The sequence below is a fragment of the Arthrobacter sp. MDT1-48-3 genome (assembly GCF_054511015.1).
In genome coordinates this window covers 56633-110785 of the sequence record NZ_JBTNDL010000008.1, presented here as the reverse complement: position 1 = coordinate 110785, position 54153 = coordinate 56633, and the positions used below count along the sequence as shown (strand labels likewise).

Sequence of the window (54153 nt, the reverse complement as noted above, 5' to 3'; positions counted from 1 at the left end):
GATATTTCTCCGCTCCCCCAAACGAAACCATGCGACTTCTCCTTCTCTCTCCCTCCCTCCCCCCCCCCCCCGCCGCCCGCGGGCCGCGCGCGAGCAGAGGCTCGACCCGGAACGGGATGAGCTCGCCCATGGCGAGGGACGTGTCGCAGCGCTCCACGCCGTCGCACGCGAGGATCTTGCCGTTGATGCGGAAGAGGTCCTCGGCGTCGACGGCGACCACCCGGATCAGGATGTCGGCCTGGCCCGTCAGGCCGAAGGCCTCGATGACCTCGGGTACGGCGGCGATGCTGTGCGTGATCGCCGCCAGCTTCTGCTGCTGCACGTGGACATGGATGAAGGCGGTCAGCGGGTAGCCGAGCGAGACCGTGTTGATACGCCGCTCGAAGGACAGGAAGACCGACTTCTTCTCGAGCTGCGCCATCCTCGCCTGCACTGTGTTCCTGGACAGTCCCAGCTTCTGCGCGAGGGCGACGACGGTGCGCCGCGGGTCCCTGGCGAGGGCCTGCAGCAGGCGCGTGTCGGTGAGGTCGAGGGGTTGCATAGTGCGCAACGCTAACACGGCGCTATGCCGCGGAATAGTGCACTCTGCTCAGTCGATGAGGAAACAGTTGTGCCACCTGTGCGGTGTGAGTAGGGTCACAATCATTCCGGGTAAAGGCGCCCGGAGCTCTTTCCCGGCGGCCCGATCGGCCGCAGGAGGGAGTGCCTGCGAGTGAAGGTTGCGTGCAATGACCCAGGACGGCGACCAGCGAGGACACGGAATTCCCGGCGGCGACGACGCCGGGTCGGCGAGCGGGACGGTCTTCCCGGGCCCCGCCCGCGCAGGCGGGGACAACCTCGTCCAGCTCATCGACGCCTCCGGGGTCCGCCACCCGCACGGGCACTACGACGACCTCGTCGCGGACGTCGACGGCGCCGCCTTGCAGAAGCTCTACGAGGACATGGTGGTGGTGCGTCGCATCGACGCCGAGGCCACCGCGCTGCAGCGTCAGGGCGAGCTCGCACTCTGGCCCCCGCTGCTCGGCCAGGAGGCGGCCCAGATCGGTTCCGGCCGTGCCCTGCGCGCCGACGACTTCGTCTTCTCCAGCTACCGCGAGAACGCCGTGGCCTACTGCCGCGGCGTGGACCTCGCCGACATCCTGCGGGTCTGGCGCGGCAACGCCTCCTCCGGCTGGGACCCGTACACCATCAACATGGCCACCCCGCAGGTCATCATCGGGGCGCAGACCCTCCACGCCACCGGCTACGCGATGGGCATCATCAACGACGGCGCCGACGCCGTCGCGGTGACCTACTTCGGCGACGGCGCAACGAGCCAGGGCGACGTCAACGAGGCCATGGTCTTCGCCGCGAGCTACCAGGCCCCCGTGGTGTTCTTCTGCCAGAACAACCACTGGGCCATCTCCGAGCCGGTGGGGTTGCAGGCGCACGTGCCGATCGCACGCCGTGCTCCCGGCTTCGGCATCCCCTCGGTGCGCGTCGACGGCAACGACGTGCTCGCCTGCCTCGCCGTGACCCGCGAGGCCCTCGCCCGCGCACGCTCGGGCGGCGGGCCCACGTTCATCGAGGCCGTGACCTACCGGATGGGCCCCCACACGACGGCCGACGACCCCACCCGCTACCGCGACGCCAACGAGCTCGAGGACTGGGCGGCCCGTGACCCACTGGCCCGACTCGCCACCCTGCTCGACTCGGTCGGGCTGCTCGAGGCCGACTACTCCGACTCCGTGAAGGCGAAGGCCGACGCCGTCGCCGCGAAACTGCGCGAGGGATGCCTGTCGATGGCCGAACCGGTGCCGTCGGACGTCTTCCGGCACGTGTACAGCGCGCCGAACGCGGAGCTCGACCGCCAGCAGGACCACTACGAGCGCTACCTCGCCTCCTTCGCCCAGGCACCCCAGGAAGGACCCCGCTGATGTCCACCATGACTTTCGGCCGCGCGATCAACGCCGGCCTGCGCCGCGCCATGGACGAGGATCCCAAGGTGGTCCTGATCGGTGAGGACATCGGGAAGCTCGGCGGGGTCTTCCGCATCACCGACGGCCTGCAGAAGGACTTCGGGCCGCACCGCGTCCTCGACAGCCCGCTCGCGGAGGCGGGGATCATGGGCACGGCCGTCGGCATGGCCTACCGCGGATACCGCCCGGTGGTGGAGATCCAGTTCGACGGCTTCATCTACCCGGCCTTCGACCAGATCGTCTGCCAGGTGGCCAAGCTGCATTACCGCACGCAGGGCGCCGTGAGGATGCCCATCACCATCCGGGTTCCCTTCGGCGGCGGCATCGGTTCCCCGGAGCACCACTCGGAGTCGCCCGAGGCCTACTTCACTCACACCTCGGGCCTGCGCGTCGTGAGCGTCTCGAACCCGCAGGACGCCTACACGATGATCCAGCAGGCGATCGCCAGCGACGACCCGGTGCTCTACTTCGAACCCAAGCGGCGCTACCACGTCAAGGGCGAGGTCGACGAGGGGATCGACCCGACGGCCTCGGACATGGGTGCCGCCCGCGTGGTGGCCGAGGGGACGGACGTGACGCTGGTGACCTACGGGCCACTCGTGCCCACCGCCCGCGATGCCGCCATCGCGGCGGCCGACGACGGCCTCTCCCTCGAGGTGATCGACCTGCGCTCCCTCGCCCCGATCGATTTCGCGACGGTCGAGTCCTCCGTCCGGAAGACCGGCCGGCTCGTCGTCACGCACGAGGCCGCCCGGTCCGGCGGGCTCGGCGCGGAGATCGCCGCGAGCATCACGGAGCGCTGCTTCGACTACCTCGAGCACGCCCCCGTCCGCGTCACCGGATTCGACATCCCGTACCCGTACTCCAAGCTCGAGTTCCACCACCTGCCCGACCTCGACCGGATCCTGGACGGCGTGGACCGCGTGATGCGGCGGCCGAACTCGCTGTGCGGACTGGATGTCGAAGGAGCGGCACAGTGACCGCGACATCCACCACCGCGTCGTCCAGCACCGCGTCGTCCAGCACCGCGTCGTCCAGCACCGCGTCGTCCACCACCGCGTCGTCCACTGCCGCCCCGGCCCTGGCCGTTCCGCCCACGACCCGGCCGGCCGGGACCACGACCGAAGGGACGACGTCCGCCCGGGTCCGGGAGTTCCGGCTGCCCGACCTCGGCGAGGGACTCACCGAGTCGGAGATCGTCCAGTGGCACGTCACCGTGGGTGACACGGTGGAGCTGAACCAGATCATCGCCGACGTCGAGACCGCCAAGGCGGTCGTCGAGCTGCCCTCACCGTACGCCGGCGTCGTCGTGCACCTGCACGCGGCCGCGGGCAGCGTCGTCGATGTCGGAGCGCCGATCGTCTCCTTCGAGGTGCCGGAGACCGACGGCGCGATGCCCGCGCAGGCGTCGGAGCCGACGGCTCCTTCAGCGTCACGGTCGACCCCGCCACCGTCGGACCCCGCCGACGTGGCCGCGGACGTGCCGGACGACGTGCCCGCCCGGCGCGAACCGAACCTCGTGGGCTACGGGGCAGCTGTCGAGAAGGGCGGGCGCCCGCAGCGGCGGAGCCGCATCCTCCTGACCGCAGGTCACGGGCCGACGCAGGTCCCCACCGCATCGGCTCCGTCGGGCGCGGAGATCCCGTCGCCGCTCCGGCATGCCCCGATGGCGCCCACCGCCGTGCCCGCGCCCGCAGCCGTGCCCGCGCTCGCAGCCGTGCCCGCAGCCGTGCCCGCCGCCGCCCCCGTGCCCGCACCCACCGCCGCGCCCGCACCCGCGGCCGGGGAAGCACGGCGGAGCGGGGACCGGCCCCGCTCCACGCCGCCGGTCCGCAAGCTCGCGCGCGACCTCGGCGTCGCCCTCGACGCCCTGAGAGGCACCGGGCCCGGCGGCCTCATCACGCGGGCCGACGTCCTGTCCGCGCTCGCAGGGACCACGGAGAGCCCTGCCGCAGCGGTGGGGACGCCGGCATCGCCGGCAGGCCCCCTGCCGGCGGCAGGCACGGCCGGCACGGCGAGGGCGGGGGAGACGCGGACACCGATCCGGGGCATGCGGAAGCACACCGCGGCAGCGATGGTGGCCAGCGCCTTCACGGCGCCCCACGTGACCGAGTTCCTCACGATCGACGTCACGCCCACGATGGAGCTGCTCGCGGACCTCAGGGCGAGCCGGTCCTTCGAGGCGACGAAGGTGACGCCGCTGATGATCGTGGCGAAGGCCGTGTGCATCGCGATCGCACGGAACCCCACCCTCAACTCGTCCTGGGACGAGGAGGCGCAGGAGATCGTCCAGTACGCGGACGTGAACCTCGGCATCGCGGCGGCGACCCCGCGTGGGCTGCTCGTGCCGAACATCAAGGCCGCGCAGGACCTGTCCCTGGCGGACCTCGCGAAGGCCCTCAATGCGCTGGCGGAGACCGCGCGCGCGGGGAAGACCCCGCCGGCCGATCTCGCGGGTGGGACCATCTCCATCACCAATATCGGTGTCTTCGGCATCGACGCCGGCACGCCGATCCTGAATCCCGGCGAGGCGGCGATCCTCGCCCTGGGCGCGGTCCGCAGCATGCCGTGGGAATACCAGGGCACGATCGCCCTGCGGTCCGTCCTGACCCTCAGCCTGTCCTTCGACCACCGGCTCGTCGACGGTGAACAGGGCTCACGGTTCCTGGCCGATGTCGGGACCATCCTCCGCAACCCGGCGATGGTCCTGACGATGGTCTAGCGGCACCCGAGGACGCGGTCCGCCTGCGGTAGGTCTGCGTCCTCGGAGAGACGCAGACCCTCCCCGGGAGGGTCTGCGTCTCCCGGGGAGTTACGCCAGTTCGAGGATGAGTTCGCGGACCACGGCGCCGCGGGATGGGGCGAAGCCCTGCGTCTCGCCGACCTGCTGGAAACCCCACCGTTCGAGGATGCGGATGGAGCTCACGTTGTCCGCCACGGCGCGGGCGCGGATGGGGCGCTGGGTCATCTCGTCGAGGAACTGCCCCACGGCGGCCGTGGTGATGCCCTGTCCCCAGCGGGAGCGGTCGATCCAGTAACTGATCTCGGGCACGTCGCCGTCCCGGTAGGCGAGGATGCTGCCCACGACCTCGCCGTCGGACAGGATGGTGCGCACCGTGATCCTGCTGTCGTTCAGGATGTCCTGCCAGTGATGGTCGAAGACGCCGCGGTCCGACGGGTTCTTGGCCCCGAAGGCCGCCATGTGGTTGGCGCTGGGGTCCAGCTGGTGCGAGAAGAACTCGTCGAGGTCGGTGGCTTCAACGGGACGTAGCGTGATCACAGCGGTACTTTCAGTCGGTGGAGTGGCCGGGCGGGCGGCGCGGCCGGTACTTCTCGTGGCTTCAGCGTACTAGGCGCCCCGGAGTGCCCGGAGGCGCGCACCCCCGCCGTCACACGGTCAGGGCGGCCCATGCCATGTCCTGGAGCAGGTCCCGCAGATCGCCGAGCTCCCGGGTCGAGCGGGTGCCGTGCGCGGTGTGCGGCGTCGAGTTGATGAGTCCGAACACCGCATGGACCTTGCGCCGCAGCAGCGAGCGGTCCGCCGTCGGCAGGAGACCGGCCAGTTCGTCCACCCAGACCTGCACGTAGTTGCGCTGCAGGGACCGCACGTTCCGTTCGTCGTCGTGCGGGAGGGAGCCGAGATCGCGATCCTGCACGCGGATCACGTTCGCATTGGCCAGCGCGAAGTCGACCTGGAACCGGATCAGGCCCCGCAGCGCCGCCTCGGGCGAGGACGCCCCCTCGGCGACGGTACGCCCACCCTCCAGGAGGTCCTCGCTGACCCCGGTGAGGAGCGCGGAGAGGACCGAGGGCTTGCCGGTGAAGTGCCGGTAGACGGCGGGCCCGCTCACGCCGGCGGCAGCGCCGAGGTCCTCGATGGACACCCCGTTGTACCCGCGGTCCGCGAACAGCTGTGCCGCGGCGACGAGCAGGGCCGCGCGACGGGACGCCTTCGCGACGCTTCGACCCGTCACGCGGTCTTCGGTGGGCAGTGCCTCCATGCAGGTCCTTCGGGTCCGCCGGTGAGTGATGGACCCATTCTGATGGACATCCAGGTTAATGACCACTAACCTGAATCCGGTTAGCGTCTGCTAACTGAAGCATGCTCGAGGAAGTAGTCGATGGAGACTCTGACATCGCAGGTGGATCCGCTCTCGCCGGCGTTCACGGCGAACGCCGCGGCGCAGGCCGAACTCGTCGGCGACCTGCGGCGGCGCCTCGCGGCCGCGGCCCTCGGCGGGCCCGAGCGCTCCCGCGCACGGCATGTCGCCCGCGGCAAGCTCCTCCCGCGGGAGCGCATCGACCAGCTTCTCGACGACGGCAGTCCGTTCCTCGAGATCGCGCCGCTGGCGGCGAACGGGATGTACGACGACGAGTGCCCGGGTGCGGGCGTGATCGCCGGCATCGGCCTCGTACACGGCCGCCACGTGCTGGTGATCTCGAACGACGCCACCGTCAAGGGCGGCACGTACTACCCGATGACCGTCAAGAAGCATCTCCGCGCGCAGGAGATCGCCCTCGAGAACAATCTGCCCTGCGTGTACCTCGTGGACTCTGGCGGCGCGTTCCTGCCCCGGCAGGACGACGTCTTCCCCGACCGCAACCACTTCGGCCGTATCTTCTACAACCAGGCCACCATGTCGGCCCGGAAGATCCCGCAGATCGCCGCCGTGCTGGGGAGCTGCACCGCCGGTGGCGCCTACGTCCCGGCCATGAGCGACGAGACCGTGATCGTGCGCAACCAGGGCACCATCTTCCTGGGCGGCCCGCCGCTGGTGAAGGCCGCCATCGGCGAGGTCGTCACAGCGGAGGAGCTCGGGGGCGGGGACGTCCACTCCCGCGTCTCCGGGGTCACCGACCATCTCGCGGAGAACGACCAGCACGCGCTGGAGATCGTGCGCGACATCATCGCGACGCTGCCCCCGGCCGCAAAGCCGCCCGCTCCCGCCGTCGTGCACGCCGCCGAGCCGCTGGAGCCGGTGGTGCCTCAGGACGAGCTGTACGGTGCCGTGCCGACGGACGTGAACGCGTCCTACGACGCCCGCGAGATCATCGCCCGGATCGTCGACAGTTCGCTCTTCCACGAGTTCAAGCGCGAGTACGGCACCACCCTCGTCACGGGCTTCGCGACCATCTCCGGCCACCGCGTCGGGATCGTCGCCAACAACGGGGTGCTCTTCAGCGAGTCCGCCCTCAAGGGCGCCCACTTCATCGAGCTCTGCGACCAGCGCGGAGTCCCCCTGGTGTTCCTGCAGAACCTTTCCGGCTTCATGGTGGGCAAGGACTACGAGGCCGGCGGCATCGCGAAGAACGGGGCCAAGATGGTCACCGCCGTCGCGACCTGCCGCGTCCCCAAGCTGACGGTCGTCGTCGGCGGGTCCTTCGGGGCCGGCAACTACTCGATGTGCGGTCGCGCCTTCTCCCCGCGCTTCCTGTGGATGTGGCCGGCGGCCCGCATCTCCGTGATGGGCGGCAACCAGGCGTCGTCGGTCCTGGCGACCGTCAAGCGCGACCAGCTCGAGGCGCGCGGCGAGGACTGGTCATCGGAGGACGAGGAGGCGTTCCGCGCACCCATCCGCGACCAGTACGAAGCCCAGGGCAACCCCTACTACTCGACGGCGCGGCTCTGGGACGACGGCGTGATCGACCCCGCGGACACCCGCACCGTCCTCGGCCTCGCACTCGACGTCTGCGCCAACGCGCCCCTGCCCGACACCTCCTTCGGCCTCTTCCGGATGTGACCCGATGACCTCCAGCCCCCTCTCCAGCCCCGCCGGTGCCCGTTCCAGGACCGCCCCGTGGCCCTTCGACACCGTCCTCGTCGCGAACCGCGGCGAGATCGCGAGCCGGGTCCTCCGCTCCGTCCGCGCGCTCGGCCTCCGGTCGGTCGCCGTCTACAGCGACGCCGATGCCGGCGCCCGGCACGTCCTCGAAGCGGACTCCGCCGTCCGGATCGGCCCGGCCGCACCGTCCGAGAGCTACCTGTCCATCCCCGCCGTCATCGAGGCCTGCCGCCGCACGGGGGCGGGCGCTGTGCACCCCGGGTACGGGTTCCTCAGCGAGAACGCTGCCTTCGCCGACGCGCTGCGGGACGCCGGGATCGTCTTCATCGGGCCGTCCGTCCACGCCCTGGACGTCATGGGCGACAAGATCCGTTCGAAGAACCACGTTGCCGCCTCCGGTGTCCCCGTGGTCCCCGGCATCGCCGAACCGGGACTCTCCGACGACGACCTGCTGCGCGCAGCGGACGACGTCGGCTTCCCGCTGCTCATCAAGCCGTCCGCAGGCGGCGGCGGCAAGGGCATGCATGCCGTCCACCGGCCGGAGGACCTCTCCGAGGTCCTCGTCACGGCGCGTCGCATCGCGGCCCGCGCGTTCGGCGACGACACGCTGTTCCTGGAACGCCTGATCGAGCGGCCCCGCCATATCGAGGTGCAGGTCCTGGCCGACAGCTCCGGCACCGTGATCCATCTCGGCGAGCGCGAGTGCTCGCTGCAGCGCCGGCACCAGAAGGTCATCGAGGAGGCGCCGTCGGCCCTGCTCGACGAGGTGACGCGGCGTCGGATCGGCGAGGCCGCGTGCGCCGCGGCCCGCAGCGTCGACTACGCGGGAGCCGGGACCGTCGAGTTCCTCGTCTCCGACGCCGCGCCCGACGAGTTCTTCTTCATGGAGATGAACACGCGCCTGCAGGTCGAGCATCCCGTCACGGAACTGGTGACCGGCATCGACCTCGTGGAGTGGCAGATCCGCATCGCCGCGGGTGAGGCGCTGTCGTTCACGCAGGACGACGTCGTGCTGACAGGTCATGCCGTCGAGGCCCGCGTGTACGCCGAGAACCCCGAGGCCGGGTTCCTCCCCTCCACCGGCCGCATCCTGGAGCTCACCGAGCCCGCAGGGGAGGGCATCCGGGTGGACAGCTCCCTCCTGCCCGGCGGGACCGTCTCCTCGTCCTACGACCCGATGCTCGCCAAGGTCATCGCCTGGGGTGCCGATCGCGGTGAGGCCCTCGACCGGCTGGACGCGGCGCTCGCCGCCACCGTGGTGCTGGGGGTCGACACCAATATCGAATACCTCCGGCTGCTCGTGGGCGACGACGACGTGCGGGCCGCGCGGCTCGACACCACGATGATCGAACGCAAGCTCCCGGAGCTGGCCTTCCGCCATGTCGCCCCCGAGGACCTCGCACTCGCCGCCGTCCTGCTCCTCGAGGCCGAACCGGCTCCGGCCGGCGGTTCACCCTGGCACCGGGGCGACGGCTTCCGGCTCGGGACACCCCGACCACGCGCCGTGACCCTCGAGATGGACGGCGCCACCGCGACGGTCCGGCTGCAGCGCACGGGCGGGGGATGGACCGGAACGGTCGACGGCACCGACGGCACCGACGGCACCGACGGCACCGACGGCACCGACGGCTCGGCTGCCGCGAGCCTCACGGTTCGCGTCGACGGCGGGGGAGTGACCATCGACGGCCTCCGCTCCCGCCGGCGGTACGCGGTCGACGGGGACACCGTCTGGCTGGGGGATGCCGGCTGGTCCGCCCGCCTGCGCCGTCCGAGCCGCCGCGAACTGCTCGACGCCGCCCTGTCCCGTATCACCCGGGAGGAGGGCGCGGCCGACCCGCTGGTCCGCAGCCCCATGCCGGGCACCGTGGTGTCGGTGTCCGTCGAGGACGGCGCGACCGTCCAGGCGGGCGACGTCCTCGTCGCCGTCGAGGCCATGAAGATGGAGCACCAGCTCACCGCCGCCCTGTCCGGCGTCGTCCGCCTCGCGCTGAAACCCGGCGACCTCGTGCGGGCACACCAGATCCTCGCCACCATCGAGTCCGCCCCCGAGGGCGGCCCGGCACCTATCCCCACGGAAGGGAACGCAGCATGAATTTCGAACTGAGCGAGGAGTACCAGGACCTCGTCGACACCGTCCGCGAGTTCGCCGACGAGGTCGTGGCCCCGGTCTCCGCCAAGCACGACGCCGAGCACAGCTTCCCCTACGAGGTGGTCAAGCAGATGGGGGACATGGGCCTGTTCGGCCTGCCGTTCCCCGAGGAGTACGGAGGCATGGGCGGCGACTACTTCGCGCTGTGCCTGGCACTGGAGCAGCTGGCCCGCGTGGACCAGTCGGTGGCCATCACCCTCGAGGCGGGGGTGTCACTCGGCGCCATGCCCGTCTACCGCTTCGGCACCGAGGAGCAGAAGCAGCAGTGGCTGCCCTCCCTCGCGTCGGGTACCGCCCTCGGCGGGTTCGGCCTCACCGAGTCGGAGGCCGGCTCCGACGCCTCCGGGACGAAGACGACGGCGAAGCTCGAGGACGGCGCGAGCGGACCGGAGTGGGTGATCAACGGCACCAAGGAGTTCATCACGAACTCGGGCACCGACATCACGTCGCTGGTGACCGTCACCGCCGTGACCGGTACCTCCGAGCGGCCGGACGGCACGGTGAAGAAGGAGATCTCCACCCTCCTCGTCCCCTCGGACACGCCGGGTTTCACGGCCGAGAAGGCCTACAACAAGGTGGGCTGGAACGCCTCCGACACCCATCCGCTCACCCTCCGTGACGTCCGGGTCCCGGAGGCGAACCTGTTGGGTACGCGCGGCCGCGGGTACGCCAACTTCCTGCAGATCCTCGACGAGGGGCGGATCGCCATCGCGGCGCTCGCGACCGGCGCGGCGCAGGGTTGCGTGGAACAGTCCATCAAGTACGCGGGCGAGCGCATGGCCTTCGGCAGCACCATCGGCGCCTACCAGTCCATCCAGTTCAAGATCGCCCGGATGCAGGTCCGGGCCCACACGGCGCGGCTGGCCTACTACGACGCGGCGTCGCGCATGCTCGCGGGCAAGCCGTTCAAGACGCAGGCCTCGATCGCGAAGCTGGTGGCCGGCGAAGCCGCCATGGACAACGCGCGCGACGCGACACAGATCTTCGGCGGCTACGGTTTCATCAACGAGTTCGTGGTGTCCAGGCACTACCGTGACTCGAAGATCCTCGAGATCGGCGAGGGGACCACGGAGGTCCAGCTCATGCTGATCGCGAGGGAACTCGGCCTGTAGACCCGCCGCAGGGACAGGACGGACAGGCGCCGGAACAGCGAAGGAGAAGCAGTGATCAACAAAGTGGTTGGCAGTGCGGCGGAGGCCGTGGCGGACATCCCCGACGGAGCATCCCTCGCCGTCGGCGGGTTCGGCCTGTGCGGGATCCCGGTGACCCTGATCGACGCCCTGCACCGGCAGGGGACCTCGGAGCTCGAGACGGTGAGCAACAACTGCGGCGTGGACGACTGGGGGCTCGGCATCCTGCTGTCCGATCACCGGATCCGCCGGACCGTCAGCTCCTACGTCGGCGAGAACAAGGAGTTCGCGCGCCAGTACCTCTCGGGCGAGCTCGAGGTCGAGCTCACCCCGCAGGGCACCCTCGCCGAGAAGCTCCGGGCCGGCGGCGCGGGCATCCCGGCCTTCTTCACCACGGCGGGCGTCGGCACCCAGGTCAGCGAGGGCGGCCTGCCCCAGCGGTACGACGGCGACGGCAGCGTCGCCGTGGCGTCGAAGGCCAAGGAGGTGCGGTCCTTCGACGGCGTCGACTACGTGCTCGAGGAGTCGCTGCGGCCCGACTTCGCGCTGGTCCACGCCTGGAAGGGCGACCGCCACGGCAACCTCGTCTTCCACGCCACCGCGATGAACTTCAATCCGCTCTGTGCGCAGGCCGGCCGGATCACGATCGCCGAGGTCGAGGAACTCGTGGAACCCGGGGAGCTCGACCCGGCGCAGGTCCACACGCCCGGCATCTTCGTCCAGCGCGTGGTGGTGGCGCGCGACGTCGAGAAGCGCGTCGAGAAGCGGACCGTCTCGATCGGCGGCGCGCCCCACCCCGGCGCCGGCCTGAACGCACCCGAAGGAGCATGAGCATGGCACTCACCCGCAACGAACTCGCCGCCAGGGTGGCGCAGGAGCTGGAGAACGGGCAGTACGTCAACCTCGGCATCGGGATGCCCACGCTGATCCCGAACTACATCCCCGCCGGCGTCGAGGTGGTGCTGCACTCCGAGAACGGCATCCTCGGCGTCGGTCCCTATCCCGCCGAGGACGCCGTCGATCCGGACCTCATCAATGCCGGCAAGGAGACCGTCACCGCCAATCCGGGCGCTGCGTTCTTCGACTCGGCCGCGTCCTTCGGCATGATCCGCGGCGGCCATGTGGACGTCGCGGTCCTCGGTGCCATGGAGGTCGCGCAGAACGGCGACCTCGCGAACTGGATGGTGCCCGGCAAGATGGTCAAGGGCATGGGCGGCGCCATGGACCTCGTGTTCGGGGCGAAGCGCGTGATCGTCATGATGGAGCACGTGGACCGGGCAGGGCGGCCGAAGATCGTCGAAGCCTGTTCCCTGCCCCTGACGGGGAAGGGCTGCGTGACCCGGATCGTCACCGACCTAGCCGTGATCGACGTCGAACCCGACGGACTCGTGCTGCGCGAGACCGCCCCCGGCGTGAGCACGGACGACGTCGTCGCCGCCACCGGCGCCCCGCTGCGGATCGAGCTCGGGGAAGCGGCCGCGTGAGCGGCGACACGCCCCCTGCCCGGTCCGTGATCGAGCAGCGCGGCCTCTACCTCGACGAGCTCGAGGTCGGGACGGTCTACGCCCACCGCCCCGGCCGGACGCTGACCGAGGCCGACAACGTCCTGTTCACGACGCTGACCATGAACACGCAGGCCCTGCACCTCGACGCGGCCTGGTCCGCGGGGCAGCCCTTCGGTGAGCGTCTCGTCAATTCGATGCTGACCCTCGCGACGCTCGTCGGACAGTCGGTGTCCCAGCTCACGCAGGGCACCATCGTGGCGCAGCTGGGGCTCACCGACGTCGCCTTCCCGAAGCCGCTGTTCCACGGCGACACCCTGTACACGGAGACCGAGATCACCGGTGTCCGCCCGTCGTCCTCGCGCCCCGGGCAGGGCATCGTGTCCATGGTCCACACCGGGCGCAACCAGCACGGCGATGTCGTCGCGACGGCAACGCGCTCCGTCCTCATGTGGTCCTCGACGGCGCAGCGGGCGGTGACGCGATGAGCGGGATCGTCCTGGGACCGGCACTGCTCTTCTGCCCGGCGGACCGCCCGGAGCGGTACGGCAAGGCGGCCGACCGCTCCGACACCGTCATCCTCGACCTGGAGGACGCCGTGGCGCCCGGAGCCAAGGACGCGGCACGGACGGCACTCGCCGAGACCCCGCTCGCCCCGGAGCGCACCGTGGTGCGGCTCAACGCGGTGGGGACAGCCGACTTCGCACTCGACTGCGCCGCCGTCCGAGGCACCCCCTACCGCACCGTCATGCTCGCCAAGACGGAGTCGCCCGAGCACGTCGCCGCGGCCCGCGCGGCCCTGGGGGACGTCGAGGTCATCGCCCTGGTCGAGACGGCGCGGGGCGTGGTCCACGCGGACGCCATCGCCGCGGCCGACGGCGTCACCGCCCTCATGTGGGGCGCCGAGGACCTCGTGGCATCCCTCGGCGGCACCTCGAGCCGCACCGCCGGCGGCACCTACCGGGCCGTGGCGCTCCAGGCGCGCTCGCAGGTGCTCCTCGCCGCAGGAGCCGCGGGAGTCGGCTGTATCGACGCCGTCTACGTGGATATCGCCGACCTCGAGGGCCTCGCCGCCGAGGCCGAGGATGCGGCCGCTTCCGGCTTTTCCGCGAAGGCCTGCATCCATCCCGGCCAGGTGGCCGCGGTCCGTACGGCCTTCGCTCCCGGCGACGCCGAGGTCGAGCGCGCCCGCGCGCTGCTCGCCGCCGCCGAGAGGGAGCGGGGCGTCTTCGCCTACGAGGGGCGCATGGTGGACGAGCCGATCCTCCGGCATGCCCGCAGCGTCGTGGGCAGGGCGTCGGGTCGGTAGGGGCGGGCCTCGCCGGACGCCGCCGCGGTGTCGACGACAGCGGAGTCGGACGCGCGTATGGCAGTGCCGGTGCCGGCGAACAGCGCTGGCAGATGTCGTCGTCCCGTGAGGATCGAGGCCCGCTTGACCCGCTCCAGGCGCCGCTCTTTGCGGCTTCGCTTCTCAGAAGGGCGGTAGGAGCCCGGGGTCCGGGACCCGCTCCGCGCGCATCGCCGTCCCTAGGTCGTGCACGGTGCGGGCGATCGCCGACGAATCCGTCGTGGCGGGCGGTGGTTCGGGCGGCGTCGTATAGGTGCGACCACCCGGCGACAACCAGCTCAGCCCGCCATCGGGATCGGGAGTCGGTGTCCATCCCGTCCGGTGCTTCAGCATGTGGTGTCGCCTGCAGACGGGATAGAGGTTGTCCGCACCGGTCGATCCTCCGTCTGCCCAGGACACCAGATGGTCCAGATCGCAGCGGCCGGCGGGACGGCCGCAGCCGTAGAAGCTGCAGGTCTTCTGGCGGAGCTGCACCCAGGTCCGCAGGTCCTCGCTTGGGCGGTACCGGGTCCGGTCCAGGCCGAGCACCGCACCCGTGTACGGGTGGGTGAGCAGGCGCATCCACGAGGTGGCGTCCCCGGCGAGCCGGCGGGCGGCGTCGGCAGGGATCGGACCATAACCTTCGAGTTCGGCAGGTTCGTCGGTGAGCCTCATCAGCGCGAACACCGGAACGGTCACGACGATCCTCGCTGCTGGGGAGCGCGTGCCCGAGGGCCCACCGGCGCCGAGCAGCATGTCGGCCAGGACGTCGGCGCGCAGTTGGGGCAGCGTCCGCGGCTCATCGCCGCTGCGCAGGGTCCGGGCCACCGCATCCACCGTGGTGTGCAGGGCCAGGGCCTGCTCCGCGGGGAGATAGGCGCTGAACCACGCCATCCCGTCACGGTCCGGTTCGAAGACGACGCACCGATCCGGTTCCGCCTTCACCCGGCGGGCAGTCAACGACCCGGGGTGGAGCTTCTCCCGCAGCCGACGGCACCGCGCCGTCAGCCTCGGCCCGTTCAGGTCTTCCGCCACCGTCAGGATCTCCGCCTCGAACGCCAGGACGGCCTCGTCGGGGAGTGTGCGGGACTGCTCGACGATGACCGACGCCCGCGAGGCACAGATCCCGCCCTTCTCCAGGGCCGCCAGGGTGGCCGTCAACGGTCCGGTCAGCGTGAGCGACTCCGAGACGAGCCGGGCGGCCGAGCCCTCGGACAGCTTGAGCAGGGCTGCGGTCTCCACAACCGTCTCCGTGAACGCGAGGGACGACGACCGGCCCGACCAGGTCCGGTGCCCGCGATCGCTGAACGTGTGGACCCTCGTGATCAACCGGGCCCGCTGGGCGGCCGCCCACGATGCGAGGCGTTCGGCCGCGCGCAGCAGCTCGAGCGTGTCATCGAGACGGGAGGGGGCCGCGATCATCGGCGCGTCCTGCAGGCGGGCCACCAGTCCGGACGGCGACGACTCCTCGATGAGAGTTCGCCGATGACCGTCGGTTCCTTCGTCCTCGGTGCCGAGGTCTTCCAGCGGACCGAGGATCTCGTCGACCGCATCCGCGGGCCATCCCCAGGTCGCCTCGTCGTAGGCGTCCCCGAGATCGAGCGTCGACGGTCCAATGGACATGGCTCATTCCATCACTCGGCACCGACATTCCGGTTGCTCGACACAGACCCGGAACAGGTGCCCCATGGTTGGTGCCGACCGGCCATCGAGGTACCGGCAGGGACCCGGCCGCCGGGTGGAAGCGGCGCGTCGTCGCGGTCCGGGATCCCTCTCCGCCGCCCGGTCGCATCCGGACGATGCCCGCCCACAGCGTCCGCGGACCCTGGCTGATGGACAGCTCCGGACTGCGGGATACTGGGGCCATGGATTTCAGCAACCCCACCCGGCAGTACCGGCGCGTCTCCATCCTCGGCTCCACGGGCTCCATCGGGACCCAGGCGCTCGAGGTGATCGCCGCGGCTTCCGACCGTTTCGGCGTCGCGGGCCTCAGCGCCGGCGGACGGAACCTGGAACTCCTCGCCCGCCAGGCCGTGGCCGTCCGGGCTCCCGCCGTCGGCGTCGCGTCCGCGTCGGAGTCCGACCTCGAGCGCGCGATCGCGCAGGCCGCCGACGCCGCCGGTGTCCGGGGCTACGCACCGGTGCTGTTCTCCGGCGACGACGCCGCGGCGAAGGTTGCTGCCTGGCCCGACGCCGACGTCGTCCTCAACGGCATCACCGGCTCGATCGGCCTCGAGCCCACCCTCGCCGCGCTCGCCGCCGGGCACCTGCTCGCCCTGGCCAACAAGGAGTCGCTGATCGCCGGGGGAGCGCTCGTGCGCGCGGCGGCCGCTCCCGGACAACTCGTCCCCGTGGACTCCGAGCACTCGGCCATCGCGCAGGCCCTGCGCGGCGGCACGGCCGACGAGGTGGACCGACTGGTCCTGACGGCGTCGGGCGGCCCGTTCCGCGGCAGGACCCGCGCCCAGCTGCAGCACGTCACGCCCGCGGAGGCTGTCGCCCACCCCACGTGGGACATGGGACGCGTCATCAGCACGAACTCCGCCTCGATGGTCAACAAGGCCCTCGAGGTGATCGAGGCCCACCTCCTCTTCGACATCCCGCTCGAGCGGATCGACGTCGTCGTGCACCCGCAGTCCGTGATCCACTCGATGGTCCAGTTCATCGACGGCTCCACGCTGGCGCAGGCGTCACCGCCGGACATGCGCCTCCCCATCGCCCTCGGCATCGGCTGGCCGTTCCGCGTGCCGGGATCAGCCCGCGCATGCGACTGGAGCCGGTCCGCCGAGTGGACCTTCGAACCGCTGGACGAGGAGGCCTTCCCGGCCATCGCCCTGGCGAAGCGTGCGGCCGCCGAGGGCGGCACGCGCATGGCCGTGTACAACGCCGCGAACGAGGAGGCCGTCGAGGCCTTTCACAGGGGAGCCATAGGTTTCCCTGAGATCGTGGACACCGTGTCCGCCGTCGTCGACGAGCAGCGTGCGCGGGAGGTCGCCGGCGGCGAGCTCACCCTCGACGCCGTCCTCGAGGCGGAGCGCTGGGCACGCACGAGTGCCCGGTCCCGTTGCGGCCTCGTGGAGTCGCCGGCGCCCGGAGGGGCGGCCGGTCCGGAAGGCCAGAAGGAAGAGCTGTGACCGTTCTCTTGTTCATCGTCGGAGTGCTCGTCGTCGTCGTCGGCATCGCGGCGTCGATCGCCCTGCACGAAGTGGGGCACCTGGTGCCCGCGAAGCTGTTCCGCGTCCGCGTCACCCAGTACATGGTGGGCTTCGGTCCCACCATCTGGTCCAGGCGACGCGGGGAGACCGAGTACGGGCTGAAGGCGATCCCGGCCGGCGGCTACGTCTCGATGGTGGGCATGTTCCCTCCTGCGACCACGGAGGCCGGTGCGGTGCGCCAGTCCAGCACCGGCGTCTTCCAGCAGCTCACCAACGACGCCCGGCAGGCCGCGGCCGAGCAGTTGCAGCCGGGGGACGAGGACCGGGTCTTCTACAAGCTGCCCATCTGGAAACGGATCATCGTCATGCTCGGCGGGCCGCTGATGAACCTCCTGATCGGGACCGTGCTCTTCGCCGTCCTCATCATGGGGTTCGGCAGTGCGCAGGCCACCACCACGCTGTCCGAGGTGTACCGGTGCGTGGTCCCCGCCAGTCAGCAGGCGGCCACGGGACAGACCGACTGTGCGCCCGAGGATCCCGCCGCCCCCGCCTTCGAGGCGGGACTCCAGCCGGGCGACCGCGTGGTCGCCTTCGACGGCCGGGAGGTCACCGACTGGGACGAGCTGTCGGGCTGGATCAGGGACGCGGCCGGCCGCGAGGTCGGCATCACCTACGTGCGCGACGGCGAGAGCGTCGAGTCCGTCATCACGCCCCTGCTGACGGAACGGCCGGTCGCCGCGGAGGACGGCACGGCGATGGTCGACGACGACGGCGACGCCGTGACCCAGGAGGTGGGCTTCATCGGCGTCGGTTCGACGCAGGAACTCGTCCCGCAGCCCGCGACCGAGGTGCTCCCGGCTGTCGGGGACTCGCTGGCCCGGGTCGCCGGAGTGGTGCTGAACCTGCCGCAGCGCGTGGTGGAGGTGGGTCAGGCAGCGTTCTCGGACGCGCCGCGTGATCCCGAGGGGCCCATCAGCGTCGTCGGCGTCGGGAGGATCGCGGGCGAGATCTCGGCGATGGAGGAAGTGCCGGTCGAATCCCGCGCGGCGACGCTGATCGGGCTCGTCGCGGGCGTGAACCTCGCCCTGTTCGTGTTCAACCTGATCCCGCTCCTGCCGCTCGACGGCGGGCACGTCGCCGGAGCGCTGTGGGAGGGGCTGCGCCGGGGTGTCGCGCGGGTGTTCGGGCGTCCCGATCCGGGGCCGTTCGACATGGCCAGGCTCCTGCCCCTCACCTACGCGGTGGCGATCCTGCTGATGGGGATGGGTGTCCTGTTGATCTATGCCGATATCGTCAAACCGGTCGACCTGTTCGGCTGATCGGTTGTAATTCGAATTTCAACCTCATACGGTTGATGAATGTTCGTCCTGACCATCGACCAGACCGGAAGCCGAGCCACCACGGACCGGGTGCCGGAACTGCTCCACCTCCTGCAGCCCGTCCACGCCGTGTTGGCCTGGGAGCGATCGGTCGGGGACGAGGCGCAGGGGGTCCTCGCGCGCGCGGACGACGTCGTCGAGGCCGTGATGCTCTGCCTGCGGGCCGGCGGCTGGTACGTGGGCGTCGGGATCGGGACCGTCGAGCGTCCCTTCCCCGCCTCCCCACGGGAGGGCCGCGGCTCGGCGTTCGTCGCAGCGCGGAAGGCCGTGGACCGCGCGAAGAAGACGGGGGACCGCGCACCCCTCGCCGTCGAGGGCCCGGACGGGGCCGGCGAGGCGGAGGGCGTGCTCGCGCTCCTCGGCCGGCACGTGATGGGACGCTCGGACGCCGAATGGCGGATCCTCGATCTCCTGCACCCGGGGGAGCGCGGCACGCAGACCGCCGTCGCGCGGACGCTCGGCATCAGTCCCCAGGCGGTGAGCAAGGCCGCCGCCCGTGCCGCGTGGCACGAGGAGCAGGCCGTCCGCCCCGCAGCCGCGCGGCTCCTGGCCTGGGCCGACGACCGCGTCGCCTGACGGCCCGGTCCGCGTCCCCGCATCCGTCGGGGGTGCCGTGGGGTAGACATGGATCAAGGAAGAAGGAGGTCCGGTGGACGCACTCTGGATCGCGGTGGCACTGCTCGCGGCGGGTGGCCTCGGCCTGCCCGTGACCATGCTCGTCCTGCGGCTGGCCCGTTCCGTGGACACCGCGGAACGGCGCCGCGAGGAACCGCCCGAGCCCGCGGACCAGCCCCAGCTGGACCTCCCCGAGCCACCCGCGGAACCGCCGAGGGCACCCGTGGACGCCCTGCCGCCGGGAGTCCTCCGCGGCGGACTCGTCATCGGCGTCCTCGAGCGGCTCGCGGTCACCGTCGCCATCCTCGGTGGCCAGCCGGTCGCCATCGCCTACGTCGTCGCGGTCAAGGCGCTCGGTCGCTATGCCGAGCTGAAGGAGACCCCCGCCGCGTCGGAGCGGTTCATCATCGGCACGCTGTCCTCCCTGCTCTGGGCGGCAGGGGTCGCGACGATCGTCAAGGTCTACCTCCTGGAAGTCCCGTAGGGTGAGGCCCATGAGTATCTTCGCCGTCGAGTACGTGTACAACCCCGACCACGACGACCTCCGGGCGGAGCACCGTCCGGAGCACCGGCAGTGGCTCGAGAGCCTCGTGCAGCAGGGCCGCGTCCTGGCCTCCGGACCGTTCGCCGATGGCAGCGGCGCCCTCCTCGTCTTCGCCGCCGAGACCGAGGCGGACCTCAACCAGCTCGTGAGCAAAGACCCCTTCGCCCGGGTCGGTGCCATCTCGGCTGTCAAGGCCACCGGGTGGAACCCGGTCATCGGAGCATTCCGCGACCTCGTGTGACCTGCATCGCCACACGCCGGGAGACCGCCGGGCCGGGTGGATAATGAAATCAAGAATCTCGAAGACGTGCGGTCACGGCCGCCAGCATGGAGGATGTTTTGACCTCGGTCAGCCTAGGAATGCCAGCAGCACCGCCCCCCGTCCTCGCACCCCGGCGCAAGACCCGCCAGATCAAGGTCGGATCGGTGGGCGTCGGATCCGATTCGCCGATCAGCATCCAGTCCATGACCACCACGCCGACCACGGACATCAACGCGACGCTGCAGCAGATCGCGGAGCTCACGGCGACCGGGTGCGACATCGTCCGTGTGGCCTGCCCGTCGGCCGATGACGCCGCAGCCCTGCCGATCATCGCGAAGAAGTCCCAGATCCCCGTCATCGCGGACATCCACTTCCAGCCGAAGTACGTCTTCGCCGCGATCGACGCCGGGTGCGCAGCAGTGCGCGTCAACCCCGGCAACATCCGGAAGTTCGACGACCAGGTGAAGCAGATCGCCGACGCGGCGAAGGCCGCCGGGACCTCGATCCGCATCGGCGTCAACGCCGGCTCACTGGATCCCCGCCTGATGCAGAAGTACGGCAAGGCCACACCCGAGGCGCTCGTCGAGTCCGCTGTCTGGGAAGCCTCCCTGTTCGAGGAACACGACTTCCACGACTTCAAGATCTCGGTCAAGCACAACGATCCCGTGATCATGGTGCGTGCCTACGAACTGCTCGCCGAGCGCGGCGACTGGCCCCTGCACCTCGGCGTGACCGAGGCGGGGCCCTCCTTCCAGGGCACCATCAAGTCGGCCACGGCCTTCGGGGCGCTCCTGTCCAAGGGCATCGGCGACACCATCCGCGTCTCCCTCTCGGCACCGCCGGTCGAGGAGATCAAGGTGGGCAACCAGATCCTGCAGTCGCTCAACCTGCGTCCCCGCAAGCTCGAGATCGTCTCCTGCCCGTCCTGTGGCAGGGCCCAGGTGGACGTCTACACGCTGGCCGAGGAGGTCACCGCCGGCCTCGAGGGCATGGAGGTCCCGCTGCGCGTGGCCGTCATGGGCTGCGTCGTCAACGGACCCGGCGAGGCCCGCGAGGCCGACCTGGGTGTGGCTTCCGGAAACGGCAAGGGCCAGATCTTCGTGAGGGGCGAAGTCATCAAGACTGTCCCCGAGGACCAGATCGTTGAGACACTCATCGAGGAAGCGATGCGGCTCGCAGAGGAGATGGGTGAGGCTGATGGCGAAACTGCTGGCTCGGGTGGCCCCATGGTTACCGTTAGCTAGGCCACAGCCCGACCCCGAGGGCCCCTGGTCGTTCCGCGTCCTCGGCGAGGCGGACACCCGGGATCTCTGGGCCCTCGTCGCCGCCGATCCGGTGGCCAACGTCTTCGTGGCCTCCCACCTCGAGTCCATGGGGACGGCCGCGCCGTCGTTCTCCGGCGGCGAGATCATCGGCATGTTCCGGCACGACGAGCTCCGCGCTGCGTGCTGGGCGGGCGTCAACCTCGTGCCCATCGGCGTGACGGACGAGACCGGCGCGATCTTCGGGGACCACCTCGGCCGGTCGGGCCGGACCTTCTCCTCGGTCTTCGGGCTCTCCGAGGGCGTGATGGACCTGTGGTCCACGCTCGAGGACTACAGCGCCGAGCCCTTCGACATCCGCCCCACGCAGCCGCTCATGGCCATCGACACGGACCCGCTCATCGCGCCCGCCCCCGATCTCCGCTTCACGCGTCCCGACGAACTCGACCGGCTCCTGCCCGCCTGCGCCGCGATGTTCGAGGAGGAGGTGGGGTACTCGCCGTTCATCGGCGGGTCCGAGCACTACCGGCGCCGCGTGGCGTCCCTGATCAGCCGCAAGCACTCGCTCGCAGCGTTCGACGACGACGGCACGGTGGTCTTCAAGGCCGAACTGGGTACGGTGTCCTCGCAGGCCGTCCAGGTGCAGGGCGTCTGGGTGAACCCGGACCACCGCGGCAGGGGGCTCAGCGCCGCCTACATGGCCGCCGTCGTCGTCGCCGCCCGCTCCCTCGCGCCGACCGTCAGCCTCTACGTGAACTCCTACAACGCCCGGGCCATCGCCGCGTACAAGCGCGTGGGCTTCGAGCAGGTGGACACCTTCGCGACGATCCTCTTCTGAGGAGGACCCTGCCGGCGGTGATCCCGACCCGCCCGCCCGACCCGCTAGATTGGTAGCTGTTGTCTCCCGCCGGACGGCGGGGACGTGACTGGCAGTGCACGACCGAATACGAACGGACACCCGCGTGGTCTTACGACTCTCGACCCTTTTCCTGCGCACCCTGCGTGAAGATCCAGCCGACGCCGAAGTCGCGAGCCACCGCCTCCTGGTGCGGGCGGGCTACATCCGGCGTGCCGCCCCCGGGATCTACAGCTGGCTGCCGCTGGGCCTGAAGGTCCTCGCACGGGTCGAGGCGATCGTCCGCGAGGAGATGGAGGCGATCGGCGCGCAGGAGGTCCACTTCCCGGCGCTGCTGCCCAAGGAACCCTACGAGGCCACGAACCGCTGGACCGAGTACGGGGACGGCATCTTCCGCCTCAAGGACCGCAAGGACGCGGACTACCTGCTGGCACCGACCCACGAGGAGATGTTCACGCTGCTCGTGAAGGACCTGTACACCTCGTACAAGGACCTCCCCGTCAGCCTGTTCCAGATCCAGACCAAGTACCGCGACGAGGCGCGGCCGAGGGCAGGCCTCCTCCGTGGCCGCGAGTTCATCATGAAGGACTCCTACTCGTTCGACATCGACGACGAGGGCCTGGAGGCGAGCTACCAGCTGCACCGCGCCGCGTACCTCCGCATCTTCGAGCGCCTCGGACTCGAGGTGGTCCCGGTGACGGCGACGGCCGGGGCCATGGGCGGCTCGAAGAGCGAGGAATTCCTGCACCCGACGCCCATCGGCGAGGACACCTTCGTCCGGTCCGCCGGGGGCTACACCGCCAACGTCGAGGCCGTCACCACGGTGGTCCCCGAGGCGATCGACTACACCGACGCCCCGGCCGCCGAGGTGCGCGACACCCCCGATACCCCCACCATCGGCACCCTCGTGGACCATGCCAATGCCGCGGTGCCCCGGGACGACCGCGCCTGGACCGCCGCCGACACCCTCAAGAACGTCGTGCTGGCCGCCGTCCTGCCCACCGGCGAGCGCGAGATCGTCGTCGTCGGCGTGCCCGGCGACCGCACCGTGGACCTCAAGCGCATCGAGGCGAACATCGCCGGCCACCTCGAGACCGGCGGCGAGGTCGCCGTCGAGGCTGCCAACGAGGAGGACCTGAAGAAGCACCCGGGCCTCGTCAAGGGGTACATCGGCCCCGGGCTCGCCCTGGACTCCGCCGTCATCGGCGCCGAGGCGTCCACCGGCGTGAAGTACCTCGTGGATCCGCGGGTCGTTCCCGGCACCTCGTGGATCACGGGGGCGAACGAGCACGGCCGGCACGTCTTCGGGCTCGTCGCGGGCCGCGACTTCAGCTGGGACCGCGTCATCGAGGCCGTCGAGGTGCGCGAGGGCGACGAGGCTCCCGACGGCTCCGGGCCGCTGATCGCGGCGCGCGGCATCGAGATGGGCCACATCTTCCAGCTCGGACGCAAGTACGCGGAGGCGCTCGGGCTGAAGGTCCTCGACCGGAACGGCAAGCTCGCCACGGTCACCATGGGCTCCTACGGCGTCGGGGTCACGCGTGCCATCGCGGCCCTGGCCGAGGCCAACCACGACGATCGCGGGATCATCTGGCCCCGCAACGTGGCTCCCGCCGACGTGCACATCGTCGCCACGGGCAAGGGCACCGAGGTGTTCGAGGCCGCCGAGAAGCTGGCCGCCGACCTCGAGTCCGCCGGCCTCACCGTGATCTACGACGACCGCCCCAAGGTCTCGCCGGGCGTGAAGTTCGGCGACGCCGAACTCATCGGCGTGCCCACGATCGTCGTCGTCGGCCGTGGCCTCGCCGACGGCGTGCTCGAGGTCAAGGACCGCCGCACGGGGGAGGCGCAGAACGTGGCCGTCGACGACGCCGCCGCGCTGCTGCTCGCGCTCACCGCCGCCTAGGCCGTGGCGGGCTCGGGACTCGAGGAACTGCACCTCGCCACCATCCTGCTGGTGCTCGTCGCCGGGTTCGCCGCGGGCTGGGTGGACGCCGTCGTCGGCGGTGGCGGGCTCCTGCAGCTGCCGGCGCTCCTGCTGGTTCCCGGGATCACGCCCGTGGAGGCCCTGGCCACCAACAAGTTGGGGTCGATCTTCGGGACGACGACGAGCGCGATCACCTACTACCGCCGGGCGCATCCCGACCTGCGGACGGCGCTCCCGATGGCCGCGATAGCCCTCGTCGGCAGCTTCGGCGGGGCGATCCTGGCGGCATCCCTGCCGTCGTCGGTCTTCAAGCCGATCATCGTGGTGGCACTCGTCGCGGTGGCGGTGTTCACGGCCCTGAAGCCGTCCGTCGGGACACTGACCGAGCTGCGGCACCAGGGTGCGCGGCACTACGGCACAGCCGGCGCGATCGGGCTGGTCATCGGCTTCTACGACGGGCTGATCGGCCCCGGGACCGGGTCCTTCCTGATCATCGCGATGGTCACGCTGCTGGGCTACAACTTCCTCGGCGCCAGCGCGAAGGCGAAGATCGTGAACATGGCCACCAACTTCGGCGCGCTCATGTTCTTCCTGCCCAACGGGTCCATCCTGTGGGGGTTGGGACTCCTGCTCGGCGCGGCGAACATGGCCGGCGGCTACACCGGGTCCCGCATGGCGATCAGCCAGGGCAGCAGGTTCATCCGGATTGTGTTCCTCGTCGTCGTCGGCGCCCTGATCATCAAGCTCGGCTCCGACGTGTGGGTGGAGAACATCCGTCCTCTGCTCGCCGGGGCATGACGCCGACGGGAGCGGTCACCGACCGGACGCCCTAGAGCGTCGGCAGCTCGCGGACCGGCGGCAGCCCGTCCAGGGTCCGGCCCAGGACGGAGCTCGCCACCCACAGCGATCGCTGCGCGTCGCCGGTCTGCCCGTGGCCGATGTAGGACAGCGCATTGCGGACCTCCCGGACCACGGTCCATCCGACGGCGAGTCCGGTGTCGAGTCCGGCGGCCGCGGACAGCGCGGCGCAGTGTGCACGGAGGTGCCCCGCGGGGTCTGCGGCATCGAGTTCCGGGAGCCGGTTCCACAGCATCGGCGCCACGGCGTACTCGGCATCGCCGATCACGGGCTTCGGGTCGATCGCCGTGACGTCCCGCAGCCGCGCCGGCGAGGACGGCAGGAGGTTGGCGTAGTGCAGATCCGAGTGCACCAGCACGTCGTTCTCCGACCGCCGTCCCACGATGCCCCGCGACTGGCACACCTCGAGCGCGGCCTCCATCAGCCAGCGCGGGAACGGCTCGTCCAGCTCGTGCCAGCTGGCGGGCAGGGTGTCCGTCCACTGCTCGGCATCGGATGCCAGATGCGGGAACGCGGCCCACGGTGCGCTGTCGCCGGCCCGTATCGACAGGCGGCGCAGGACGCGGCCCCACGGCTCGGCGGTCTCGTCGAGCGGGACGTCGTGGAGCGAGTGGTCGCCGTCGAGGCGTGCAAGGAGCAGCGCGTAGTCGGGCCGGGACGCCGCCAGCAGGCGCACGGCGCCGTCGCCGTCCCACAGGTCCAGCGCGTCCGGCTCCGAGCGTGCCTCGTCGTGGGGGATGGTGAGCTTCAGGACGGCGTCCACCGGCTCGTGGCCGCCCCGCTGCACCACGGGCACGACGACGGCGCACTGGCCGGACCAGGCGGGTCGTCCGGGCTGCAGGTCGAGGTCGAGGTCCCAGGCGTGGAGCCTGTCGGCCAGCAGCCCGTGCCATCCGCGCATCCACCGGGCGCCGCCATCGATGGTCCGGGCGCTCCGGACGAGTCGCGGCGGCAGGTCGGGCAGGACGTCCGAAGCGGGCCGACCGGAAGCACCGGTTCCCGTGCCCCCGGGGACACCGGTCGCATCGGGGCCAGGCCGTCCGGGTTGCCGGTCTCCTGCCGCCTCGTCGGGGTGCCTAGCCATCGGTCGGCCCTCCCGGAGCGGGAGTGCCGCCGGGTGCGGACGGCGCCCCGGGTGCCCCCGGCGCGTCCGGAGTCGGGTCGCCGGTGGTCCCGGCCGCTTCGGCCTGCAGGCCGGGCAGCGGTGCGAGGGGGGCGCCCGCCTCGGTGCTGCGTTGTACCGCGGCGTTCAGGGACGTGACGGCCCAGGCCCGTTCGGCGGTGCTGACCGTGGCGACGAGGCCCGCGTAGAACTCGGTGTGGTCCTGTTCGAGGTCGCGCAGGGCGGCGGCCGGATCGGCGCGGAAGGCCGGTCCGACGGCGTGGCCTGCCGGCGCCGGGGCCGCGGGTTCACACAGTGCGGCGAGCCGCTCGGCGGCGGTGTCGGCGGCCGCCCGGTGGGTCGCCGAGAGGGCGAGTGCAGGAGCAGGATCGGGCAGCAGTGCGGCCGCGACCTCGTAGCCGTACCGGGCCTGCTCCTCCGCCCGGGTCGCGCCGAGAAGTGCCTGGCGGTCGGCATCCGGGCCCAGGGGAGTGCCTGCGCACTCCTCCGGCGTCGCCGGGCCCGCCGTGGTCGGGCCGGAAGCCCCATCCCCGGAAGCCGCGCCTTCGGAGGTCGCCGGTACGGACACCGGCGTGCCGGACCGGGCGGGGTCGGCGGACGCGCCCTGCTCCGGGTCGAGGTCCTCGGCGGTCAGCGCCTCGGCCGCCGGCAGCTCTGTCCCGACGCCGAGCACCCCGCCGAGGAGCACCGCCTGGCGCCACTGGTTGGCGCCCGCCGACGCGAGCACCCGGGCGGGGCCCGGCTCGGCATCGACCGCGTCCGACAGGCTGCGCAGCGAGCTGTCGCGCAGCATCGCCAGGAGGCGGACCGGATCTGCGGGAGCCGCAGTGGGCGAGGGCGCCGGCGCAGCGGCTGCCGATGCAGGGGGAGGTGGATCCGTCGGCGCGTCCGCACCGGCCGGAGCACGTGCGGGGGACCGCGGCAGGGACACGGCGGCAGCCTGCTCCTCGAGGTCCGACGCGATCGCCGTCAGCTGCTCCGCAAGGGCGGGATCCGCCGCCGCTGCGGCACGCGCATCCGCTGCGAGACCGCGGTACCGCCCCTCGGCGTCGAGCTGGGCCTGTTCGGACGGCGAGTACACGCGCGCCGGCGGCTCGGCGGAGCCGAGGAGGAGCCAGGCGCCGACCGCCAGGAGCACCACGACGAACAGACCGACGAGCCACGCGGACCACCGGATGGCCGTGCCGGCGGCAGTGGCGAGGCGGGCTCCACGCTCCTGCTGCCCGCCCGCCTGCGCCCGGTTGATCACAGTGTCCGATGATGCCACGGCGGTCCCGGTTTCTCCCTGCCATACACCCGGCGTCGCCGAATGTCGGTACTCTTGGAGGACAACATCATCGAGTGGGAGGCAGCCATGGCGGTCCGGTCCGGGAACGAAAACCATGCCTCGACCCGCAAGTCGGCCCTCGAGGCCGCACTGCAGGCCGAAGCGCTACGCCTGCGGACCAGGCTGCAGCCCGTCGTCGAACAGCACGACCTCTACCTCGAGGACGTCGACATCAAGGTCGCCGGTTCCCACCGCACCGTCCACGTGGTCGTGGACCTGCCCGAGGACGCCTCCGGGAGTGTCGGGCTCGATGTGATCTCGGCCATCTCGACCGACCTCTCCGCCGCCATGGACAGTGACCCCGAGGACGACGACCGCCCGTACAGCCTCGAGATCTCCTCGCCCGGCGTGTCCCGGCCCCTCACGGAACCACGGCACTGGCGCCGCAACGTGGGCCGCATGGTCGAGGTCAAACCGCTGAGCGGCGATGTCGTCCTCGGCCGGCTGCTGGACGTCACCGCCACCGGGATACGGCTGATCCCGCAGCTGCCCGTCAAGAAGGGCATGAAGCCGAAGCAGGGCGATCCACTCGCCCTCGAGTTTTCCAAGATCCGCAAGGGGACCGTCCAGGTCGAATTCGCGCATCCTGAGGATGAACACCACGAGAACAGCGATGGGGGCGATCCGGGCATCCCCGGCGCCGTGCACCACGCGTAAGGAGACCCACATGGACATTGATATGAGCGCGCTGAGGCTCCTCGAGCGCGAACGCGAGATCCCGCTGGACAAGCTGATCCCCACCATCGAGCAGGCCCTGCTCATCGCGTACCACCGCACGCCGGGCGCGCACGAGACGGCGCGCGCCGAGCTGGACCGCCGCAACGGACACGTCACCATCTGGGCCACGGAGAAGGACGACGACGGCGAGACCGTCGGCGAGTTCGACGACACGCCCGGGGGCTTCGGCCGGATCGCCGCGAGCACCGCGCGCCAGATCATCCTGCAGCGCCTGCGCGACGCCGAGGACGACAACATCCTCGGTGAGTTCCGCGGCAAGGAAGGCGAACTGGTCGCCGGCATGATCCAGCAGGGCACCAATCCGCACATGATCCAGGTCAACCTGGGATCGGTGGAGGCCGTCCTGCCGCCGCCGGAGCAGGTGCCGGGGGAGAAGTACCTGCACGGCACCCGCCTGCGGGCCTTCGTCGTCGACGTCCACCGCGGGATGAAGGGCCCCTCCATCACCCTGTCACGCTCGCACCCGGGCCTCGTCCGGAAGCTCTTCGAGCTCGAGGTCCCCGAGATCGCGGACAAGACGGTCGAGATCGTGGCCCTCGCCCGCGAAGCCGGCCACCGCACCAAGATCGCCGTGAAGGCCAACGTGCCGGGCGTGAACGCGAAGGGTGCCTGCATCGGCGAGATGGGCACGCGCGTGCGGGCGGTGATGAACGAGCTGAACGACGAGAAGATCGACATCGTCGACTACAACGACGACGCCGCCTCGTTCATCGCGAGCTCCCTCTCGCCGTCGCGCGTCACCTCCGTGACCATCACAGACGAGGCCACGCGGTCCGCCCGCGTCGTGGTGCCGGACTACCAGCTCTCCCTCGCGATCGGCAAGGAGGGCCAGAACGCCCGGCTCGCCGCGAAGCTGACCGGCTGGCGGATCGACATCGTGTCCGACGCCGCACAGCCGGCCCCCGCCGCGAAGGCGTAGGCGGCCCGGTCCGCCGGCAGATCCGGAAGGGGTAGAATGGAAGGGACTGCTGTCGAGTCGCGCCCGGAAGACTCTGTTCGACGAGGAGAGTCCGGGCACCAGCCGGAGGACACCCATCCGACACGCACCTGCGTGGGATGCCGCCGACGGGACCGCCAGTCACACGTGATGCGGGTCGTCGCACGACCGATCGGCGGACAGGATGTCGCCGTTCTCGACGAGCGACGCCGGCTGTCCGGGCGGGGTGCTTGGCTGCACCCCGACACGGCATGCATGGAAACGGCCATCAAGCGGAAAGCCTTTCATCGGGCATTCCGCGGGCCGGTGGACACTGCCAGGCTGGCAGCGGACTTCCAGGCATACCTGGAGCGTCGAGACGAACGCTTCGATCCACCACCGTCCTCCCTGAAAGCGGGTCAGCACCCTCATGGAAACCCGATGAGTACCCAGCGATGAGTGCACAACGATGATCAATCCGTTGTGCTCTGCATTCGATCTGCCAGACGCCCTAGCGACTGGGATCAGCAGTAGGAAATAGACGGTTCGTGCCTGACTCGGTGCGGACCGAGACAGGAGAAATGTGGCCAAGGTCCGCGTACACGAGCTCGCGAAAGAGCTCGGTATAACCTCGAAAGACGCAGTTGCGAAACTGCAGGAACTGGGCGAATTCGTCCGTTCAGCCTCATCCACCATCGAGGCGCCCGTCGTGAAGAAGCTTCGCGGCGCATTCCCGGATGCGGGCAGCACCAAGACCGCTGCCCCCTCCGCCCCGTCACGCCCAGCGGCCCCCGCGCCGTCGGGCCCGAAGCCGGGCGCTGCCCAGGCCGTTCCCGAGGCTCCCGCCCCGGCCGCGCCCGCAGCCCCCTCGGCACCGTCGGTGCCGTCGACCCCTGCCGCTCCGGCCGCTCCGGCCGCACCGCAGCCGTCGCCGTTCTCGAACGGTTCGGCTCCCGCGGAGACCCCCGCCCCGGCAGCACAGGACACCCCCGCACCCGCCCAGCAGGGCAGCCAGGGTGACGGCGCGACGCCGGGCGCACGTCCGGCCCCGCGGCCGGCCACCCCTCCGGCGGCTCCCTCCGCCGGAACCCGCCCGTCGGGCGCCCGTCCCGGCGGAGCGCCCCGTCCGGGCAACAACCCCTTCGCACCGTCGCAGGGCATGGGCTCGCGTCGCGGAGAGGCCGACCGCGGTGCCGACCGCACCTCGGAGCGTCCGCCGCGTCCGGGCAACAACCCGTTCGCACCGTCGCAGGGCATGCCCCGGCCCGGTCGTCGTGACGATGCACAGCAGCGTCCCGCCGCAGGTCCGGGCGGACCCCGCCCGGCTGCCGGTGCGGGCGGACCCCGTCCCGCTGCCGGTGCGGGTGGACCCCGTCCGGGCGCACCGCGTCCGGGGGCACCCCGTCCCGCCGGAGCCCCGGGCTCACGTCCCACTCCCGGCATGATGCCGAACCGCACCGAACGTCCTGCTGCCCCCGGCCGCGGAGCGCCGGGTGCGGGCGCCGGTCCGCGCCGCGGACCCGGTGGAGCACCTGCCAGCCCCAGCGGAGCACCCGCCGGCGGCGGTTTCGGCAAGGGCGGCCGCGGACGCGGCGGCACCGCCGGAGCCTTCGGCAAGGGCGGAGCCGGTCGCGGCAAGCAGCGCAAGTCGAAGCGTGCGAAGCGGCAGGAACTCGAGCAGATGTCGGCTCCCTCGCTGGGTGGCGTGAGCGTACCCCGCGGAGACGGCAACACGATCGTCCGACTGCGCCGCGGTTCGTCCATCACGGACTTCGCCGACAAGATCGAGGCGAACCCCGCCGCACTGGTCACCGTGCTGTTCCACCTCGGTGAGATGGCCACGGCGACCCAGTCGCTGGACGAGGACACCTTCGAGGTGCTCGGCACGGAACTCGGTTACAAGATCCAGGTCGTCTCGCCCGAGGACGAGGAGCGCGAGCTCCTCAGCAGCTTCGACATCGACTTCGATGCGGAGCTGGAAGCCGAGGGTGACGAGCAGCTCGAGGCACGTCCGCCGGTCGTCACGGTCATGGGCCACGTCGACCACGGTAAGACGCGACTCCTCGACGCGGTGCGGAACACCAAGGTCGTCGAGGGCGAGCACGGCGGCATCACCCAGCACATCGGCGCCTACCAGATCCAGCACGTCCACGAGGACACCACGCGTGCCATCACCTTCATCGACACCCCCGGCCACGAGGCGTTCACCGCCATGCGTGCCCGTGGTGCGAAGGTCACGGACATCGCGGTGCTCGTCGTCGCAGCGGATGACGGCGTCATGCCGCAGACCGTGGAGGCGCTGAACCACGCCCAGGCGGCCAACGTGCCGATCGTGGTGGCCGTCAACAAGATGGACAAGGAAGGCGCGAACCCGGACAAGGTCAAGGGCCAGCTCACGGAGTACGGCCTGGTGCCCGAGGAGTACGGCGGCGACACGATGTTCGTGCACGTCTCGGCGCTCCAGGGCATGGGCATCGACGACCTCCTCGAGGCCGTCCTGCTCACCGCGGACGCCGCGCTGGACATGCGGGCCAACCCGAACAAGGACGCCCGCGGTATCGCGATCGAGGCCAACCTCGACCGCGGCCGCGGTGCCGTCGCCACGGTGCTCGTCCAGTCCGGAACGCTGCATGTCGGCGACACGATCGTCGCCGGTACGGCCCACGGCCGTGTGCGTGCGATGTTCGACGAGAACGGCGACGTCGTCACGACGGCCGGACCGTCGCGTCCGGTGCAGGTCCTGGGGCTGTCCAACGTGCCCCGTGCAGGCGACACGTTCTTCGTCACCGACGACGAGCGCACCGGACGCCAGATCGCCGAGAAGCGTGAAGCGGCGGACCGCAACGCGGCCCTCGCCAAGCGCCGCAAGCGCATCAGCCTCGAGGACTTCGACCAGGCCGTCGCCGAGGGCAAGGTCGACACCCTCAACCTCATCCTCAAGGGTGACGTCTCGGGTGCCGTCGAGGCCCTGGAGGACTCGCTGCTCAAGATCGACGTCGGAGAGGGCGTGCAGCTGCGCGTCATCCACCGCGGCGTCGGTGCGATCACGCAGAACGACGTCAACCTGGCCACGGTCGACAACGCGATCATCATCGGCTTCAACGTCAAGCCGGCCGAGCGCGTGGCGGACCTCGCCGAGCGTGAAGGCGTGGACATGCGCTTCTACTCGGTCATCTACGCCGCGATCGACGACATCGAGCTCGCCCTCAAGGGCATGCTCAAGCCGGAGTACGAGGAGGTGCAGCTCGGAACCGCAGAGGTCCGCGAGGTGTTCCGTTCCTCGAAGTTCGGCAACATCGCCGGTTCGATCGTCCGGTCGGGCATCATCCGACGCAATTCGAGGGCACGCGTCCTGCGCGACGGCAAGATCATCGGGGACAACCTCTCCGTGGACTCGCTCAAGCGCTTCAAGGACGACGCCACCGAGGTCCGCACCGACTTCGAGTGCGGTATCGGCCTCGGGTCGTTCAACGACGTCAAGGAAGGCGACACCATCGAGACCTTCGAGATGCGGGAGAAGCCCCGCGTCTAGCACGTCGGTCGGCACAGGCGCCCCGGTTCTCCGGGGCGCCTGTGCTCGTCGCACACCCGGGACCCGCCCGCACGATCGGCACCCCCGATACCACCCGCTTTCGTAGGAGTAATAGCAATGGCAGATCCGGCCCGCGCCGCGCGGCTCGCGCAGCGCATCAAAGTCATCGTCGCCGAGGCGCTCCGGCGCCGCGTGAAGGACCCCCGGCTGGAAGCCGTGACCATCACGGACGCCCGTGTGACCAACGACCTCCAGCACGCCACCCTGTACTACACCGTGCTCGGCGACGCGGACGAGCAGCAGGCCACCCGGACGGCGCTCGAATCGGCCCGCGGCGTCCTGCGCTCAGAGGTCGGGAAGAACATCACCGCCCGGCTGACACCCACCCTCGAGTTCGTCCCCGACGAGGTGCCGGTCAATGCCAGCCACCTCGAGGAGCTGCTGCAGAAGGCCCGCGAGCGCGACGCCGAAGTGGCGGCGATAGCCCAGGGCGCCGACTTCGCGGGGGATGCGGATCCGTACCGCACCTCCGAGGACGACGGGGAGACGGGGCGCTAGTCCGTCCCACCGCAGCGCGAGAGGCAGCCGACCACCGGGTCGGCTGCCTCTCGTGTCCTCCGGGCCTGTCGGGTCCGGAGCGCCCTGGCACGGCAGCGCCCAGGCGGGGCGGCGCTCCGCGCCGTGTCAGGTCCGCTGCGGTGCCGGGAGGCGGGAGAGCCCTTCGACGAGTTCGTCCGTCCTGCCGCACAGGGCGATCCGCACCCAGCCCTCGCCCATGGCCCCGAACGCGGTGCCCGGTGCCAGCGCGACGCCCCGGTCCGCGAGGAACGCCCTGGTCCACGCCCGGACGTCGCCTCCCGTCGCGTGGGAGAGATCGGCCCACAGGTAGAAGGCGCCGCGGGCGTCGAGGTAGCCGATGCCGAGTGCGTCGAGGACCGCCGTCGCCGCGTCCCGATTGGCGCGGTAGTGCTCCAGGGCCGTGTGCACGTAGTCCTGCGGGCCGGTGAGGGCCGCGAGTCCGGCGTACTGGGACGGCGCGGACACGCAGGACACGGTGGCTTCCATGACGTTGTTCAGGAGCGGTTCCATCCCGGGCGGCGTGACGAGGGCGCCGATGCGCAGCCCGGTCAGGCCGTAGGTCTTGGACAGCGTGAGGGAGGTGATGACGCGTGCCTCGGTCGCCTCCGGCACGGCCTCGGGCCCGCCCGCGTCGAAACGCGCGGGGCTGATGTGCGGCACGTCGTAGGTGAACGCCTCGTAGCACTCGTCGGAGATGATCCAGAGATCGTTCTCGTGGGCGAAGCGCACGAGGTCGCGTGTCAGGTCGGAGCCGAAGACCGAGCCGAGGGGGTTCGACGGCGAGTTGAGCATGAGCACCCTGGTGCGCGCCGACACGAGCCGCCGCAGGTCCTCGATCCGCGGCTGGAAGCCGTGGTGCGGTACCAGCGGATAGGGCACGGGGACCCCGCCCAGCAGGCCGACGGTCATGGTGAACGTCGGATACCCGGGATCGGGGAGGAGGACCTCGTCGCCGGCGCCGATGAGCGTGCTGAGTGCCAGATGCAGACCCTGCTGCGCGCCGGCGACGACGAAGACACGGGAGGGGTCGTCCTCGACACCGGACCGTCGGGAGAAGTGCTCGGCGAACGCGGCCCGCACCGGAGCGATGCCGGCGTTGGGCGTGTAGTCGGTGTCGTCCCGGTCCAGTGCCGCCATCGCCGCCTCGAGCACGTGGCGGGCCACGGGGAAGGCCGGTTCGCCGATGCTGAGGACGATCGAATCGGGCGTCGCCCACGCCGCCTGCGTGATCTCGCGGATCTGGTTGACCGGGACATTCACCACGTGGGCTGGAGCTGAGGGCATAGGCAGGATCGTATCGCGGGGTAGGGCCGGAGCGCGGCGGCGCCGGGAGGCCGCGCGGTGCCCCATATACTGGGAGGCGTGAATTCCGGGCAGGTCCACTCAGGGCTGATCATCGTGGACAAGCCTCAGGGCTGGACCAGTCACGACGTCGTGGGCCGGCTGCGGCGCCTCGCCGGGACCCGCAAGGTGGGCCACGCCGGGACGCTCGACCCGATGGCCACCGGAGTCCTCGTGATCGGCGTCAATCGCGCCACGCGCCTGCTGACCTTCATCGTGGGCACCTCCAAGACCTACACCGCGACCATCCGGCTGGGGCAGTCCACCGTCACCGACGACGCCGAGGGCGAGGTCACGGGCGGAAGCATCGCGGCGGCCGTCACCGAAGCGGAGATCAGGACCGCCGTGGCCGCCCTGACGGGCGAGATCCAGCAGGTCCCGAGCAGCGTCAGCGCCATCAAGGTCAAGGGCGAGAGGTCCTACGCCCGCGTGCGCTCCGGCGAGGACGTCGACCTCCCCGCACGTCCCGTGACCATCCACCGCTTCGACATCTCCGCGATCCGCAGGGTCAGCAGTGGACGCCTGCAGGACGTCGACGTCACGGTCGAATGCAGCTCCGGTACCTACATCCGTGCCCTCGCCCGCGACCTGGGCGGGGCCCTCGGCGTCGGCGGCCACCTCACGGCGCTCCGCCGGACCCGGGTCGGGCCCTACTCCATCGCCTCCGCCCGCACGCTCGACCAGCTCGCCGAGGATCTGGACATCCTGTCGCTCGACGACGCCGGCCGGGCGCTGTTCCCGGTGCGGGAGCTCTCGGACGCCGAGGCCGCGGACGTCTCGCACGGCCGGAAGATCGCGCCGAACGCGGAGCAGGGCGCGCCCGTCGCCGCCTTCGCCCCGGACGGCACGCTCGTGGCCCTGCTGGAGAACCGCGGTGGCGCCGCGCGGACCGTCCTCGTGTTCGCTCCCGGCGGGAAGGAGTAGCCGTGGATCCCTTCTTCCTCGTGGGTGTCCTCGTCTGCTCGGTCTCCGCGGTCCTCTGTGTCGGAGCCTCCCTGCTGCGCCAGCCGCCGAACGACATCACCATCCTCTCGGTGGCGGCCGTCGAGCTGTTCCTCCTGGCCTACTCGGTGGGCGCCGGGATCCGCCAGGTCACGGGCGACCCCGTCCTGGGGGAGGCCTGGGAGTTCTGGGGCTACCTCCTCACGGCGCTCGTGGTGCCCGTGGGTGCGTTCTGGTGGTCCATCCTCGACCGGACGCGCTGGAGCAATCTCGTCCTGGCCGCCGCCGGGCTGACGGTCTTCGTCATGCTGTTCCGCATGGAGCAGATCTGGGACGGGGTGGCGGGCCTGTGACGGCTGGACACGACGACAACCTGCCCGCGAAGGGTGCCGGTGCGACGGACGCAGCCGACGACGCGAGGAGGACCAGCCGCGCCACCGGACCGGGTCGCCTGCTCATCGCCGTGTACGGGGTCTTCGCGCTGGCGGCGACGGCCCGCGCCGCCTTCCAGATCGCCACCAAGTTCGGCGAGGCGCCGCTCGCCTATCTCCTCTCGGCCCTCGCGGCCGTAGTCTACATCGTCGCGACGGTGTCCCTCGCACGCCCCGGCGCGAGGGCCTTCCGCGTCTCCGTCGTCGCCGTCACCACCGAGCTCGTCGGCGTGGTCGCCGTCGGCCTCCTCAGCATCGTCGATGCCGAGGCCTTCCCGAGCGAGACCGTGTGGTCGGCGTTCGGCCGTGGCTACGGCTTCGTCCCGCTGATCCTCCCGATCCTCGGGCTGCTGTGGCTGCGCCGGAACGGGGCGGGTCGCACGGCCGACTGACTCCGCCGGGGCGCTCCTGCCCCTCCGGGCCCGCGGCGCGGTCCCATCGTGAGAGTATGGCGCTACAGCACCGATCCAGCCTGCCCCCAGGGAGCGTCATGACCAGCAACAAGCCCGAGCACGACAACTCCTCGTCAGCCGGGGCCGGTCGGCCATCGGTTCCCGACGCGCGCCGCCTCGACGGTACTGCCCCGACCGGCGGACGGTCCCCGGCTGCGGCGGCTCCGGCGCCGCGGACCAGGGCGGCGGCCCCCGGGAATGACACCGCCGGCACGGGAGCCCCGACGTCCACGCCCTCCAGCGCCCCCAAGGCCAAGGGCAGGAAGTCCGGCACCCCCGGCACCTCGGGCGGGGACTGGAACGTCTTCCGGACCGTCGTGGTCCTGGTGGGCCTCGTCATCGCCGGATTCGGCGCCTACTACCTGATCCTCGGGACGGCCGGGCTGCCGGACACCGAAGCCGACCCGGTCAACCCGACGCTCGAGAACCAGTTCCGGTTCTTCTCGGCCATGATGGTCGGTGTCGGTGCCGCATTCATCACCATCGCCATCAAGTTCCAGTGGGCCAACATGCTCTGGCTGGTATGCCTCATGGTCTTCGTCGGCGGGATCGGACGGGTCCTGTCCTGGGCGTTCTCCGGCACCCCGAACTACGTCCTGATCATCCTGATGGTCGTCGAGCTGGCCTTCCCGCCGGCCCTGCTCGTCTGGCACAAGTACATCGCCAAGACGAGCGACCTCCGGAAGGAGTTCGCCCAGCGCGGCTGACCCGGCCGGCCCAGGGCGTGCCGGGCCGCTTCCCACGAGCGCCGGAAGCCGCCCGCCACCTGCAGGCCGATGCCGTACGCCCCGGTCCTTTCGGCCATAATGGGAGCGGCGACCGACCCGGACCCGGGTGGCGGGAATCGGCCGAACCACGAAGGAGATGCGTGTTCTACTGGAGAGACCTGGACAGCGTGCCACCGGATTTCGGGCCCGCCGTCCTGACGCTCGGGAACTTCGACGGCGTGCACCGGGGCCACCAGCGCGTCCTGCAGCAGGTCGTCGAGGCGGCGCGGGAGCGCAACGCATCCGCCGTCGTCGTCTCCTTCGATCCGCACCCCGCACAGGTGCACCGGCCCGATGCGGCACCCGAGCTGATCATGGGTCTCGCCGACCGGGTCGAGACCCTCGCCGAGACCGGCATCGACGCGCTGCTCATGATGCACTACACCCTCGACCTCGCCGCGAACTCACCGGAGGAGTTCGTCGAACGCGTGTTCGTCCGGGCACTGAAGGCCAAGGCCGTGGTGATCGGCCACGACGTGCGCTTCGGCAGGGGCAACAGCGGGGATCTCGGCACCATGCGCGAGCTCGGCCGGAAGCTGGGCTTCGAAGTCCTCGTCATCGACGACTTCGGCGCGAGCCTCCCGCTGGACGCGACGGACGCCGACGGCGACCGGCGGTGCTCGTCCACCTGGGTGCGCGAAGCGCTCGAGGCCGGGGACGTCGGCACCGCTACCCGCGTGCTCGGCCGCAACCACCGCATGCGCGGCGAGGTGGTGCACGGAGCGGCGCGCGGACGGGAACTCGGCTATCCGACGGCGAACCTCGCCGCCTCCTCCCAGGGCTTCATCCCGGCCGACGGCATCTACGCGGGCTGGCTCGTCGACGAGGCGGGCACGCGGTGGCCGGCGGCGATCTCCGTCGGGTCCAACCCCACCTTCGACGGCGTCGACCGGCAGGTCGAGGCACACGTCATCAACCGACCGCCCGAGCGCGTCCAGGACTTCGACCTCTACGGGCAGTCGATCGTCGTCGAGTTCGTGGAGCGGCTGCGGGGGCAGGTCGCCTACACGGGGCCGGAGGCGCTCATCGAGCAGATGAAGCTCGACGTCGACCGCGCGCGCGGGCTGCTTTCGACAGAACAACAGGCCAGACGCTAAACTCGATACAGATCCGGCTGCAGTCCGTGGTGGCTGGATTTTTCTGTGTCGTCGTGCAAGCGATGCTCAGCACCTGTACACGGTACAACTCTAGGAGTTACACGTGGCCCTTGACGCCGCCATCAAGCAGGAAATCATCAAGGAATACGCCCTGGCCGAAGGTGACACCGGTTCACCCGAGGTGCAGATCGCGATGCTTTCCCGTCGTATCCTCGACCTGACCGAGCACCTGAAGATGCACAAGCACGACCACCACACGCGTCGTGGCCTGCTTCTTCTCGTGGGTCGCCGCCGTCGCCTGCTGGACTACCTGCGGGACACCGACATCACGCGTTACCGGTCGCTCATCGAGCGCCTGGGTCTGCGTCGATAAGTAGCACCGGAAGGCGGCATCCTCTCCCCGGGAGAGGGAGCCGCCTTCCTCGTACGGGCCCGGCGGCGCAGCGCGCTTCCGCGACACCGAAGAGCAGAACCAGCAGTACCTGACACCATAGACATACCCACGCACAACAGGAGCCAACCGGCACCACGCATTCGCGGTCCTCGGTAGTGGTCTCCGGAACGTATCCGACGATGCGGCTTCCGTGGATCTCGATCGAAGACCGGGTGCTGTGGACCGTCCACGAGGGACGGGACCACGACGGGTGCCGATTGCCTCCGATACCTGAGAAACGGAGGTGACTCTCTTGGAGGGTCCCGAAATCCAGTTCGCCGAAGCAGTGATCGACAACGGTCGCTTCGGAACACGCACCGTCCGGTTCGAGACCGGACGCCTCGCCCAGCAGGCCGCCGGCTCCGCCATGGTCTACATCGACGAGGACACCGCCCTGCTCTCGGCCACCACGGCCGGCAAGCAGCCCCGCGAGGGCTTCGACTTCTTCCCCCTGACGGTCGACGTCGAGGAGCGCATGTACGCCGCGGGCCGCATCCCGGGCTCGTTCTTCCGCCGCGAGGGCCGTCCCTCCACGGAGGCCATCCTGGCCTGCCGCCTGATGGACCGCCCGCTCCGCCCAGCGTTCGTCAAGGGCCTGCGCAACGAGGTCCAGGTCGTCGTGACCGTCCTCGCGATCAACCCCGACGTCCGCTACGACGTCGTCGCCATCAACGCCGCGTCCATGTCGACGCAGCTCTCCGGCCTGCCTTTCTCGGGTCCGATCGGCGGCGTGCGTGTCGCCCTCGTGTCCGACGGCAGCGGCACCGACCAGTGGATCGCCTTCCCGAAGCACTCCGAGCTCGAGAACTCGGTCTTCGACATGGTGGTCGCCGGCCGTATCGCCGGTGACGACGTCGCGATCATGATGGTCGAGGCCGAGGCCACCGACAACTCCTGGAACCTCATCAAGGAGAACGGCGCCACGGCCCCCACCGAGGAGATCGTCGCCGACGGCCTCGAGGCCGCGAAGCCCTTCATCCGCGCCCTGTGCGAGGCGCAGGCCGACCTCGCGGCAAATGTCACGAAGCCCACCGTCGAGTTCCCGGTCTTCCTCGACTACCAGGACGACGTGTACGCGGCCGTCGAGTCCGCCGGAGCCGAGAAGCTCGCGCAGGTCTTCCAGATCGCCGACAAGCAGGAGCGCAACACGGCGACCGACGCCCTCAAGGCAGAGCTCATGGACGCCCTCGGCGGCTCCTTCGAGGGACGCGAGAAGGAGCTCTCCGCAGCCTTCCGCTCGCTCAACAAGGCCGTCGTCCGGCAGCGCATCCTCAAGGACCAGGTCCGCATCGACGGCCGTGGCCTGAGCGACATCCGCAAGCTCACCGCCGAGGTCGAGGTCCTGCCGCGCGTGCACGGCTCCGCCATCTTCGAGCGCGGCGAGACCCAGATCATGGGTGTCACCACGCTGAACATGCTCAAGATGGAGCAGCAGATCGACTCGCTGTCACCCGTCACGCGCAAGCGCTACATGCACAACTACAACTTCCCGCCCTACTCCACCGGTGAGACCGGCCGCGTCGGTTCCCCGAAGCGCCGCGAGATCGGCCACGGAGCGCTGGCGGAACGCGCCCTCGTGCCCGTCCTGCCGAGCCGCGAGGAGTTCCCCTACGCGATCCGCCAGGTCTCCGAGGCGCTGAGCTCCAACGGCTCCACGTCGATGGGTTCGGTCTGCGCCTCGACGCTGTCGCTGCTCAACGCCGGTGTGCCCCTCCGGGCGCCGGTCGCGGGCATCGCCATGGGCCTCGTCTCCGACGTCGTCGACGGTCAGACCCGCTACGCCGCGCTGACCGACATCCTCGGAGCCGAGGACGCCTTCGGCGACATGGACTTCAAGGTCGCCGGCACGTCGGAGTTCGTCACGGCGATCCAGCTCGACACCAAGCTCGACGGCATCCCCGCCTCCGTGCTCGCTGCAGCGCTGAAGCAGGCCCGCGAGGCCCGCCTGCACATCCTCGGCGTCCTGCAGGCCGCGATCGACACCCCGGACGAGCTCTCCGAGTTCGCCCCGCGGATCATCTCGGTCAAGATCCCCGTGGACAAGATCGGCGAGGTCATCGGCCCCAAGGGCAAGATGATCAACCAGATCCAGGAGGACACCGGAGCCGACATCTCGATCGAGGACGACGGCACCGTGCTGATCGGCGCCACGAACGGCGAGTCGGCCGAGGCGGCGCGCGCGGCGGTCAACGCCATCGCGAACCCGCAGGTCCCCGAGATCGGTGAGCGCTACCTGGGCACGATCGTCAAGACCACGACCTTCGGTGCCTTCGTCTCGCTGACGCCGGGCAAGGACGGCCTGCTGCACATCTCCGAGCTGCGCAAGCTCGCGGGCGGCAAGCGTGTCGACAACGTCGACGAGGTCGTGTCCGTGGGCCAGAAGGTCCAGGTCGAGATCACCAAGATCGACGACCGCGGCAAGCTGTCGCTCTCGCCCGTCGTGGCGGAGGACTCCTCCGAGGACGCCGGCATCGAGCTGCCCGACGCCGCCGAGGCCGACGACGCGTAGCCTGTCGTCCCGCTCGTCCTGAGCGGACCGCGGCCCAAGCGCCGACCGGTCGGTGTCGTTCGGCGCCGGGGCCTTTCCCGAATCCCCAGAAAGACCAGGATGCCCCTGTCCTCCGTAGTGTCCCTTCCGCTCCTGCCGACGCCCCTGCCCGTCGGGGACGGCCCCGACCCCACCTTCGTCGCGGGGGATCCGGGCGGTAACGTCGTCCGGCGCAGTGTGCTGCCCGGCGGGGTCCGCGTGCTCACCGAGGCGATGCCGGGCCAGCGGTCGGCGACCATCGGGTTCTGGGTCGGCGTCGGTTCGCGGGACGAGGCCGAGGGCCAGCACGGCTCCACCCATTTCCTGGAGCATCTGCTGTTCAAGGGCACGGAGCGCCGCAGCGCCATGGACATCGCGTCGGCCTTCGACGAGGTCGGCGGCGAGTCCAACGCAGCGACCGCGAAGGAGAACACCTGCTACTACGCGCGGGTCCTCGACTCCGACCTGCCCATGGCCATCGACGTCATCGCGGACATGGTCACCTCGGCCGTCCTCGATCCGGACGAGCTCGAGCAGGAGCGGGACGTCATCCTCGAGGAGATCGCCATGGACAGCGACGACCCGGCCGACGTCGCCCACGAGAAGTTCGTCGAGCTGGTGCTGGGGGACCACCCGCTCGGCCGGCCCATCGGCGGTACCCCCGACGCCATCCGCGCGGTGCCCAGGGAGTCCGTCCTGGCGCACTACCGTCGCTACTACACGCCCGCCGAACTCGTGGTGACCGCCGCGGGCGGCCTGGACCACGACACCGTCTGCCGCCTGGTGCAGGAGGCGCTGGAGACGGCCGGGTGGCAGCTCGAGGACGGCGCCCTGCCGGTCCCACGCCGCTCTGCGACGGAGGTGCCGGTGCAGGGCGCCACCGGGGTGCACGTGATCCGCCGGGCGGTGGAGCAGTCCAACATCCTGATCGGATGCCCGTCGATCACGGCCACGGACGAGCGCAGGTTCGCGATGAGTGTCCTGAACGCCGTCCTCGGCGGAGGCATGTCCTCGAGGCTGTTCCAGGAGATCCGCGAGAAGCGCGGCCTCGTGTACTCGACGTACTCCTTCTCGGCCGCCTACGCCGACGCCGGCTACTTCGGTATGTACGCGGGGTGCTCGCCGGCCAAGACGGGGCAGGTCATCGACCTCCTCGGGTCGGAACTGGACCGCCTCGCAGCCGACGGCATCGACGCGGAGGAGTTGCGCAAGGCCGTGGGCCAGCTCTCGGGCGGACTGGTCATGGCCCTCGAGGACAGCAGTTCCCGCATGTCCCGGCTGGGCCGCTCGGAACTGGTGTCCGGGGAGTTCGTCGACATGGACGCGTCCCTCGACCGCATCCGCTCCGTGACGGCGGACGAGGTGCAGGCGCTGGCCCGTGAACTGGCCTCCGCCCCCCGCACGACGGTCGTCGTCGGGCCGTTCGACACGGAGGCGGACTTCGCGTCCTAGCCGCCGGCGAACGGCGGCAGGATGTCGAGCACGTCGTCGTCCTGCAGGACGGCCGAGGGGTTCCGCAGTGCCACCTCGTTGAGGAGGAAGCTGCTCCGGTCGAGCACCTTCGCCAGCGACGGTTTGCCCGGCACGGCCGGGCGCTGCCGCAGGTCGGTCAGCACGTCGTCGAGGCTCCGCCCACCGGGTAGGCGCTCCTGATCCACACCGGACGCAGCCCTGGCCGCCCCGAAATACCTCACCAGCACCTCAGCCACCGATGGCGCTCATCGAGCGGTCGGGCTGCACGAAGTCGGCCGCGCCGAGTCCGGTATGGTCCATGCCGTGCGCCCTGGGCTTGAGCCACATGGCGTCACGCCAGCGCTGCGCGACGGCGTCGTCGCCGGCTTCCGAGCGCAGGAGGTCCCGGAGGTCGGTCTCCTCGCGGGAGAAGAGGCAGCTCATGACCTTGCCCTCCGCCGTCACGCGCGTCCGGCGGCAGTCCGCGCAGAAGGGCTCGGTGACGGACGCGATGATGCCGACCGTCCCGAGGACCACCCCCGGCGACTCCTTCGAGCGGACCTCCCACCGTTCGGCGGGGGCGCCGTCGCGGTTCCGGGGATCGGGTGTCAGGACGAAGCGCGTCTCGACGAGCTCCCGCATCTCGGCGGCCGTCACCATGCCCTCCTTCGTCCAGCCGTGGTCCGCGTCGAGGGGCATCTGCTCGATGAACCGCAGCTCGAAGCCGCGGGCCACGGCCCACTCCACGAGGTCGGGCGCCTCGTGGTCGTTGACGCCGCGCATCAGCACGGCGTTGATCTTGACGAGCCCCAGTCCTGCGGCGGCTGCGGCCTCGATACCCTTCAGCACGCGGTCGAGGAACGGCCGACGGGTCAGCTGCGCGAAGGTCTCCGGATGCAGCGAGTCCATGGAGACGTTGATCCGCGTGAGCCCTGCCTCCTTCAGCTGAGCGGCACGGCGATCGAGTCCCAGCGCATTGGTGGTCATCGAGATGGGGAGCTGGGGGTGGTCGGCGCGGATGTCCCGGATGATGTCGAGGAGGTCCGCACGGACGAGCGGCTCGCCGCCGGTGAGGCGCAGCTCCCGGATGCCGAGCCGGTCCACGCCGATACGGACCAGGCGCACGATCTCCCCGCGGGACAGGACCTGGTCCTTCTGCAGCCAGTTCAGGCCTTCCGCGGGCATGCAGTAGGTGCAGCGCAGGTTGCACTTGTCCGTCAGTGACAGGCGCATGTCGGTCGCCTGCCGACCGTGGGAGTCCAGGAGACCCCGGGCCACGGAATCGCGGGCGGAGCCCGGCATGCCCAGTTGGATTCCCATGGAACGAGGGTACGCCCTCCGCCGTCCCCTGCCCTACCGGAAGCGTCGGACGGGCAGGGTCTTCCGCGCGGGTCCCGGGCCCTGTACGGCGGGCCCTCCGACGGAACACCGTGCGGAGGGAACACCCGGCTCCCCGTGGTCGTGTAGCAGGTGTCCCTGCGCGGTGAAGCGCCGTCACGCGCGGTCGGCCCCGGCCCGCGGACGATCGGGGCCCGGACGGAAGGCAGCGATGATGCGACGGCGGACCTGGGCAGCGGCCTGCGGAGTCCTCGCCGTCGGGCTGGGGGTGATCGGCGGCGAGCTGACCGCCGCGGCCCTGAGTCCCTCCGTCACCCCGGTCAGCGCCGTCGGCTCGGCCGTGATCGATGCACTGCCGGCGGGCGTGAAGGACTGGGCCATCACCCTGTTCGGCACCGCGGACAAGGCTGTGCTCCTCGGCACGATCGGCGTCCTGATCACGGGCATCGCCCTCGCCATCGGCATCCTCGAGTACCGGCGCGCGTACGCGGGCCGGGCGGTCGTCCTCGGGTTCGGGCTGATCGGCGTGGCCGCGGTGGCATCCCGGCCGCAATCCTCCATCGTGTCCTTCGCGGCACCGGTGGTCGCCGCGCTGATCGCACTCCTCGTCCTCGACGCCCTCGTACGGTCGCTGCGGTCCTGGACGCGGGACGCGGCCGACGGCGGAGCGGGTACGGCCCCGGCCCGACGCCGGTTTCTGCAGGGCGCGGGCGGAGCGGCCGTCGTCGCCGTGGCCGCGGGAGGCGCTGCGGCGAACGTGCGCTGGTCGCAGTCCGACGTCGCACGGCAGCGCGCATCGATCCCGCTCCCGGATCCGGCGGAGGGGACGGTGCCTCCGGCCGAGGGCTCGTTCGTGCCGGACGGGGCCGACCTGGGGATCCGGGGCATCAGCGCCCTCGTCACACCCGCCGCCGACTTCTACCGCATCGACACCGCCCTCGTGGTACCCGTCGTCGACCCCGCCCGCTGGTCGCTGAGGGTCACGGGCCTCGTGAAGCGCGAGGTCGAGATCACCCTCGAGGAGCTGCTCGCGCTGCCCCTGGTCGAGCGGCACATCACGCTGGCCTGCGTGTCCAACCCGGTGGGCGGCGACCTGACGGGCACCGCGCGCTGGCTCGGCTGGCCGGTCCGCGAGCTCCTCGCCCGGGCCGGCGTGCGGCCGGGAGCGGACATGGTCCTGTCCCGCAGCGTGGACGGCTTCACGGCGGGCACCCCGCTCGAGGCCCTGACGGACGGACGGGACTCCCTGCTCGCCGTGGGCATGAACGGGGAACCGCTGCCGGTCGAGCACGGCTTCCCCGTCCGTCTCGTCGTCCCCGGCCTCTACGGTTTCGTGTCCGCGACGAAATGGGTGGAGGAGCTGACGGTGACCCGCTTCGCCGACGACGCCGCGTACTGGTCCACGCGCGGCTGGTCCGAGCGCGGCCCCGTCAAGACCTCCTCCCGCATCGACGTGCCCCGCCCGAACGCGAGCATCCCGGCGGGGACGGTGGTCGTCGGGGGAGTCGCCTGGGCACAGCACCGGGGAGTGGCGGGCGTGGACGTGAGGGTCGACGGCGGCGCCTGGCAGTCCGCGACGCTCGCCCGGCCCATCTCCGCCGACACCTGGTGCCAGTACGCCGCCACCCTGGAGCTCGCGGCCGGTCCGCACACGGTCCAGGCCCGCGCGGTGGACCGCGACGGAGGCATCCAGTCGGAGGCGTCCGTCGATCCGGCACCCGACGGTGCCGAGGGGCTCCACACGGTAACGTTCACGGTGACCTAGGCTCCCGAGCTCCCCCCGACGACCCGCGGGGACCGGCCCGGAGGCGCGCGAGAGGCAGGCATGAGAAGAACCGTCGCCGAACACCGGGCCGCCGTCGCCGGGCTCCTGCGCGGGAGCAGCGGGTACGACGCCGGCCGGCCCGACGCCCTTCCCCTCGCCGAGGCCCTCGGGCGGGCGCTGGCCGCGGACGTGCGGGCGCCGGTGAGCCTTCCCCCGTTCGACAACTCGCAGATGGACGGGTACGCCGTCCACGCCGACGACCTCGCCGACCCGGGCCGGCTCGTCGTGGCGGAGGCCATCCCCGCCGGTTCCGTACCGCCCGTGCTGGAGGCCGGGACGGCCGCGCCGATCATGACGGGTGCCATGCTGCCCGCCGGTGCCGCCGCCGTCGTCCCGATCGAACGGGCCGAGCCGGCGCAGTTCTACTCCGCCGCGGACCGCGAAGGCGGGGAGGTGTCGGTGGTCCTGCCACGCGGGATCCCCGACGGGCAGTTCGTGCGCCGAGCGGGCAGCGACCTCGGCGAGGGGGACGTGGCGCTACGGGCGGGCAGCCTGCTCGGCGCAGCGCAGTTGGGGCTCCTCGCAGCCTGCGGGGTCGGCTCGGTGTCCGTCCGGCCGCGGTTCCGGGTGCTGCTCCTGTCCACGGGCGACGAGGTCGCCGAGCCCGGCACCACGCTCGCGCCGGGCACGATCTACGACGCCAACACGACGCTGCTCGAGGCGGCGCTCCGCGAGGCCGGCGCGGACGTGGCGCGCCACCGGCTCGTCGGCGACGACCCCGCGGTCCTGAGGGACGCCCTCGCCGCGATCCCGGCCGGCAGCACCAACCTCGTCCTCAGCACCGGCGGTATCAGCCAGGGAGCCTACGAGGTGGTGAAGCAGGCGCTGGCCGACAGCAGCGTGGAGTTCTCGTCGGTGGCCATGCAGCCCGGCGGACCCCAGGCACACGGCACCATCTCCGGCGTGCCGTTCCTCGGCTTCCCCGGCAACCCGGTCAGCGCCATCGTGTCCTTCGAGATGTTCCTCCGCCCGGCCCTCCGGCGGCTGACCGGCGTCCCGGCGCCGCGCCTGCGGCTGCAGGCCGTCCTCGCCGAGGACCTCGCGAGCCCCGAGGCCAAGCACCAGGTGCGGCGCGGACTCTACCGCGACGGCGCGGTGGTGCTGGTCGGCGGACCCGGGTCCCATCTCCTGCACGCCCTCGCGGCGTCGAACTGCCTCGTGCACGTCCCCGAGGGGGTCGCGTCCCTGCGGGCAGGGGACCGCGTCGAGGTCACCCTGCTCGGCCCCGTGCCCGACGAACCCTTCGCCATCGAGGATGTGCCGGCCCCGGATCACGCCGGGACTGGTTGAATGGGATCCGCAGAAAGGACCTCCCCATGAACCCACCCCTCCCCGCGGACGGGCTGTCCCACGTCCGGGCCGACGGCACCGCGCATATGGTCGACGTCTCCGGCAAGCAGGCGACGATCCGGCAGGCCGTCGCCGAGGCCACGCTCGAGACCACGCCCGACGTGGTCGCGCTCATCACGGACGGCGCGCTGCCGAAGGGCGACGCCCTCGCCGTCGCGCGGGTCGCAGGCATCATGGCCGCGAAGCAGACCTCGTCGCTGATCCCGCTGTGCCACCCCCTGCCCCTGTCCAAGGTCACCGTGGACTTCGTGCCCGACGGCGGGCACGTCCGGATCACCGCCCTCGTCAGGACCACGGCGCTCACGGGCGTCGAGATGGAGGCACTGACCGCGGTGTCCGTCGCTGCGCTGACGCTCTACGACATGATCAAGGCGGTCGACAGGCACGCCGTGATCAACGGGACGCGTGTGCTGTCCAAGTCCGGCGGCAAGAGTGGGGACTGGACCGCATGAGTGCCCTCCGCCCCGCCGCCGTCGTCGTCGCCTCCACCCGGGCGGCCGCCGGGACGTACGAGGACGAGTGCGGCCCCGCCATCACGGACTGGCTGTACCGCCACGGGTTCGCCGTCGCCGACGCGGTGGTGGTTCCCGACGGCGACGCCGTGGGAACGGCCATCGGCAGGGCGCTGGAGGCCCGGCCCGCCGTGCTCATCACGAGCGGCGGCACGGGGCTGAGCGCCGACGACGCCACCCCGGAGCAGACCGTGCCGTACCTCACCCGGAGCCTTCCCGGGATCATGGAAGCCATCCGTCGTGCCGGCTCGGAGAAGGTCCCCACCGCCGTCCTCAGCCGCGGACTGGCCGGCACCGCGGGATCGACCTTCGTGATCAACCTCCCGGGATCACCCGGCGGTGTCCGCGACGGGCTCGCCGTGCTCTCGCCCCTCATCGACCACATCTGCTCCCAGCTGGAGGGCTCCCATGACCACCGGTGACGTCGTCCACGCAGCCGTGGCCGCGACCCCCATCACCCCCGAGGAGGCGTACGCGGGCGTCGACTCCCCGCTCTGCGGGGCCGTCGTCGGCTTCAGCGGCGTGGTGCGCAACCACGACGGCGGACGCGATGTGGCGTCCCTGGCCTACTCGGCGCATCCCAGCGCCGAGCGGATCATCCGCGAGGTCGCCGAGGAGATCGCAGCCCGTCACGACGGCATCCGGATCTGGGTCGCCCACCGCGTCGGGCCGCTGGCGATCGGCGACCAGGCGCTCGTAGCGGCCGTCGGGGCGGCGCACCGGGGTGAGGCCTTCCGGGCCTGCTCCGACCTCGTGGACCTGGTGAAGGAGCGGGTCCCCATCTGGAAGGAGCAGTTCTTCGCCGACGGGACCGTGGAATGGGTCGGGGCCGGGACGGAACAGTAGTGTTGACGGCATGACCGAACTTCTGCCCGTGGCCGTGCTGGGTGCGCGGGGGCGCATGGGCGCGGAGGCCGTCCGCGCCGTGGACGCCGCCGCCGACCTCGAACTCGTCGCAGCCCTCGGCAGCAGCGACCCGCTCGACACCCTCGTCTCCGCCGGTGCGCGCGTCGTCGTGGACCTGACCGTTCCGGAGGCCACGGCCGACAACGTCGCCTACGCCGTCGAGCACGGCATGCACGCCGTCGTCGGGACCACGGGCTGGACCGCCGAGCGCCTCGAGCGCCTCGAGGCCCTGCTCGCGGGCTCTGCCGGCACCGGCGTGCTGATCGCCCCGAACTTCGCACTGGGCTCCGTGCTCGCCACGGCCTTCGCAGCCACCGCGGCACGCTACTTCGAGTCGGTCGAGATCATCGAGCTGCACCACCCGGACAAGGCGGACGCCCCATCCGGGACGGCGGTGCGGACGGCGCAGCTCGTCGCCCGGGCCCGGGCCGCCGCGAACGTCCCGGCCGGTCCGGACGCCACGCGGGACCAGCTCGACGGCGCCCGCGGGGCACGCGTCGACGGCGTGCCGGTCCATTCGGTGCGCCTGCGCGGGCTGACGGCGCACCAGGAGGTGCTGCTCGGGAGCCCGGGGGAGCAGCTCACCATCCGGCACGACTCCTTCGACCGGGCGTCGTTCATGCCCGGCGTCCTCCTCGGCATCCGCTCGGTGGCGCAGCATCCGGGCCTCACGGTCGGACTGGACGGCTACCTGGACCTGCAGACCGGCGGGACCGGCCGATGAGGGCCGTCGGGTTCTACCGGGAGCACAGGGTCAAGCTCGGCGTCCTGCTCGTCACGGCGCTGCTCGTCTTCTGGCTCGTCGTCGCCTTCCAGCGCAGCATCCTGCTGCTGGGCGACCCGGAGCCCGTGGCCAAGGCGATCGGAGCGGGATACCTGCTCCTGCCCTGCATCGGCGCCTGGGCACTGATCCGCGAACTGCTCTTCGGCGCCCAGACGCAGCGCATGGCGCGGCAGCTCGACGACGAGGGCGGCCTGCCCGTGGACGACCTGCCGAGGACCCCGGCGGGCCGGATCGTGCGGGCCGCCGCGGACGAGGCGTTCCCCGCCTACCAGGCCGAGACGGAGGCTGATCCCGACAACTGGCGCAGCTGGTTCAGGCTCTCCTGCGCCTATGATGCCGCGGGCGACCGGAAGCGTGCCCGGCGGGCGATGCGCGACGCCGCGAAGCTGTACGCGCAGCACGGAGCAGGCTCCGCCCGATAGCAGCGGGCCCGCACGTCCGGCTACCGCCGGGCGGCGGCCGAGCCGTCCCGGGCGGCGTTCGCGGCGCCGGACGCCAGCAGCTCCAGCGGGCCGCGGGAGCGGATGCGGTGGAAGAGGATGCCGATCGCCACCGCAGCGATCACCTGCAGCCAGTAGAGCTGCGTCGGATCAGGCAGGGGGGCCAGCTGGTCCGCCCAGCTCATGACGCAGATGTGCAGGCTGTACAGGGTCAGGGTCATGGCCCCCGGCGCCGACAGCGGCAGGAGCGCGGAGGGGAAGCGCCGCGTCAGCAGCAGGCACGCCGCGACGACGGCCGCAGCGGACCCCGCGACGTGCACCAGGTCGAGGGTCGCGCCCGAGTGCGGTGCGCTGACCGCGAGCCACCACCAGGAGCCGGACTGCTCCACGCCGGCCAGCCCGACGTCGAGCATCGCCTCCAGCGGGTAGCGGCTCCCGTCCGGCGTCCCGAGGAGCGCCGCGAGGCCGCCGCCCGGCCCGAGGAGCTGGGCGCTGAGGAGCTTCGCCCCGACCGCTGCGGCGACGCCGGCGCCGAGGAGCCCCAGCTGGACCCCGAGCCGTGACAGGTCGAGTCGCCCGAGCGTCATGCCCACGAGGAGGAAGCCGAGCCACTGCAGCACCGGGTAGTAGCCCGTCAGGAAGATGTCGGCGGCCAGCGTCTGCGGCACGAGGAAGGAGTCGAACACGGGGTTGCCGCCGAGGGAGTCCGGGTCCACGCCGGCGGCCACCACGGGCCGCAGCAGGTAGGCCGCGACGGGAGCCAGCACCAGCCAGCCCGCGGCCCACGCGGCGAGCGGTCCCGCGCGGAGGCCGGTGAAGGGCAGCGCCACCAGGAACAGCACGCTGTAGTGGAACAGGATGATGGCGATGTTGGTCTCGACCCCGCCGAGCACGAGCCCGATCAGCGCGATGACCACGGCGCGCACCGCGATGCCCCGGCGGTCGGCCGACAGCGTGCGGTCGCGGTGCGGGGTGCTCCCACCCGTCAGGAGCGCGAGCCCGATGCCGGCGACGACGGCGAAGAGCCCCGAGGCGCGGCCCGAGAAGAGCAGGGCGGTCCAGGTGGCCTCGGTGGTGCCCGGTGTGTACAGGGGGAGGACGTGCGTGCTCATCATGCCGAAAAGCGCCACGCCCCGGGCCGCATCGATCCCGGTCAACCGCCGCGCGGGCTTCGTGTGCATCCCGCCATGGTCCCACAGCCGTCCCCGCCCCTCCTGAGGGCGCGCGTCCACAGGAGGGCCGGTCCTCCGAGGCGCGGGCGGAACGGGTAACGTTTCACCCATGGTTGAAACCCCCTCGCGCATCCTCCCGTTCGGCTCCCTCGTGACCGCGATGGTCACGCCGTTCACCGCCGACGGCTCCGTGGACTTCGATGCCACGGCCGCCCTCGCCACGAGACTGGTCGACGACGGCTCCGACGGGCTGGTCGTGTCCGGCACCACCGGTGAGACCTCCACGCTCGAGGACTCCGAGAAGGAGGACCTCTACCGCGTGGTCGTCGAGACCGTGGGGGACCGGGCGCGCGTGATCGCGGGCACGGGCACCAACCACACCTCGCACTCGGTGGAGATGGCGCGGCGCGCCGAGCGGGCGGGCGCGCACGGGCAGCTCGTCGTGACGCCGTACTACAACAAGCCCACCCAGGCCGGTGTGCTCGGCCACTTCTCCGCCGTCGCCGAGGCGAGCGACCTCCCGATCATGATCTACGACATCCCGGGCCGCTCCGGCATCCCCATCACCACGGAGACGATGCTCCGCCTCGCCGACCACCCCCGCATCCTGGCCCTGAAGGACGCGAAGGCCGACTTCGCCGCTGTGACCCGCGTCCTCGCCAACACCGACCTCGACGTCTACTCCGGCGACGACGGGCTCACCCTCCCGTGGATGGCCGCGGGTGCCGTCGGCGTCGTCAGTGTCAGCGCACACGTCGCGACCGCCGCCTTCCGCCGCCTGGTCGACGCCGCCGCCGCCGGGGACCTCGCCCAGGCGCGCCGCATCCACTTCGACCTCGACCCGGTGATCCGCGCGATCATGACGCATCTCCCGGGTGCGGTGTCCGCGAAGCACATCCTGCACCTGCAGGGCGTGCTCCCGAACGCCGTCGTACGCCTGCCCCTCGTGGAAGCCGACCAGCGCGAGCTGGAGCCGGTGCTCGCCGACCTCGCGGAGGCGGGCTGGGACCTCGGGGCCCTCGCCCGCGAGGGCGTCCGGGCATGAGCGACGCGGCCGGCGTCGGCCCGGCGGCCCGCGCCCTGCCGCCGGCCCTCGAACCCGGCACGCTGCGCGTCGTGCCGCTGGGCGGACTCGGCGAGATCGGCCGCAACATGGCGGTCTTCGAGATCTCCGGCAAACTCCTGATCGTCGACTGCGGGGTGCTCTTCCCCGAGGAGACCCAGCCCGGTGTCGACCTGATCCTGCCCGACTTCTCCTACCTCGAGGACAGGCTCGACGACATCGTCGGCCTCGTCCTCACCCACGGCCACGAGGACCACATCGGCGCGGTCCCGTACCTGCTGCGCCTGAAGGCCGACATCCCCGTGATCGGTTCCCAGCTGACCCTCGCGCTGATCGAGGCGAAGCTGCAGGAGCACCGTGTCCGCCCGTACACCCTGACGGTGTCCGAGGGCCAGATCGAGCAGTTCGGCCCCTTCGAGTGCGAGTTCGTGGCGGTCAACCACTCCATCCCCGACGCCCTCGCCGTGTTCATCCGCACCGAGGCCGGGAACGTCCTGCACACCGGCGACTTCAAGATGGACCAGCTGCCGCTCGACGGACGCATCACCGACCTGCGCGCCTTCGCCCGCCTCGGCGAGGAGGGCGTCGACCTCTTCATGGTCGACTCGACGAACGCGGACGTCCCCGGGTTCACGACGGCGGAGCGCGAGATCGGCCCCGTCCTCGAGAACCTGTTCGGCCAGGTCCGCAAGCGCATCATCGTCGCGTCGTTCTCCTCGCACGTCCACCGCGTGCAGCAGGTGCTCGACGCCGCCTCGGCCCACGGGCGCTTCGTGTGCTTCGCGGGGCGGTCGATGGTACGGAACATGGCGATCGCGGCGAAACTCGGATACCTCAAGGTCCCGGACGGCATCCTCGTGGACATCAAGAACGTGGACGACCTCCCCGACGACCGCGTGGTCCTCATGTCCACCGGCTCGCAGGGCGAGCCCATGGCGGCGCTGTCCCGGATGGCCAACGGGGACCACCGCATCACGGTCGGCAAGGGCGACACCGTCATCCTGGCGTCCTCGCTCATCCCCGGCAACGAGAACGCCGTCTACCGCGTCATCAACGGGCTGCTGAAACTCGGCGCCGACGTCATCCACAAGGGCAACGCGAAGGTCCACGTGTCCGGCCACGCCGCGGCCGGTGAACTCCTCTACTGCTACAACATCCTGAGGCCGAAGAACGTCATGCCCGTGCACGGCGAGACCCGCCACCTCATCGCCAACGGCAAGCTCGCACAGCAGACGGGGGTCCCGGCGTCGAACGTCCTGCTCACCGAGGACGGCTCGGTGATCGACCTCGTGGACGGCAGGGCCCGCGTGGTGGGCGCCATCGAGTGCGGTTACGTGTACGTGGACGGGTCCAGCGTCGGCGAGATCACGGACGCGGACCTCAAGGACCGCCGGATCCTCGGGGAGGAGGGCTTCATCTCGATCATCACGGTCGTCAACAGGACCACCGGGAAGATCGTCTCCGGCCCGGACATCCACGCGCGGGGCTTCGCCGAGGACAGCTCCGTCTTCGACGAGATCAAGCCCCGGATCAGCGAGGCCCTCGAGGAGGCCGTGATGCACACCACGGAGCACACCACCTACCAGTTGCAGCAGGTGGTGCGCCGTGTCGTCGGTACCTGGGTCAACCGGCGCCTGCGCAGGCGTCCCATGATCATCCCGGTGGTGCTCGAGGCCTGAGCCCGCGCGGTCCGGAGGGTTCCGGACCCCGGTGCGTCGCGTGCACCGGGGTCCGGGAGGCCGGAAATCCGACGCTTCGGGGGGCCCGTCCGGTACCGTGAGGATCATGGCCACTCGAACGTCCCCAGCCCCGCGGGGCCAGCACCAGACCCGCAGCAAGGGTGCGTCCGCCGTTGCAGGACCACCCCGGAGCAAGGCGCCCGCGAAGGGCACCGGGCGGACCCCGGCCAGGACACGGCAGGCCCCCGTCGCCCCCGAGCCGCAGCCCGAGGACCGGCTCGCGTTCCCGCTGCGCGCCGTGCAGGCCGTCTGGATGGGCATGGCGCGCGTCGTCGGGTCCGGCGTCCGGACCTTCGGGCACGACGTGAACCCCGAGCGCGAACTCCGCCGGGACGGCTCCGGCTTCTTCCTCCTCGTCGTGGCCCTCGCGGTCGCAGCCGTCGAGTGGTGGGCCCTGGCCGGACCCGTCGCCGATGTCGTGCACGCCGCGGCCGGCGGGACGGTCGGCTGGATGGCCCTGCTGGTGCCCTTCATGCTCGGCATCGGTGCCGTCCGCCTGTTCCGGTATCCGGAGCGCCACCGGGCGAACAACCGGATCGCCATCGGACAGCTCGTCCTCCTCTTCGCGGGTGCCGGCATCGCGCACCTCGTCGGGGGCCGGCCCGGACTGGCCGACGGACTGGACGCCCTCTGGCGTGCCGGCGGAGTCGTCGGCTTCCT

At 71.2% G+C, this 54153-nt stretch carries 51 protein-coding genes and 1 pseudogene (1 of these 52 running past the window's edge); 42 read left to right on the top strand and 10 right to left on the bottom strand.

Annotation, left to right across the window (positions count from 1 at the left end):
• Nucleotides 1-73: 73 nt before the first annotated feature.
• Nucleotides 74-541, bottom strand: a pseudogene (locus ACX80L_RS15335) (Lrp/AsnC family transcriptional regulator); the annotation flags it as partial.
• A gap of 187 nt (nt 542-728) precedes the next feature.
• Between ACX80L_RS15335 and pdhA the strand changes: the two are divergent.
• From pdhA to ACX80L_RS15320, 3 genes are all read left to right on the top strand, one after another.
• Complete coding sequence (pdhA, locus tag ACX80L_RS15330; RefSeq protein WP_459290671.1) at nt 729-1916, top strand: pyruvate dehydrogenase (acetyl-transferring) E1 component subunit alpha; 1188 nt, start codon at nt 729-731, stop codon at nt 1914-1916.
• Nucleotides 1916-2938: an alpha-ketoacid dehydrogenase subunit beta gene (locus ACX80L_RS15325; protein ID WP_459290669.1), complete on the top strand. Its 1023-nt coding sequence runs from the start codon at nt 1916-1918 to the stop codon at nt 2936-2938. Before pdhA ends, ACX80L_RS15325 begins: the two co-directional genes overlap by 1 nt.
• Before the next feature lie 179 nt (nt 2939-3117).
• Nucleotides 3118-4680, top strand: coding sequence for a dihydrolipoamide acetyltransferase family protein (locus ACX80L_RS15320; RefSeq protein WP_459290681.1), 1563 nt, complete (start codon nt 3118-3120; stop codon nt 4678-4680).
• Between the two features lie 90 nt (nt 4681-4770).
• Here ACX80L_RS15320 and ACX80L_RS15315 read toward each other — a convergent pair whose 3' ends face one another.
• Nucleotides 4771-5238, bottom strand: coding sequence for a GNAT family N-acetyltransferase (locus ACX80L_RS15315; protein WP_133082179.1), 468 nt, complete (start codon nt 5236-5238; stop codon nt 4771-4773).
• Nucleotides 5239-5347: 109 nt separating this feature from the next.
• Nucleotides 5348-5959 (bottom strand): TetR/AcrR family transcriptional regulator, encoded by a 612-nt coding sequence (locus ACX80L_RS15310; RefSeq protein WP_459290666.1) that lies wholly within the window; start codon nt 5957-5959, stop codon nt 5348-5350.
• Between the two features lie 120 nt (nt 5960-6079).
• Between ACX80L_RS15310 and ACX80L_RS15305 the strand changes: the two genes are divergently transcribed.
• The 7 genes from ACX80L_RS15305 to ACX80L_RS15275 are packed head-to-tail and all read left to right on the top strand — an operon-like array spanning nt 6080 to nt 13831.
• On the top strand, nt 6080-7699 hold the full coding sequence (locus tag ACX80L_RS15305; protein ID WP_459290664.1) for a carboxyl transferase domain-containing protein: 1620 nt from the start codon (nt 6080-6082) through the stop codon (nt 7697-7699).
• A gap of 4 nt (nt 7700-7703) precedes the next feature.
• Complete coding sequence (locus tag ACX80L_RS15300; protein ID WP_459290662.1) at nt 7704-9833, top strand: acetyl/propionyl/methylcrotonyl-CoA carboxylase subunit alpha; 2130 nt, start codon at nt 7704-7706, stop codon at nt 9831-9833.
• Nucleotides 9830-11002 (top strand): acyl-CoA dehydrogenase family protein, encoded by a 1173-nt coding sequence (locus ACX80L_RS15295; RefSeq protein ID WP_459290660.1) that lies wholly within the window; start codon nt 9830-9832, stop codon nt 11000-11002. The genes ACX80L_RS15300 and ACX80L_RS15295 overlap by 4 nt, the downstream gene beginning before the upstream one ends.
• Nucleotides 11003-11053: 51 nt before the next feature.
• On the top strand, nt 11054-11851 hold the full coding sequence (locus ACX80L_RS15290) for a CoA transferase subunit A (RefSeq protein ID WP_459290658.1): 798 nt from the start codon (nt 11054-11056) through the stop codon (nt 11849-11851).
• Nucleotides 11852-11853: 2 nt separating this feature from the next.
• Nucleotides 11854-12504 (top strand): 3-oxoacid CoA-transferase subunit B, encoded by a 651-nt coding sequence (locus tag ACX80L_RS15285; RefSeq protein ID WP_133082185.1) that lies wholly within the window; start codon nt 11854-11856, stop codon nt 12502-12504.
• Nucleotides 12501-13010 carry a MaoC family dehydratase gene (locus ACX80L_RS15280; RefSeq protein WP_459290656.1) on the top strand — a complete coding sequence of 170 codons (510 nt, stop codon included), beginning with the start codon at nt 12501-12503 and terminating at the stop codon, nt 13008-13010. Before ACX80L_RS15285 ends, ACX80L_RS15280 begins: the two co-directional genes overlap by 4 nt.
• Nucleotides 13007-13831: an HpcH/HpaI aldolase/citrate lyase family protein gene (locus tag ACX80L_RS15275; protein ID WP_459290654.1), complete on the top strand. Its 825-nt coding sequence runs from the start codon at nt 13007-13009 to the stop codon at nt 13829-13831. The genes ACX80L_RS15280 and ACX80L_RS15275 overlap by 4 nt, the downstream gene beginning before the upstream one ends.
• 162 nt (nt 13832-13993) lie before the next feature.
• Here ACX80L_RS15275 and ACX80L_RS15270 read toward each other — a convergent pair whose 3' ends face one another.
• Entirely contained in the window at nt 13994-15472 is a 1479-nt protein-coding gene (locus tag ACX80L_RS15270) for an HNH endonuclease signature motif containing protein (protein ID WP_459290652.1), read from the bottom strand.
• Between the two features lie 242 nt (nt 15473-15714).
• Between ACX80L_RS15270 and dxr the strand changes: the two genes are divergently transcribed.
• The 9 genes from dxr to ACX80L_RS15225 all read left to right on the top strand — a co-directional run bounded on the left by dxr (nt 15715) and on the right by ACX80L_RS15225 (nt 24647).
• The gene (dxr, locus tag ACX80L_RS15265; protein ID WP_459290650.1) at nt 15715-16983 is read left to right on the top strand and encodes a 1-deoxy-D-xylulose-5-phosphate reductoisomerase; all 1269 of its coding nucleotides are present in this window, start codon (nt 15715-15717) and stop codon (nt 16981-16983) included.
• Nucleotides 16980-18323: a M50 family metallopeptidase gene (locus ACX80L_RS15260; RefSeq protein ID WP_459290648.1), complete on the top strand. Its 1344-nt coding sequence runs from the start codon at nt 16980-16982 to the stop codon at nt 18321-18323. Before dxr ends, ACX80L_RS15260 begins: the two co-directional genes overlap by 4 nt.
• A gap of 39 nt (nt 18324-18362) precedes the next feature.
• On the top strand, nt 18363-18959 hold the full coding sequence (locus ACX80L_RS15255; protein WP_459290646.1) for a MarR family transcriptional regulator: 597 nt from the start codon (nt 18363-18365) through the stop codon (nt 18957-18959).
• Between the two features lie 73 nt (nt 18960-19032).
• The gene (locus ACX80L_RS15250; RefSeq protein ID WP_208740784.1) at nt 19033-19482 is read left to right on the top strand and encodes a hypothetical protein; all 450 of its coding nucleotides are present in this window, start codon (nt 19033-19035) and stop codon (nt 19480-19482) included.
• A gap of 10 nt (nt 19483-19492) precedes the next feature.
• Nucleotides 19493-19783, top strand: a complete 291-nt coding sequence (locus ACX80L_RS15245; protein ID WP_459290644.1) for a YciI family protein — start codon at nt 19493-19495, stop codon at nt 19781-19783.
• Nucleotides 19784-19881: 98 nt separating this feature from the next.
• Entirely contained in the window at nt 19882-21048 is a 1167-nt protein-coding gene (ispG, locus tag ACX80L_RS15240; protein ID WP_133082193.1) for a flavodoxin-dependent (E)-4-hydroxy-3-methylbut-2-enyl-diphosphate synthase, read from the top strand.
• Nucleotides 21002-21904 (top strand): GNAT family N-acetyltransferase, encoded by a 903-nt coding sequence (locus ACX80L_RS15235; protein WP_459268939.1) that lies wholly within the window; start codon nt 21002-21004, stop codon nt 21902-21904. The genes ispG and ACX80L_RS15235 overlap by 47 nt, the downstream gene beginning before the upstream one ends.
• A gap of 124 nt (nt 21905-22028) precedes the next feature.
• Nucleotides 22029-23828, top strand: coding sequence for a proline--tRNA ligase (locus ACX80L_RS15230; RefSeq protein ID WP_459290642.1), 1800 nt, complete (start codon nt 22029-22031; stop codon nt 23826-23828).
• Between the two features lie 3 nt (nt 23829-23831).
• The gene (locus ACX80L_RS15225) at nt 23832-24647 is read left to right on the top strand and encodes a sulfite exporter TauE/SafE family protein (RefSeq protein ID WP_459290640.1); all 816 of its coding nucleotides are present in this window, start codon (nt 23832-23834) and stop codon (nt 24645-24647) included.
• Nucleotides 24648-24678: 31 nt separating this feature from the next.
• On the opposite strand, the gene ACX80L_RS15220 is transcribed toward ACX80L_RS15225, so the two are convergent.
• Together ACX80L_RS15220 and ACX80L_RS15215 are read right to left on the bottom strand one after the other, a co-directional pair.
• Complete coding sequence (locus tag ACX80L_RS15220; protein ID WP_459268942.1) at nt 24679-25791, bottom strand: aminoglycoside phosphotransferase family protein; 1113 nt, start codon at nt 25789-25791, stop codon at nt 24679-24681.
• Nucleotides 25784-27097 (bottom strand): DUF4439 domain-containing protein, encoded by a 1314-nt coding sequence (locus ACX80L_RS15215; RefSeq protein WP_459290638.1) that lies wholly within the window; start codon nt 27095-27097, stop codon nt 25784-25786. Before ACX80L_RS15215 ends, ACX80L_RS15220 begins: the two co-directional genes overlap by 8 nt.
• Nucleotides 27098-27139: 42 nt before the next feature.
• Between ACX80L_RS15215 and ACX80L_RS15210 the strand changes: the two genes are divergently transcribed.
• The 5 genes from ACX80L_RS15210 (at nt 27140) to rbfA (ending at nt 32901) form a co-directional block, all read left to right on the top strand.
• Nucleotides 27140-27814: a ribosome maturation factor RimP gene (locus ACX80L_RS15210; RefSeq protein ID WP_459290636.1), complete on the top strand. Its 675-nt coding sequence runs from the start codon at nt 27140-27142 to the stop codon at nt 27812-27814.
• 10 nt (nt 27815-27824) lie between these two features.
• Nucleotides 27825-28814, top strand: a complete 990-nt coding sequence (gene nusA / locus ACX80L_RS15205; RefSeq protein ID WP_133082199.1) for a transcription termination factor NusA — start codon at nt 27825-27827, stop codon at nt 28812-28814.
• 36 nt (nt 28815-28850) lie between these two features.
• Nucleotides 28851-29270 (top strand): DUF448 domain-containing protein, encoded by a 420-nt coding sequence (locus ACX80L_RS15200; protein WP_133082200.1) that lies wholly within the window; start codon nt 28851-28853, stop codon nt 29268-29270.
• A 124-nt stretch (nt 29271-29394) separates the two neighbouring features.
• Entirely contained in the window at nt 29395-32343 is a 2949-nt protein-coding gene (gene infB / locus ACX80L_RS15195) for a translation initiation factor IF-2 (protein ID WP_133082201.1), read from the top strand.
• 117 nt (nt 32344-32460) lie between these two features.
• The gene (gene rbfA, locus ACX80L_RS15190; RefSeq protein WP_133082202.1) at nt 32461-32901 is read left to right on the top strand and encodes a 30S ribosome-binding factor RbfA; all 441 of its coding nucleotides are present in this window, start codon (nt 32461-32463) and stop codon (nt 32899-32901) included.
• A gap of 126 nt (nt 32902-33027) precedes the next feature.
• Here the strand turns inward: rbfA and ACX80L_RS15185 are convergent, their stop codons facing one another.
• The gene (locus tag ACX80L_RS15185; protein ID WP_459290633.1) at nt 33028-34206 is read right to left on the bottom strand and encodes a pyridoxal phosphate-dependent aminotransferase; all 1179 of its coding nucleotides are present in this window, start codon (nt 34204-34206) and stop codon (nt 33028-33030) included.
• A 78-nt stretch (nt 34207-34284) separates the two neighbouring features.
• On the opposite strand from ACX80L_RS15185, the gene truB reads away from it, so the two are divergent.
• From truB to ACX80L_RS15145, 8 genes are all read left to right on the top strand, one after another.
• Complete coding sequence (gene truB, locus ACX80L_RS15180) at nt 34285-35187, top strand: tRNA pseudouridine(55) synthase TruB (RefSeq protein ID WP_459290631.1); 903 nt, start codon at nt 34285-34287, stop codon at nt 35185-35187.
• A 2-nt stretch (nt 35188-35189) separates the two neighbouring features.
• Nucleotides 35190-35558 (top strand): hypothetical protein, encoded by a 369-nt coding sequence (locus ACX80L_RS15175; protein WP_133082204.1) that lies wholly within the window; start codon nt 35190-35192, stop codon nt 35556-35558.
• Between the two features lie 20 nt (nt 35559-35578).
• Nucleotides 35579-36028, top strand: coding sequence for a hypothetical protein (locus ACX80L_RS15170; protein WP_459268992.1), 450 nt, complete (start codon nt 35579-35581; stop codon nt 36026-36028).
• Nucleotides 36029-36126: 98 nt separating this feature from the next.
• Nucleotides 36127-36795, top strand: a complete 669-nt coding sequence (locus tag ACX80L_RS15165) for a DUF4345 family protein (RefSeq protein WP_133082205.1) — start codon at nt 36127-36129, stop codon at nt 36793-36795.
• Nucleotides 36796-36956: 161 nt separating this feature from the next.
• Entirely contained in the window at nt 36957-37952 is a 996-nt protein-coding gene (locus ACX80L_RS15160; protein WP_133082206.1) for a bifunctional riboflavin kinase/FAD synthetase, read from the top strand.
• A gap of 103 nt (nt 37953-38055) precedes the next feature.
• Nucleotides 38056-38325, top strand: a complete 270-nt coding sequence (gene rpsO / locus ACX80L_RS15155; RefSeq protein WP_087072138.1) for a 30S ribosomal protein S15 — start codon at nt 38056-38058, stop codon at nt 38323-38325.
• Nucleotides 38326-38638: 313 nt separating this feature from the next.
• Nucleotides 38639-40894 carry a polyribonucleotide nucleotidyltransferase gene (locus ACX80L_RS15150; protein WP_459290629.1) on the top strand — a complete coding sequence of 752 codons (2256 nt, stop codon included), beginning with the start codon at nt 38639-38641 and terminating at the stop codon, nt 40892-40894.
• Nucleotides 40895-40993: 99 nt separating this feature from the next.
• Complete coding sequence (locus ACX80L_RS15145; RefSeq protein ID WP_459290627.1) at nt 40994-42364, top strand: M16 family metallopeptidase; 1371 nt, start codon at nt 40994-40996, stop codon at nt 42362-42364.
• Here the strand turns inward: ACX80L_RS15145 and ACX80L_RS15140 are convergent.
• On the bottom strand, nt 42361-42612 hold the full coding sequence (locus ACX80L_RS15140) for a MoaD/ThiS family protein (RefSeq protein WP_133082296.1): 252 nt from the start codon (nt 42610-42612) through the stop codon (nt 42361-42363). The two genes, ACX80L_RS15145 and ACX80L_RS15140, sit on opposite strands and share 4 nt — an antisense overlap.
• Nucleotide 42613: 1 nt before the next feature.
• Entirely contained in the window at nt 42614-43684 is a 1071-nt protein-coding gene (moaA, locus tag ACX80L_RS15135; protein WP_133082209.1) for a GTP 3',8-cyclase MoaA, read from the bottom strand.
• A 232-nt stretch (nt 43685-43916) separates the two neighbouring features.
• On the opposite strand from moaA, the gene ACX80L_RS15130 reads away from it, so the two are divergent.
• Genes ACX80L_RS15130 through ACX80L_RS15100 form a run of 7 tightly spaced genes read left to right on the top strand, consistent with a single transcriptional unit; the run spans nt 43917 to nt 49501 of the window.
• Nucleotides 43917-45467, top strand: a complete 1551-nt coding sequence (locus ACX80L_RS15130; protein WP_459290625.1) for a molybdopterin-dependent oxidoreductase — start codon at nt 43917-43919, stop codon at nt 45465-45467.
• A 60-nt stretch (nt 45468-45527) separates the two neighbouring features.
• On the top strand, nt 45528-46817 hold the full coding sequence (locus ACX80L_RS15125) for a molybdopterin molybdotransferase MoeA (protein WP_459290623.1): 1290 nt from the start codon (nt 45528-45530) through the stop codon (nt 46815-46817).
• 26 nt (nt 46818-46843) lie between these two features.
• On the top strand, nt 46844-47329 hold the full coding sequence (gene moaC / locus ACX80L_RS15120; RefSeq protein WP_133082212.1) for a cyclic pyranopterin monophosphate synthase MoaC: 486 nt from the start codon (nt 46844-46846) through the stop codon (nt 47327-47329).
• Nucleotides 47326-47811 carry a molybdenum cofactor synthesis domain-containing protein gene (locus ACX80L_RS15115; RefSeq protein WP_133082213.1) on the top strand — a complete coding sequence of 162 codons (486 nt, stop codon included), beginning with the start codon at nt 47326-47328 and terminating at the stop codon, nt 47809-47811. The genes moaC and ACX80L_RS15115 overlap by 4 nt, the downstream gene beginning before the upstream one ends.
• The gene (locus tag ACX80L_RS15110) at nt 47798-48235 is read left to right on the top strand and encodes a molybdenum cofactor biosynthesis protein MoaE (protein ID WP_208740001.1); all 438 of its coding nucleotides are present in this window, start codon (nt 47798-47800) and stop codon (nt 48233-48235) included. Before ACX80L_RS15115 ends, ACX80L_RS15110 begins: the two co-directional genes overlap by 14 nt.
• 10 nt (nt 48236-48245) lie before the next feature.
• The gene (gene dapB / locus ACX80L_RS15105; protein WP_133082215.1) at nt 48246-49019 is read left to right on the top strand and encodes a 4-hydroxy-tetrahydrodipicolinate reductase; all 774 of its coding nucleotides are present in this window, start codon (nt 48246-48248) and stop codon (nt 49017-49019) included.
• Nucleotides 49016-49501 carry a hypothetical protein gene (locus tag ACX80L_RS15100; RefSeq protein ID WP_459290620.1) on the top strand — a complete coding sequence of 162 codons (486 nt, stop codon included), beginning with the start codon at nt 49016-49018 and terminating at the stop codon, nt 49499-49501. The genes dapB and ACX80L_RS15100 overlap by 4 nt, the downstream gene beginning before the upstream one ends.
• A 20-nt stretch (nt 49502-49521) precedes the next feature.
• On the opposite strand, the gene ACX80L_RS15095 is transcribed toward ACX80L_RS15100, so the two are convergent.
• The gene (locus ACX80L_RS15095) at nt 49522-50700 is read right to left on the bottom strand and encodes a heparan-alpha-glucosaminide N-acetyltransferase domain-containing protein (protein WP_459290618.1); all 1179 of its coding nucleotides are present in this window, start codon (nt 50698-50700) and stop codon (nt 49522-49524) included.
• Between the two features lie 100 nt (nt 50701-50800).
• On the opposite strand from ACX80L_RS15095, the gene dapA reads away from it, so the two are divergent.
• The 3 genes from dapA to ACX80L_RS15080 form a co-directional block, all read left to right on the top strand.
• On the top strand, nt 50801-51736 hold the full coding sequence (gene dapA, locus ACX80L_RS15090) for a 4-hydroxy-tetrahydrodipicolinate synthase (RefSeq protein WP_459290616.1): 936 nt from the start codon (nt 50801-50803) through the stop codon (nt 51734-51736).
• Nucleotides 51733-53433, top strand: a complete 1701-nt coding sequence (locus tag ACX80L_RS15085; RefSeq protein ID WP_133082219.1) for an RNase J family beta-CASP ribonuclease — start codon at nt 51733-51735, stop codon at nt 53431-53433. Before dapA ends, ACX80L_RS15085 begins: the two co-directional genes overlap by 4 nt.
• 106 nt (nt 53434-53539) lie before the next feature.
• Nucleotides 53540-54153, top strand: partial view of an FtsK/SpoIIIE family DNA translocase gene (locus ACX80L_RS15080; RefSeq protein WP_459290614.1) — the 5' end (the start) only. It continues 2254 nt past the right edge of the window; 614 of the gene's 2868 nt are visible here — the first part of the coding sequence; the start codon lies at nt 53540-53542; its stop codon lies beyond the right edge, outside the window.

What these genes read in the sequence shown, in the direction of transcription:
- pdhA (WP_459290671.1), top strand. Translation starts at nt 729, where the DNA reads ATGACCCAGGACGGCGACCAGCGAGGACACGGAATTCCCGGCGGCGAC.
- ACX80L_RS15200 (WP_133082200.1), top strand. Translation starts at nt 28,851, where the DNA reads ATGGAAGGGACTGCTGTCGAGTCGCGCCCGGAAGACTCTGTTCGACGA.
- ACX80L_RS15165 (WP_133082205.1), top strand. Translation starts at nt 36,127, where the DNA reads ATGACCAGCAACAAGCCCGAGCACGACAACTCCTCGTCAGCCGGGGCC.
- ACX80L_RS15245 (WP_459290644.1), top strand. Translation starts at nt 19,493, where the DNA reads ATGAGTATCTTCGCCGTCGAGTACGTGTACAACCCCGACCACGACGAC.
- ACX80L_RS15110 (WP_208740001.1), top strand. Translation starts at nt 47,798, where the DNA reads ATGACCACCGGTGACGTCGTCCACGCAGCCGTGGCCGCGACCCCCATC.
- ACX80L_RS15295 (WP_459290660.1), top strand. Translation starts at nt 9,830, where the DNA reads ATGAATTTCGAACTGAGCGAGGAGTACCAGGACCTCGTCGACACCGTC.
- dapA (WP_459290616.1), top strand. Translation starts at nt 50,801, where the DNA reads ATGGTTGAAACCCCCTCGCGCATCCTCCCGTTCGGCTCCCTCGTGACC.
- rbfA (WP_133082202.1), top strand. Translation starts at nt 32,461, where the DNA reads ATGGCAGATCCGGCCCGCGCCGCGCGGCTCGCGCAGCGCATCAAAGTC.
- nusA (WP_133082199.1), top strand. Translation starts at nt 27,825, where the DNA reads ATGGACATTGATATGAGCGCGCTGAGGCTCCTCGAGCGCGAACGCGAG.
- ACX80L_RS15125 (WP_459290623.1), top strand. Translation starts at nt 45,528, where the DNA reads ATGAGAAGAACCGTCGCCGAACACCGGGCCGCCGTCGCCGGGCTCCTG.
- ACX80L_RS15210 (WP_459290636.1), top strand. Translation starts at nt 27,140, where the DNA reads ATGTCGGTACTCTTGGAGGACAACATCATCGAGTGGGAGGCAGCCATG.
- ACX80L_RS15325 (WP_459290669.1), top strand. Translation starts at nt 1,916, where the DNA reads ATGTCCACCATGACTTTCGGCCGCGCGATCAACGCCGGCCTGCGCCGC.
- ACX80L_RS15185 (WP_459290633.1), bottom strand. Translation starts at nt 34,206, where the DNA reads ATGCCCTCAGCTCCAGCCCACGTGGTGAATGTCCCGGTCAACCAGATC.
- ACX80L_RS15300 (WP_459290662.1), top strand. Translation starts at nt 7,704, where the DNA reads ATGACCTCCAGCCCCCTCTCCAGCCCCGCCGGTGCCCGTTCCAGGACC.
- ACX80L_RS15310 (WP_459290666.1), bottom strand. Translation starts at nt 5,959, where the DNA reads ATGGAGGCACTGCCCACCGAAGACCGCGTGACGGGTCGAAGCGTCGCG.
- ACX80L_RS15100 (WP_459290620.1), top strand. Translation starts at nt 49,016, where the DNA reads ATGAGGGCCGTCGGGTTCTACCGGGAGCACAGGGTCAAGCTCGGCGTC.
- ACX80L_RS15115 (WP_133082213.1), top strand. Translation starts at nt 47,326, where the DNA reads ATGAGTGCCCTCCGCCCCGCCGCCGTCGTCGTCGCCTCCACCCGGGCG.
- dapB (WP_133082215.1), top strand. Translation starts at nt 48,246, where the DNA reads ATGACCGAACTTCTGCCCGTGGCCGTGCTGGGTGCGCGGGGGCGCATG.
- moaA (WP_133082209.1), bottom strand. Translation starts at nt 43,684, where the DNA reads ATGGGAATCCAACTGGGCATGCCGGGCTCCGCCCGCGATTCCGTGGCC.
- ACX80L_RS15275 (WP_459290654.1), top strand. Translation starts at nt 13,007, where the DNA reads ATGAGCGGGATCGTCCTGGGACCGGCACTGCTCTTCTGCCCGGCGGAC.
- moaC (WP_133082212.1), top strand. Translation starts at nt 46,844, where the DNA reads ATGAACCCACCCCTCCCCGCGGACGGGCTGTCCCACGTCCGGGCCGAC.
- ACX80L_RS15130 (WP_459290625.1), top strand. Translation starts at nt 43,917, where the DNA reads ATGCGACGGCGGACCTGGGCAGCGGCCTGCGGAGTCCTCGCCGTCGGG.
- ACX80L_RS15235 (WP_459268939.1), top strand. Translation starts at nt 21,002, where the DNA reads ATGGCGAAACTGCTGGCTCGGGTGGCCCCATGGTTACCGTTAGCTAGG.
- ACX80L_RS15270 (WP_459290652.1), bottom strand. Translation starts at nt 15,472, where the DNA reads ATGTCCATTGGACCGTCGACGCTCGATCTCGGGGACGCCTACGACGAG.
- ACX80L_RS15220 (WP_459268942.1), bottom strand. Translation starts at nt 25,791, where the DNA reads ATGGCTAGGCACCCCGACGAGGCGGCAGGAGACCGGCAACCCGGACGG.
- ACX80L_RS15095 (WP_459290618.1), bottom strand. Translation starts at nt 50,700, where the DNA reads ATGCACACGAAGCCCGCGCGGCGGTTGACCGGGATCGATGCGGCCCGG.
- dxr (WP_459290650.1), top strand. Translation starts at nt 15,715, where the DNA reads ATGGATTTCAGCAACCCCACCCGGCAGTACCGGCGCGTCTCCATCCTC.
- ACX80L_RS15145 (WP_459290627.1), top strand. Translation starts at nt 40,994, where the DNA reads ATGCCCCTGTCCTCCGTAGTGTCCCTTCCGCTCCTGCCGACGCCCCTG.
- ACX80L_RS15085 (WP_133082219.1), top strand. Translation starts at nt 51,733, where the DNA reads ATGAGCGACGCGGCCGGCGTCGGCCCGGCGGCCCGCGCCCTGCCGCCG.
- ACX80L_RS15255 (WP_459290646.1), top strand. Translation starts at nt 18,363, where the DNA reads ATGTTCGTCCTGACCATCGACCAGACCGGAAGCCGAGCCACCACGGAC.
- ACX80L_RS15305 (WP_459290664.1), top strand. Translation starts at nt 6,080, where the DNA reads ATGGAGACTCTGACATCGCAGGTGGATCCGCTCTCGCCGGCGTTCACG.
- ACX80L_RS15285 (WP_133082185.1), top strand. Translation starts at nt 11,854, where the DNA reads ATGGCACTCACCCGCAACGAACTCGCCGCCAGGGTGGCGCAGGAGCTG.